This window comes from Oceanobacillus sp. FSL K6-0127 (assembly GCF_037983385.1).
GTDB lineage: Bacteria > Bacillota > Bacilli > Bacillales > Amphibacillaceae > Oceanobacillus > Oceanobacillus profundus.
On sequence record NZ_CP150287.1, the window covers coordinates 3,690,972 to 3,748,642 of the forward strand.

Sequence of the window (57,671 nt, forward strand, 5' to 3'; positions counted from 1 at the left end):
TCCTTGTTATTTCGGCTGCATCCGGATCGCACCATCTAGCCGAATTGTTTCTCCATTCAACATTGGATTTTCGATAATACTCTGCACTAATAGCGCATACTCACTAGGTTTACCCAATCGTGATGGGAATGGTGTCATTTTACCGAGTTCCTCTCTTGCTTTTTCAGGTAAAGTTTCAAACATTGGAGTTAGAAAAAGACCTGGCGCTATTGACATCACTCTGATTCCATATGGAGCAAGATCACGAGCAATCGGAAGTGTCATCCCAGCAACGCCACCTTTAGAAGCACTATATGCAGCCTGTCCAATCTGTCCTTCAAATGCAGCAACAGAAGCTGTGTTGATAATTACACCACGTTCATCAAGCTCATTCGGTTCATTGGAACCCATCCGCTCTGCTGCTAAACGAATAACATTAAACGTTCCAATCAAATTGATCTGAATAATCTTAGAAAAGGCTGCTAAATCATGCACGCCCCTTCTTCCATAAGTTTTTTCAGCAATTGCAATCCCAGCACAATTGACAACTACATTAACTTTTCCAAAATGATTTTCCGTTTCATTCAGTGCTCGCTCTACACTTTTTTCATCTGTAACATCCGTCTCAACAAATAAACTACTTGTCCCTAGCTCTTCTGCAAGAATCTTCCCTCTCTCTTCGTTTAAATCAAGAATGGCTGCTTTTCCGCCATTTTTAATTATATTTCTAGTTGTCGCCTCACCTAGTCCTGATGCTCCTCCTGTAATCACAGCTACAGTACTTACTAGTTTCATCGAGTCCACCCACCCTTACTTTTATTTATTTTTTAGCAGCATGAGCATTACGTAATCTGCAATAACTGCGGCGATTTCTTTTTTATCTTTTTTTCCATCAGCTGAATACCACTGTGTCACCCAATTCATCGCGCCAAAAAGAATATTTCGAGCAATTTTCTTATCTAAGTTGCGAAATACTTGCGTGTGGATTCCTTGTTGAATTATTTCGTCAAAACAATGACTATACTTTGCCTGAAGCTCGCGTAACTTTTCCTGCTGTTCTTCTGAAAAGAATTGTTCCAGCTTCAACATGAGTTCAAACCCAGATTGTTCATGAATAACATGCTCAATATGAACAACCATGGATTGTTTCAACTTCTCTTCTATAGATATGTCTTGTTGTTGGATATATTTCACATTTTCAATACTGCGTTCCAGCAGCATTTGGTGACTTTGATAGAGTAGGTCCTGCTTATCTTTAAAATAATAATAAACAGCACCTTTCGTCATGAGGAGGTTTGCGGCGATATCTTCCATTGTCGTTCCTTGGTAGCCTTTTTCTGCAAAAATATGAACCGCAGAACGTAAAATCTCTTCCTTTTTCTTTGCTATCTTTCTTTCACGTAAAGACATTCATCACACATCCTGACAAACCATTTGTAATCGCTTTCATTTTTATTCTAGTTAGTTAGTTTTTGAATGTCAAGTATGTAGTCAGAAAATTTATATTAAATTTATAAATTAAGATTATTCTTATCGAAAAGAAAACCAGGATAAACTTTATATCCTGGTTTTCTTTGTGTTTTTTTATTCCATACCTCAATTATCCAATCATACTGTGCCCGCCATTTACGCTTATTGCTCCGTTCCTTGCAGAACCAGAAATGATTAAGCTCCTGTCACGACGAAAAAGTTCACCAATTACGGCCAAAACCCCAGCCACTTCCACCACGTAAATACGACAATCAAGGTTACAATCGTACTCGCAATTGTGGACAAAATACCAGGAAGATAAAAATCCTTTTGGCTGACCAATCCTGTTCCATGAACAACAACATTTGGCATTGTTTCCACAATTAATATATAACCAAACAACATTGTTATTGCTGAAGCAAAGCTTATAACTACAGGATCCAGACCAGTCTGTAGAGACAGACTAATCAATACAGGCAGTAAAGTTACAACCGCAGTCGATACATTGGTTACACCTAGGTGATAAAGTTGCGATACTAAGATAACCACGAATATAGAAATCCACGGATTCGAAAATACATTTAATATGTATTCTGATGTAATAAGAACTTCTAGTAACTCAATTGCTCCAGACTCAATTAAAGCAAAACCTAAAGAAAGAGTTGCCCCGATTAATAATACTAAATCAAAATTTATATTTACCAGCTTTTTCCATTCCACAAAACCAATTCCAGGCATTGCCATTAAAAATACTGCCATTAAAGCCGGAACTGTTGGATGATAGCCATGTAATGATTCGGTCATCCACAGAAGTACTGTAATGAATAAAATTACAATACATTTTATTTCGGAGCTGGTAAGTCTACCGAGTTCCTGGTTTTGCTCTCTCATAGTTGATTGTAATTTATCAAAGGAATATTCTTCAGGTGGAAAGCATTTCCATACAATATAGGGAATAACAATAATTAAAATTAACCAGATAGGAAATGTATACAGAAACCAGTTCAAATATGATATTGTTCTTCCAACATATAATTGTAAAATCTCTATTGTTAATATATTCCCAATAGCAGCTGTTAAAATTGCCGTACCACTGATATTACCTGCATAGGCAGTGCCTATAAGCATAAGTTTGCTAAAATTACTTCCCTTTTGCGCCCCAACCGATTTGAGTATAGAAACAACAACAGGAATCATTAATGAAGCCCGTACTGCAGTTGCCGGTATAAAAAAGGCTTGAATTTGCATAAGTAAAAATATCCCGATAAAAATACCCTTTGCAGTTGATCCCCATTTTTGAAGCATCCAATAGGTGACTCTGTTCATTAAAGGAGTTTCATTAACCCCTTTAGCAATCATCATTCCAGCAATAATTAAAAATACAGCGGGGGATGCAAAACCACTTAATACGACATCTACTGAAACAGTATGTAAAAATAGTAACAAAACAAGTACGAGGACAGAGGTCATTCCAAGCGGCAGTGATTCAAAAGCCCATAATAGCAACCCGTAAACCATAATCGATATTGTCGCTTTTGCTGACCAGTCTATATCTTCTGGCAACAGAAACAATAGCCCTAAAAAAATGACTGTAGAAAATAAGAACGAGACTATGTTTCCTGACATCTTTATTCTATTGGGTTGATGCTTGCCTTTCATTTTGAAAAACATAGATTGTATCCTTCTTTCAGGTTCTTATAGTCTTTATTAATGAGAAATGGAAAGAAATAAATTTCAAATGAATGTTCCCGTACCAATTAGTAAATTGTACGGGGTACGCTTGAACTACCCCAGATAAACCCTCACTTGCACATACCCCATCACTAACACATACAACACAACAGCAAACTTCCAATTAAATTGAACGCCATTTTTAAATCCACTTAATTGATTTTGTCCACTCAGCATAATAATTGGCATAATCACTGGCGATAGCAATATAGAAATAGAGCTTCCCAGTGTAATTGCCAATACAATTAACTCTGGAGGATATGGTAGGTGGATACTTTGTAATATACCAGCTACCAGAACCATTACCGTAAGAGGGCCTAATGCTACAAAACCTAATAGGATTACCATAATCGGCAGGAAATACAATATATTCAAAAATGGCAGCATCTCTTGTAGAGAATAAATCCCATTCACAATAGAGTTCGCAAATTCAGTCTGATTAAGAGCAAAAATTAGAAATCCTGCTCCAAGCATGACACAAAGCTGATAGGATTGCTTTGCCATATCGGTTCTTACATAGCTTTTAGCTAAATCAAATAATTTGTTCATCCTACCTTTAATTATGTAGTAAACTACAATCCAGACCATAACGACCAATGGAATTAAAATAAGCAGCTCCATTGTTACTATAAAATTTAATATAAATATAGTGCCGAACAACGAAATAAACAGGATAATAAATTCTTTAACATTACGGTGCATCACCTTTTTATTGGAAGTATGGTTTAGAAGTTCTGCGATTTCAGTCTTTAATCCAGCCGTCAAGTTTACTCCATACTTTTTTTCTTCCGATTTTGAAAATAGTAGTGCGACAAAAATTCCACATATCGAGATGATTAATCCCTGAATAATAGAAATGCTTAGTGATGCATCCATTGTTTCAACAACATAAGCAAAACTTGGAATACTAATTACCCAAAGCACTGAAAGTGAGAATCCCCGCAGGAGAGCAGTTCCTTTAAAATGTTCCCACGCTTCTCCCTTTTCATCTTTTAAAATCATATTTACAAACTGATACATCATCGTAATCGAGCCGAACAGTAAAAAATAAGCAATAACTTGTGTAAAAGAGATCATACCAAAGTAAAATTTCCGACTAGTATTCAAAAAGCGATGTCCAAATCCCATAATTGCTTCCAAAAATGGCTCTTCTCGTAGCACCCAGCTAATCATTGGTACAATGACAAGGAGCCCAATGATATTTCTCATTTGTAAAAATCCGCTCCAAAATCCTTCTATTAAAGAAGTTTCAGAGAAAAATAAAATCATAAAACCTATAACAAACAATGAAGATGGCATTTTTATTTTTGGAGGTGTGTACTTGACCACCGTAAACACAAAAATTCCGATTCCACTAATGGAAAGGATTCTTGACAGCCATTCATTATCATAAAAATATGTGACGAAATGCAAAACAGTAAACGTTATAATAGAAAGCGTTAAACACCAGTTTGTCAGATTTTTCATTGTAATATCCCCTAGACAACATGTTAACCTTATTCTTCCATAGTTCCGTCAATTCGTCTATAGATTACAGTATGGACAACCGTCATTTCAACTTGTTCCTCCAGACGAAATTTTACTAGTAAACCAATTTAGGCATAATAAAAACTGCTTATCTTGATTAATATCCAAGATAAGCAGTATAAAAATGTAGAAATGTTTCAGACTAAATCACTGCATGTTCTTCATCTTTAACATCCGTTATAAACATATGTCCAGGTGCATGGGTAATTACTAATTCGGGTTTACTTGCCATAACTGCTGCCTGTGGAGTTACACCACACCCCCAAAATACAGGCACTTCATCTTCATGAATTGTTACAGCATCCCCGAAATCCGGATTATCAATTGCGTCGATTCCGATTAAGCTCGGATCACCAATATGGATCGGTGCACCATGGACAGAAGGAAAACGCGAAGTAATTTGTGTTGCTCGAATCGCTTCTGCAGGCTTCATCGGACGCATGCTTACGACCACTGGTCCTTCAAATATACCAGCTGATTCACAAGCTATGTTTGTTTTGTACATGGATACATTTCGGCCTTCCTCAATATAACGAATTGGAATACCATTTTCGAGCAGCGGTTTTTCAAATGTAAAACTGCAGCCGATAAGAAATGAAACAAAATCATCTTGCCAATAAGAAGTTATATCTGTAACTTCCTCAGCAAATTCTCCATTTCGATAAATTCGATATTTTGGAAGATCTGTTTTTAAATCACCGTCTGGCGCAGTCTTATGTGGTATAGATGAGCCGACATCCGTAACTTCTATTAGCGGACAGGTTTTAGGGTTTCGCATACAGAACAATAGAAAGTCATAAGCGTATTTTTTCGGTAAAATCACTAGATTGGCCTGTGTGTAACCAGGTGCGAGTCCTGTCGTCGGCTTTGTCCAATCTCCTTTGCGAATCATCTTTCGAATTTCATTTACTTGTTCATTCGTATCATTAACCACTTAAACACTTCCTTTTTATTCAGTTTACAAATTTAAGATTTTAGATTTACAACTAGTACATCTATGTCAATCTTAATTCGATTTACAAGATGCCTCTGCTTTCCGTGCCATGGTGATTAATACGAGCAGGAAGAATGAGGCATCTTATTCTGTTAAAATCAATTTCATTCTTGACAACCATCATTATTTTCTATCCAATAACTCCTGCTCCCAAACTCAAGCATCTTAACAAACGTTCACGTTTCACATAAAGCAATTGTGCTTCTTCCACTTGGACTGTCTCAAATCGCAATTCACTGCCAGTATATTTCTGAGCTACAAATGGCAGGTCAACAGAAATAACAGTCCCTATCCTTGTATATCCACCGGTTGTTTGGCGATCAGCTAGTAGAACAATGGGCTGTCCACTTGCAGGAACTTGAATCGTTCCAGAAAGCACGGCATCGGATAAAATATCTGCTCCATGCTTATGAGTGAGCTCTGCCCCTTCTAACCTGTATCCCATCCGGTCAGATTGCGTGGATACTTTATAGCTGGATGATAAAAATTGCTCGATGGAACTTTCCGCAATCGCTGCTTGATCTGGTCCAAGGATAACACGAACTTTTTCTACATTTTTGTAATTTGGTACGTATGTGGGAGATAATCCCCTACCAGACACACTTTTTAAAGAGAAACTGAATGGACTGCTAGCTAAGTGATCTCCCTTTTGTAAATATCTTCCTTTAAAACCACCTATCGCGGCTTTCGTATAAGTAGATTTACTTCCCATTACAACAGGAGTATCTATACCACCTGCGACGGCAATATAAGCATATGCTCCGTCTTTTGGTTGTCCAAAGGTGATAACTTGTCCCTTTCTAACAGAAAATGATTTCCATACCGGGAGCAGTTCCCCATCTAGCTTGGGTGATAAATCTGCACCACAAATAGCAAGTACAGTATCCTCAAGTATTCGGAGTTCCGGTCCCATAATCACAATTTCAATTCCTGCTGCTTCTCGAGGGTTACCTACTAAGATATTTCCAACCTGTAACGCGAAGCTATCCATTGCTCCTGATACAACAACGCCAAATGCCTGAAACCCAGTTCTTCCAAGATCTTGTACAGAGGTTGCTAGACCTGGCTTTACAACTTCAATAATTGTATTACTCATTTACTTCCCTACTCTTTTTATGATAATTCCGTTCTCCGTTAATGCTGTACATAAACGTTTAGCAAACTCCAGCGACTTTGGTTCGTCCCCATGAATGCAAATAGTATCTGCATTGATTGCTATATCTGAGCCATCAACCGCCTCTACTTTGCCATCCTTTACCATCCGAATGACACGGCTAACTGCTTCGTTTGCATCCTCAACCATCGCATTTTCAAGCGTTCTTGATGTTAGTGAACCATCCGGCTGATACGTGCGGTCAGCAAAAACTTCTTCAGCAACAGGCAATCCTGCTTTTTCCCCAGCTTTGACTAACTCACTTCCTGCTAGACCATATAAAATAAGTTTCGGGTTAATTGCATAAACTGCTTCAGCAATAGCTTGGGCAATTTCTGGATCTTTTCCGGCCATGTTATACAACGCCCCATGTGGTTTCACATGATTCAATGCATTTTGATTAATATGGGTAAAAGCTTGAAGCGCTCCAACCTGATAAATCATAAGATTATAGACATCTTGCGGATCTATTTTCATTGGACGACGACCAAACCCAATTAAATCCAAAAGGCCAGGATGAGCACCAATTCCTAGCTTTTTCTCTGTCGCCATTTTTACCGAGTGTTGCATTACATTATAATCTCCAGCATGGAAACCACATGCAATATTGGCAGAAGAAATATAGTTCATCACTAAATCATCCATGCCAATTTTAAATGCTCCAAAGCTTTCTCCTAAGTCACTATTTACGTCAACAAAATAGGTCACGTGCTAAAACCTCCCTATTCTATGAATGTTTCTACATAAGGAATATACGTTCCTGCATTCACTTCTTTCTCAATCACTTCATATTCTTCAACATCAATTGGTTTAAAACGAATATAATTACCTGCTCGCAAAAGAATTGGAGACGAGCTGTTCGGATCATATAATTTTATAGGTGTTCTTCCAATAATTTGCCAGCCACCAGGCGATTCAAGTGGATAAATTCCAGTCTGCTCACCTGCAATCCCTACAGATCCAGCCGGAATTGCAGCACGAGGATTTTCAAGCCTTGCTGTTGCAATTTCCTTGGACATTCCCCCAAGATAAGCAAATCCTGGGATGAATCCCATCATATAAATTAAATAGTCCCCACTTGAATGAATGGAAATCACTTGCGATTCATCGAGGTTATGAAGACGAGCAACTGCTGCTAGGTCAGGTCCCATCTCCCCTCCATAACAAACTGGAACATGCATGATTTCTGCAGGTGGAAGCTCCATATCTGAAAGCCTGTTTTGCAACTTCTCCATTTGAGTTACTAATGCACTATATAAAATCGTGTATGGATCGTACACAACCGTAATCGCTGTGTACGTTGGAACCCACTCAATTACACCCGGTATTCCTTCTTTCTCTAATAAAATACAGAAGCTGCGAATTTGTTGGTTTATATCTTTTGATATATGGTCACCAAACTGAATCCGTAGACCTGTATCCCCAAAAGCACTTATTTGAAACATACGTATCCCACCATTAAAATTAATCATTATTAGAGGTTGTTCAAAAAGTCTAACCTCCTTTTTGAACACGCACTATTATATATAAAAAACAAAGTTATATCTTAAAAAATATTACTGCGCAACATTAGAAAAGTTGCGGCAATGTTTGAATTAGTGTTCTAATTCCAAGGAACGTTGTCAGCACTACTATAATTATACCAAAAACAGTCAACCAGACAGGATGTTTATAATCACCGACAATTTTTGTATTATGTGCAGCAAGCAGAATAGACCCTAATGTCAATGGTAAAATTAAACCATTTACAGCACCAGCAAACACGAGCAATGTAACAGCTTGGCCAATAAACACAAAAATGAGGGTTGATAATAATATAAACCCAATTATCCAATAACGATAATATTGATCAATTTTTTCGTGGAATGTGCGTAAAAATGATACAGATGTGTATGCTGCACCAATAACTGAGGTAATTGCCGCAACCCAGAGTACAAGACCAAACATACGATAGCCAAATTCACCTGCAGCATATTGAAATACAGTTGCAGCAGGATTATCCGGATCTAAAGATACACCGGCTGAAACTACCCCAAGTACTGCTAAAAACAGTAAAATTCGAATCGCAGAAGCAATTAGAATTCCCATGACGGATGTTCGATTTACTTCAGGAATACTTTCCTTCCCAGAAATACCCGCATCTAATAATCGATGCCCACCAGAGAATGTTATGTATCCTCCAACTGTACCACCAACAATTGTGATAATTGCGTATACATCAAGCTCCAAAGGAACAAAGGATCGGTAAATTGCTTCACCAACCGGTGGTTGACTCACAAACATTACATAAGCAATAAGGATAATAAGCAATGCCCCAAGCCATTTTACAATTTGATCCATAGCAGCTCCTGCTTCTTTTGATAAAAACACAAAAATAGCAATTCCCGCCGTAATGACAGCACCAATTCTCGGATCGATTCCTAGCATTGCATTAATACCTAGACCTGATCCACCAATATTTCCAATATTGAAGGCAATTCCACCAATTACAATAAATATTGCTACAACGAAGCCTAATCCAGGTAAAACTGCATTGGCAATCTCCTGACCACGCATCTTCGAAACCGTAATTATTCTCCAGACATTTAACTGCGCACCGATATCTAATATGATCGAAGCTAAAATAACAAAGCCGAAACTTGCCAATAGTGCTTCTGTAAAATACGCTGTTTGTGTTAAAAAACCTGGCCCAACTGCTGATGTAGCCATTAGAAAAGCAGCACCAATTAACGAATTTCTCCTGCTTTTCTTGTCTTTCTCTGTCATCACATGATGACCTCTATTTTTATCTGTCATGATGTCACACTCCTATGTTGAAATACCCCAGATTGATTGTCAATTATCGAATGAAATGAAGAAAGATTTTATTATTATAGCACAAAACGTATTTTTGATAACTTTTGAACTAATTATTCCCATCAAGAAATTATAAATTCTATGCTCACAGCAGAAGATAACTCACTTTCAATTACCTATCATGAGCATGTATATATTTCAAAAATGAGGAAACCTAGATGTAGATATTCTAACAGTGATTCAATATCTAAAATAATAATTTTACAAACTGGATAAAATGTAAACTTTTTATATACAATAAGATTATAATTAGTATAAGCTAAACTTTTCTAATGTATCCTTACATTTACTCTATTTTACACTCTATTATTAGAGTTTAATTTTTTAACATTCTGTGGTAAAGTGGCTTAATAAAGTTGATAATTGGTAGGTGAGCCTATTGGAAGAAAAGGCATCTTTAAAAATGATGCAAATTGAAGATAAATTTATTGAAAATATCGCGGATAATATGCGGATGTATGGGATTTCTACAACTGTGGGCAGGGTGCTAGGCATCATATATATTAATCGAAATCCGATGACATTGGACGAACTATCTGAAGCTACTGGAATGAGCAAAACGAGAATGAGTCAAGTCGTTCGTGAAATGGTCGATCATAATATTGCCGAGAAGGTATTTGAAAAAGGGGTTCGCAAAGACATTTATAATGTGGAGCAGGATTATTACCAGACCTTTATTTCTTTATTTACATCCGGTTGGCAGCGTGCAATTAAGCGGAATAGGTTAGTTGGTAAAAAGTTATCTGCCGAATTAGCAAACCTCCTTGAAAACGAAACAATAAATGAAGAAACAGAAGCAAAAATTAATGATTTGTTAAGTGAAACAAAAGAATGGTTAAACTATTATGACTGGCTTCATCGTTTAGTTGAGTTTTTTGATAGCGGAGAAGTATTTAATCATGTCCCCAAAGAGAAATAATTGTTAGATAGGTTTTTTCAGAACTAAATTAAAGATTCAAGATATCTAAAAACGTTTTTTCTATATATCATCCAATATTTGCCAAACAAAAGCTGTTGATTTTGATTAAAACCAACAGCTTTATTTAAAGGATTTAATGCAATTGAGGGTTCTCCAGCTCACAAATGTGTTATCGCAATTCTAATAACTTCTGCTTTAGTTCTTCCTCCATGCCAATCAACTCTTGCTCTGCTTGATTGCGCTTCGCACGTCCTTCTGTTTGAATTTGAATCGTTTCTTCAATCGTAGAAACTAAATGCTCCTGTGTCTGCTTCAACGTATCAATATCAACAAGTCCGCGTTCATTCTCTTTTGCTGTTTCAATCGTATTTGTTTTTAACATTTCCGCATTTTTCAGCAAAAGTTCATTCGTTGTTTTCGATACTTGTTTTTGCGCTTCTACCGCGTTGCGCTGCCGTAACAGCGTTAATGCAATCGCAACTTGATTTTTCCATAACGGAATAGCTGTTAAGATAGATGATTGAATTTTTTCAACAAGTGCTTGATTTGTATTTTGAATCAAACGAATTTGCGGAGCAGTTTGCATCGTAATTTGTCTGCTTAATTTTAAATCATGCGTCCGTTTCTCCAAACGATCAGCAAATTGCATGAGATCATTCACTTCTTGAAAATCCATTTGGCTTTGATTAATTTCTGCTTTTTGCTTTAATTCCGGAATTAATTTGGTTTCCAGTTCTTCCAGCTTTACTTCACCGGCGGCAATATATATATTCAATGCGTCATAATAATCTCTGTTTTGATCAAAGAGCTGTTCCAGCATGCCATTATCAGTAATCAATGCATCCTTGCTTCGATCTAGTTTCACTCGAATACGATCGATTTGAGCACCTGTCTTTTGATATTTTGATAAAATCTCATTTACCGTACCAGAAATTTTACCAAACATTCGAGAAAGCAAGCCACGTTTTTCTGGTCGAAGCTCGTCTGGATTAACTTGCTCAAGCTTCTTCATTAAATCACTTAAAATGGAACCGATCTCGCCAACATCCTGTTTTTGCACGTGCTCTAGCATTCCATGCGAAAAATTCAATAGTTTTGATTGTGCCTCTGTTCCATATTGTGCAATCGACCCGTTATTTTTCGGATCAATTTGTTCTGCCAATTGTATTGCTCTTGCTTGATTTTCTTTCGATAACGTATGAATCAACTTCTCAGGCTTGTCTGCATTTTGCTGTGCTAAAGTTTCTGATGAGGAGTATTTAGACTCTCCCCCAAATGGGTTTGCTAATATATCATCAATTGCTTGTGAAGCTTTATGTTGATTGTGTTCACTCATTTCATCATCCCCTTGTTGTTCTTATTCATCCGATGAATGGACTGCTTTGCAACATCAAGTTCGAAGTGTAACGTATCCATATCATCATTAAGCATAACATGTAAATCTTTTTTTATCGTTTCTCCAAGCGTTGTAATTGTTTGACGTGTTTGTCTTAGCGAGCTTTCCATTTCTCTGGTTTTAGCAGGCTGTGTTGCCAAAAAAGCGTATTTTTCTGCTAGCTCTACAAGAGAGTCCAAATGATTATAGAAAAATCCTTCTGCTTGATAAAAACGATTTGGATCCCGCTTTGCATTTATATATATTTTTTGAGCTGTACGGGCAATTTCCAAATTTCGTTTGGCATCCTGCAGTGAGCGAACACGAAATAACGCTTTTTGCAAACGGGAAATCTTTTGCTTTGCTTCTTTTAAGTTTGATTCGATAAATTTGTATTCTCTTCTTGTCAACCCATTTCTTTTCACATACCGATAATCCAAAATTTGCTTGGAAGTAATGAAAAATACAATACCTCCCCCTAATGCGATCAAACTTGATAATAAAAAGGTTTGACTAAAAGCGAAAAAGCTAACAAGCCATGTTAATATCGTACCAGTAAAACCAAGCATGGATTGAATAATAAATTGTAAAAACGCCCTCAAATCCATCAACTCCTATTCGAAATTCCTCTATACAAGTTCAAAAAGGTCATGTCATTCTCCCCAGACTTTTTGAACTACCATTAAAGTCAATTATTAAATAAAATCATTCTCCTACCATTATACTATTACGATAAAGACTCGCAATAGGTTTCAATTTTTTTATGTTCGAACTAAAGTATGATCAAGTTTTGACGAAGGTTTTAGTACTAAACTATTTAAAACAAACATCATACAAAAGGTCAATACATATCGCTGCACACTTTACAAAATGTCTAATGAAGCAACTGTAATTATCCACTATAATTCATATATCCAAATATTTAGAATTAATGTTTAAATACCATAAAATGGTAACGTTTTCAAAAAATATCAGTATTCTTCTTTAGGCTAGTAGATTAGCAAAAATAGTGCATGCGGTAAATAAAGGATACACATATAGCTATTGAAATTTACATCTATATCATTTATCTTATATAATAATATCTGAATATTATTTAATTTATTTTTGGAGCTAATGTTTCGAAAAGTCATATTTAAACAGACGCTGCATTGCAATTCTTAAATGAATGAGGTGGTAGTATGAAACAACTAGGGACAGAGAAACTTCTCGAAGTAAAGGATCTAAAAGTTAATTTTGAAGTTGGCCACAATAAAATTGCAAAGGCAGTTGATGGTGTTAGTTTTTTCATAAATAAGGGAGAAACGGTAGCATTAGTTGGCGAATCAGGTAGCGGAAAAAGTGTTACTTCCCTTTCCATTATGCGACTAATTCCCATTCCACCTGGGAAGATAGTAGGTGGTTCGATTGAACTGGATGGGCAGGATTTACTTAGCTACACTGAAAAAAGAATGAGAAAGGTTCGTGGTGAGGACATCGGCATGATTTTCCAAGAACCCATGACATCCCTCGACCCTGTCTTTCGGATCGAAAACCAGTTGATAGAATCTATTATATACCATCAACGTATCTCTAAAAAAGAAGCGAAACAACGTGCACTGGAGTTATTAAAACTTGTTGGGATTGCAAATCCAGAAAAAGTATTACACGAATATCCTCATCAGTTATCCGGTGGAATGCGCCAACGCGTCATGATTGCCATTGCAATGTCGAATAATCCAAAATTGCTCATTGCTGATGAGCCAACAACTGCCCTAGATGTAACTGTTCAAGCACAAATTCTAAAATTAATGCTTAAAATGAAAGACACGTTTAATTCTTCAATTTTATTAATCACGCACGACATGGGGGTTGTAGCAGAAACTGCTGATCGCGTGTTAGTCATGTATGGTGGTCAGATTGTTGAGGAAGCGCAAGTTAAAGAATTATTTTTAAATCCAAAACATCCGTACACAGCAGCCCTGCTTCGAACAATTCCGAGCTTGGAACAAAATATGCGAAGATTACCTTCCATTCCTGGAAACGTTCCCCCTGCACATAAATTTCCAAAAGGCTGTCGCTTTGCTGACAGATGCGAGTTTGCAATGGATATTTGCAAAGAGGTTGCTCCAGCATTAGACAGTATATCAGATGGACATCAGGTCCGTTGCCACCTCCATGTGAACAAAAGCGGAAGCGCCCGGATAGCGACGTACGGACTGGACTGAACCCGAGGAGATAAAGGAAACATGCCCCTGTAAGGGGTATGCCGATGTTAGGCTTTAGCCTGATTTTAGTCGGCCATCCTTTTACTTGGAGTTGATGTTGACTTTCACCACAAGGGTATAAGTGCGACTAAGCCTCTGGCACGGCCAGTCGGCAAGTCTTCTGTATCGTACGGAGGTGAGGGAAGTTTCGCTAGTCGCTGGGCGCTGGAGCTGGACTAGGCTATTCCGGTACATGAAGTAATTCAGTCATATTTTATACTTTCTTCCAGCACGCGAAAGGAGGACAAGCAGTTGACGAAAAAACAAGAAGTATTACTGGAAGTATTTAACTTAAAAACTTATTTTCCAGTGAAGGCAAATAAAATTGGAAAAAAGCCGGTATTAAAAGCAGTTGATGATATCTCACTTACCGTTTATAAGGGAGAAACACTCGGTATTGTTGGAGAATCCGGATCTGGAAAATCCACATTTGGCCGTACAATTTTAAGGCTGGTTGAGCCAACCGAGGGTGAAATTATTTTCGAAGGTCAGCATATTGAAAACTTAAAACCAAAGGAATTGCAGGTAATTCGAAATCAGATGCAAGTGATATTTCAAGACCCCTTTGGATCACTCAATCCCAGAATGAGAATTGAAGAAATCATTGAAGAACCGATTAAAATGCATACAAGATTATCAAAATCAGAAAGAAAAAGCAGAATAAAAGAATTGATTGAAAAGGTTGGTTTATCGGAGGAAGCATTAAAAAAGTTCCCCCACGAATTTTCGGGAGGCCAGCGCCAACGTATTGGCATTGCTCGAGCACTTGCTATTAACCCAAAATTTGTCATTGCAGATGAACCAGTAAGTGCTCTTGATGTTTCCATTCAATCTCAAGTTTTGAATCTGATGATGGATTTACAGGATGAGTTTCACTTAACTTACTTATTTATCTCCCATGATTTAAGTGTCATCAAACACATCAGTGATCGAGTAGCTGTCATGTATTTAGGAAGAATTGTAGAAATAGGGACGAAGGAATCTATTTATAAGAACCCACTGCATCCTTATACAAAAGCACTGCTCTCGTCTATACCTGTTGTTGATTTTGAGAATAAACGAGAAGAAATTATGATTTCTGGTGAATTGCCAAGTCCAGTAGATCCACCAGTTGGCTGTGCTTTTCACACGAGGTGTCCGTTCGCAATGGATATATGCAGAGAGAAACGCCCACAACTACAGGACATCAATGCAGAGCAACAAGTAGCATGCTTTTTATATAAGAAAGAAGAAACAAAAGAAAATGATCCATATCATACAATTGAAGTTTAAGGGTGATGAATTTGCTGAAATATCACAATATCACAGATGTTCCCGGTATCAAAGTAGGCAATGTAGAGGATATAGACGCATTAACTGGTTGTACCTCCATTATAGCTGAGTACGGCGCTAGTTGCGGTGTCGATGTCCGTGGTTCTGCTCCAGGCACAAGAGAAACGGATGCACTTGATCCCATTAATGCAATTCAAGAAGTGCATGCAATTTGCTTAGCTGGCGGGAGTGCTTACGGTTTAGAAGCAGCGTCTGGGGTTATGCAGTATTTAGAGGAGGAAAATATTGGATTTAACGTTGGCGTTGCAAAAGTGCCAATTGTTCCAAGTGCTGTTATTTTTGATCTTAATATTGGAGATTCCAACGTTCGACCTAATCTCCAAATGGGCTATGAATCTGCTAAAAAAGCTAGAGTTGGGGATTTTCCTCTGGGTAATGTTGGCGCCGGCTGTGGAGCAACAGTGGGAAAACTAGCTGGTCCTGAAAAGGCAATGAAATCAGGGTTAGGTAGTTCATCCCTTGCGGGTGCTTCTGATTTAATTGTCGGAGCAATTGTTTCTGTAAATGCCGTGGGAGATATCAAAAATCCGGATACAAATACAATACTTGCCGGAGCTTGGGACCCCGATGCGTCTATATTCATCAATTGTAACGACTACATAAAACAGAACCAGACACATCAAGCCCAGCCAGGAGCAAACACAACCATTGGAGTTGTTGCAATGAATGCAAAACTAACAAAAGCTGAGGCTAAGAAGATTGCTAGCCTTACACAAAATGCTTTAGCACGAACAATATTCCCTGTTCACACAATGTTTGATGGCGATACTATTTTTGTGTTGGGAACAGGAACGAAGAAATATCCAGTGGATTACTTAGGTGCACTTGCAGCTGAATCAATGGAACAGGCAATTGTAAAAGCTGTTAAAGCAGCAGAATCTATTAATCATATGGAAAGTTATACTAGTTTACAAGAGAGAAAAACAGAAATATCTGGTTAACAACGTACAGAAGTGAAGAAAGTTTCGTTAGAACTTTATGCTTTGCAGGTTTGGTTCTTCCGATATAAGGAATACCTCCAGCTAAATTTTATAGTATCTTTACTAAATAAAAGGGGTGAATGCAGTGTTAAAGAGAAAATGTTGGTTATCATTCGTTTTGGTTTGCGTTCTATTTTTAATCGGTGCTTGTTCAAATTCAGAGGGAGATAATAGTTCTACAGCAATGAGTGGTGATACAAATGGACAATCGTCGTCACAAGCACAGGAAATTCGCGTTCGTATCAATGACGATCCAGACTTTTTAGATCCACACCATGCAACAGCATCAATTTCCTTCCAAATGATTTTAAATATGTTCGAAGGGTTATTTATTCCAGAACAAGACGGCTCCTTAACTGAAGGGGTTGCAGAGAGCTATGAAGTATCTGATGATGGTTTAACGTATACCTTTAAAATCCGTGAAGGGATTACTTTTCATAACGGTGAAGATTTAACAATTGATGATATTATGTATACATTTGAGCGTTTAATGGGACTAGCTGGTGGAGAAAAATTATCCAATAACTTTGATAATGTTGATTCCATTGACACACTGGATGACACAACCTTTGTTATGACATTAAAAGAACCAAACTCGAACTTTCTATACTCATTAACCGCATTACAATCAGCGATTATACCAAAAAGTAATGATGGGAAGCATAATGAAAATCCAATTGGTACAGGACCTTTCGCCTTTGTGAACTATTCACCTGGATCAAGTTTGGAACTGAAAAAACATGAGGGATATTGGCAAGAAGGCTTGCCATATTTAGAAAAAGTAAATTTTATCTTTCAATCTGATGACCAAGCAGCTGTAATGAACCTATTAGCAAATGAGGTTAATCTAACAGGGATTCCTGGACATCGTGTTTCTGAAGTAGAAGGTAACTATAATGTTTCACATCAAAATAACAATTCTAGCTTAATTATTACATTTAATGGTGATAAAGAACCATTTAATGATGTAAAGGTTCGACAAGCAATTAACTATGCAATTAATAAGCAGGATATTATTGATTCTGTATTCTCTGGCTATGCAACGCCAATTGGGTCAAATATGAGCCCTGCTATGGGAGATTATTACTTAGACGGACTTCAGGAGGTTTATAACCGTGATGTAGAAAAAGCAAAGGAACTTCTTGCAGAGGCTGGTTACCCCAATGGATTTTCAACAAAAATAACCGTATCTTCACATAATGATATATACTCCAGTATTGCTCAGATTGCAGTTGAGAACTTAAAAGAAATTGGAATTGATGTTGAGATTGAGGTAGTTGAATGGGGAATTTGGTTAGAGCGTGTTTACTCCGGTCGGGATTATGAAATGACAACCATTGATTTAACAGGACGTCCATCTGCTTATGAGGTTCTTAATGACTACATTTCAGAAAACGATGCGGAGAATTTCTTCCTCTTCGATAATGAGGAATTTGACCAAGTCATGTCAGATGTGCTATTGGAATCAAATCGGGATAAGCAGATTGAATACTATCAACGTGCTCAGGAAATTTTAAATGAACAAGTACCGGCTGTTTATATTGCTGATTATCAAATTCTGTGGGGATCTACGAATAATATTACAGGTCTAAAAAGTTATCCATTCTGGTTCCATGATATGAAAGAAGTTAAATTCGAATAGTGAAGGGCTGGTACTATGTTCTTTTATCTTCGTCGCATCATTTTACTTTTTATAACGGTAGCACTAGTGTCGGTCATTACGTTTGCAGTCTTTCAAGTATTACCAGGTGATCCAATTCGAACAATGCTCGGAACTGAGGCGGATGAGACGCAAATTGAAAATTTAAGAAGCGAGTTAGGTTTAGACCGTCCTTTGTATGAACAGTACTTCACTTGGATTAAGGGACTGTTCACTGGTGATTTAGGGAATTCAATCCGTTTTTCAATGCCAGTCAGTACATTACTAATGGAACGGTTACCCGTGACATTATCTGTAGCAAGTATAGCATTACTAATCGTTTTACTTGTTGCACTTCCGCTAGGGATTTTCGCAGCTCGCCGAAAAAATAAAGCTAGTGATGTCGTTTTATCATCTGTGACCCAATTGGGGATGGCGGTCCCCTCCTTCTGGCTCGGAATGATTTTTATTCTCTATATCGGGATGAATGTAGACTTTTTCCGAATTAATGGATATATTCCATGGACTGAAAGTATTCAGGGTGCATTAAGTACACTGCTATTACCTGCACTAACAATTGCTATTCCACAGGTTGCTGTTAAATTCCGATATGTTCGGACGTCGATTTTAGAGCAGGTGCAGCTTGATTATGTAAGAACGATTCGAAGTAAAGGGTTACCAGAGAAAATCGTTGTTTATAAACATATCTTGAAAAATGCAATGATCCCGATTCTCACTATTTTCGGATTGATCACTGCCGAAATTGTAGCAGGGACAATTATCGTTGAACAAGTCTTTGCTTTGCCTGGAATAGGTCAATTGTTAATCACATCGATAAGCAATCGGGATTTTCCACTCGTACAAGGAATCGTTATGTATATAACTGTTGCCGTTGTATGTATCAACTTTCTTGTGGACATTTTATATTCTGTCGTTGATCCAAGAATCCGGTTACGTTAGGGAGTGTAAACCATGCAAAAACATAAAAAAAATATCAATCTCCTATTGGGATCGGGTATACTGCTGGCCTTTATCGGTATTTTAATTGTAAGTTTTTTCTATACTCCTTACGATGTTAATTCAATGGATATTCCGAATAAGCTAAAAGAGCCAAGCACAACACATATCTTTGGGACAGATGAATTTGGCCGTGATATTTTTAGCAGGATTTTAAAAGGCAGTCAAACAGCGTTTTTAGTAGGTATACTGACAATTGCGATCGGCGGGTTCTTCGGTGTATTAATTGGAGGAATTGCTGGCTATGCAGGTGGATGGCTAGATGAAGTGTTCATGAGAATAATGGATGCTCTCATGGCTTTCCCAGGGATTATTTTAGCTTTAATGCTTGTTGCTGTTTTTGGTCCAGGAATAATTAACACTTCTATTGCACTTGGCATCATTGCTGTTCCAAGTATCGCTAGGGTAACACGGAGTGGCTTTGTACAGCAAAAAGAAGCAGAATATGTGACTGCAGCCAAGCTAATCGGAGTGAAAAACTACAAAATAATGTTTAAGCATATTTTACCAAACATTTCTTCGCAAATTATTGTAGCTCTATCAATTGCCTTTGCAATTGCCATGTTAGCAGAAGCAGCACTCAGTTATTTAGGGTTAGGCGTACAGCCTCCTGATCCAAGCTGGGGAAGAATGTTAAAGGATGCTCAAAGCTACTTAATCAACTCTCCTTGGTATACGTATGCACCTGGTGGGGCAATCACATTACTCGTATTGGGGTTATACCTATTAAGCAACGCATTAAGGGATTTAATGGATCCTCGTTCAAAATAAAGCTCAAAAGCGGAAGCGCCCGGTTAACGACGTACGGACTGCGCCCCGAACTCTGGGGTGGTTCGACAGTCGAACATTCCTACGGAGGAGATAAAGGAAACATGTCCCTTCAGGGGTATGCCGATGTTGACTTTCACCGCAAGGGTATAAGTGCGACTAGGCCTCATGTCTTAGCCAGTCGGCAAGTCTTCTTTATCGTACGGAGGTGAGGGAAGTCTCTCTAGGCGCTGGCGCTGGCGCTGGACGTGGCTTTCCGGTAAAAGAAATACTACATCCACATTTTATGCTTTCTTACACTAAAATAAAGGGATGGTTTTTATGCAACTTCTCGCATAAGAACCATCCCTTCTTTACATATTATATTTCACGGCAATATTTTTAATTTGAACATAATTCTTCAATGCTTCAAATCCTTTTTCTCTTCCTATTCCGCTTTTTTTATAGCCTCCAAATGGCATTTGAACTCCGCCACCAGCACCATAATTATTTACAAATACTTGGCCGGACTTGACTCCCTGAGCTGTATAATGAGCTGTATCAATATTTGAAGTCCAAATTCCTGTTACTAAACCATATTCCGTCTGATTTGCAAGTGCAATTGCTTCTTCTATATCCTCAAAGGTAAAAACAGTAAGAACCGGTCCAAAAATTTCCTCCTGTGCCAATGTACTATTATGCTCCAGACCGTCAATAATGGTTGGTTGAATATAATAGCCACTTGTATCTTCAACTTTAACCGGCTCTCCCCCAGTAAGAATTTTTCCTTCTTTTTTGCCTATTTCCAAGTAAGACAATATCTTCTCATATTGACGTTTATTTAAAATTGGTCCAATGTCTGGATCTTCTATTCCCCGACCAACTTTTAATGCATCAAATTTTTCTGCCAATTGATTAACAAACGTCTCTTTAATTGATGAGTGCACAAGTAATCTTGAGCCAGCTGAACATGTCTGACCTGCATTTTGAACAATTGCATTCTTAACACCCTCTGCCGCTTTTTCTAAATCCGCATCCTGAAACACGATGTTCGGAGATTTCCCTCCTAGTTCAAGTGTTACTGGAGTGACACTTTCAGCAGCAGCCTTCATAACAGTAATTCCCGTTTTTACAGAGCCAGTGAATGTAATTTGATCGACACCTTCATGGGAAACCAGATGGCTGCCTGCAGTTGAACCAAGACCTGTAACATGTTGAAAAATTCCTTTTGGCAACTTACATTGAGCGAACCATTTCGCCAGAGCATTTGCTGTCAATGGTGTATCCTCCGCACTTTTTACAATAACAGCATTACCTGTTGCAATTGCAGCAGCTACACTTCTGGACATAATTTGAATCGGATAGTTCCAAGGTATTATATGGGCGGTCACTCCCATCGGCTCAAGTACAGTTACATCAAGAAGTCCATCTTCAATCGGAATGCTATCCCCCATTAACTTATCTGCCGCTCCAGCATAGAATTCAAAATATCTTGCAGCTGCTTCGATATCATTCCTTGCTTGTGTCATCGGTTTTCCAACATCTAGACATTCCAACTCACTTAACTTATCTTTATTTTCGCGAATATAGGTTGCGAGCTCCATTAACAACTGTCCACGCTCATACGGTTTAAATGACTTCCATTCCTTACTTTCAAAAGCTTCACGCGCAACTTCTACAGCAGTATCAATTTGCTTCTCCGTCGCATTCACAATTTCTGCTAGCTTTTCACCTGTTGATGGATTATATACTGGAAGCCATTCGTCTTCTCCAGCTCCAACCCATTCCCCATTAATCAGCATTTTTATCTTATCCATTTATTTACCCCTTCCTATAAACTTCTTCCACCATCCACATGGAGTGTTGTCCCAGTAACCATCTTTGCTCCATCTGATAACAGATAGCTAATCGCTTCCGCAATATCAGTCGGTTTAATCAGTTCACCTAATGGTACACTCATTTTAAAATCATCTAGTGTTAATCCATTTTCTTGGTCCTTCTCAGATGGAAATTGCACAAGCATTTGTGTTTCCGCTGGTCCTGGATGCAGTACATTAACACGAATTTTATCTTGGGCAACTTCAATTGCGAGCGCTCTTGAGAAAGCTTCTACAGCACCCTTTGTTGCGATATATGATTGAAGACCGGGTCTTGGTCTTGCCACAGAAACAGAGCCAACATTTATAATTGCTCCTCCCTCTTGCTTTTTCATATAGGATACAGCTTCCTTACATGTTAAAAAAATCGAGGTAGCATTAATGCCAATGATTTTATTCCAAAAATCTAAAGAAACATCCTCAATTGGAGTTGATGATTGAGCTATCCCCGCCAGATTCACAAGTCCATCTATTTTCCCATATGTTTCAAAAATCTGTTTAAACACTTCCTTAATCCGATTACTGTCTAAAAGATTTACTTCTTCTTGTCGGAAATTATTATGCGTAATGTGTGCCATACCTTCTAAAGAAATATCAATTCCAACAACAAATGCTCCTTCAGAAAGTAATGTAGAGACGACTTCATTACCCATACCTCCTCCAGCACCTGTAACGATAAATACTTTTTCCTTCTGTTTCACACGTTCACCCCTCTAGAATTTTATTAACAATCTTGTCTCCCATCTCAGCTGTTGATGCATTCCCACCTAAATCTGGTGTTATGTTATCACCCTCAACTAACACACTTTCAATTGCTTGTACAACCTTCTCAGCTAAATCGATATAACCGAAATGATCTAGCATCAAACTGATACTCCAAATTTGTGCAACGGGATTAGCAATTCCTTTGCCTGCAATATCTGGTGCGGATCCGTGTATTGGTTCAAACATAGATGGATACGTACCTTCCGGATTGATATTTCCAGATGGTGCAATACCAATACCACCTGCAATCGCTGCACCTAAGTCTGTTAATATATCGCCAAATAAATTACTGGCAACGACCACTTCAAATTCTTCTGGCTTTAAGACAAAAAAGGCAGCCAATGCATCTATATGATATAAATGGAACGGAATAGATGGATATCCCTTCGCAATTTCACGGACGATGTCATCCCAAAACGGCATCGAATAATTCATAGCATTTGATTTTGTCGCAACGGAAAGCTTGCTCCTTCCCTTTTGTTTTGCATATTCAAATGCATATTTAACAATCCGTTCTGTTCCATACCTTGTGAAAACACTGTTTTGAATCACTGTTTCGTGAGGCGTATTCTCATGAAGCTTCCCACCGCTATTTGAATATTCACCTTCTGTATTTTCCCGAATCACCGTAAAATCGATATCTTCCACCGACTTATAACGCAGTGGGCTTTCAATCCCTTTCAATAGCTTAATCGGCCGTAAATTTACATATTGCTGAAAGGCTCTGCGAATTGGCAATATAAGCTCCCACACCGAAATATGGTCTGGAACTTCCGGTGCTCCTACCGCACCAAATAGAATAGCATCATAGTCTTTAAGGATCTCTAAACCATCATCCGGCATCATCTTGCCCGTCTCTAGATAACGCTTACAATTCCAATCGAATTCGTTTCGCTCAAACACTATTCCACCATGTAAATTTTCCAGGGCTTTTAATACCTTATACCCTTCATGCATAACATCAGGGCCAATACCGTCACCTGGAATTGAGGCGATGTTAAAGTATTTCATTTCTTTCAGCTCCATTCTTCAGTACATCATACGTATTATGTATATGGTATAATAAAACCAAAACATTGTAAATACAAAAATCAAAAAATTCATTATACTTCCAAGAGTGAACCCAGCTTGTTATTTTTATCTATCGGGATTTGCAGATATCATATTTAAACAAGTCTTTAGAAAATCGCATCTAAATCTGAATATATTAAATAATAATAAACCGGAGTGAATAAGATGGAGCCTTTTTCAAAACTAAGTTCAGCAAATAAACGATCAGCAGAGATTGTCGCGCAGATAAAAGCCCATTTATTAAATGGTACGTTAAAACCTGGTGATAAACTACCAACTGAAGAGGAGCTGGTTGAGCAATTTGGTGTAAGCAGAACACCCATCAGGGAAGCTATTAAGACACTGGAGGCAATCGGGATTGTGCAAATTAAACGGGGAGAAGGCATGTTTATCACAAAACAGCCTACGAGCGATTCTCTCAACCCATTGATATTCAGTTTGCTATTACTCAATGAAAGCCTAGATAAACTGATAGAGTTCAGACAACACTTTGAAGTTTTAATGATGAATGTCATTAAATCAAATTGGTCAGAAGAAAAAATTGCAAAGATCAGACAGGTCTATGAATCCCAGAAAGAAACGCTAGCATCTGATATTTCTATTGAAGACTTAGTAGAAATTGATTTAACATTCCATTATGCAATACTGGATACGACAGAAAATGAATATATTATTGAAATCGGTAAAACGATTTATGAATTGTATAAACCGAAAATGCTCCAAGCCAAACATACATGTAATGTTGAAAAAACGCTGAAAGCACATAAATACCACCTAGAATTGCTTTCAAGTAAAGAACCACTGACGCAAATGCAGATAGATGAGATGATTAAGTATAATAAAGAATGGATTGGTTAAACCACTCCTGTTGTTCTTTATTTCATTGAACAATCATCTTACTTACAAAACTAATCATTTACGAGATGCTATTAGAAAGACAAAAAACAAAGCGAGGGATTATATAATGGACAGAATCGGAATTGATGCTGGAGGAACGCTAATAAAAATAGCCTATGAAGAACATGGAAAGCTTCACGTGAAGACATATCCCATCCAAGAAAAAAATGAGCTGCTTCAATGGTTACAATTCATTTCTCCTCATGCTACATTACATGTAACTGGAGGAAAACGTAAGTTGATTTCTCACCAGCTAAGCCAAAACATCCGTGTTTTAGATGAATTCCAATCCCTCATTGAGGGAACGCGCTATTTACTAAGCCTAGAAAAGCAACAAAAGGAAGAGGATTATCTCGTTGTAAATATCGGTACTGGTACATCAATATTCCATGTAACAAAGCATAAGTTTGAGCGCCTTGCTGGAAGCGGTGTTGCTGGAGGAACATTAATGGGTCTTGGTTCATTAATTACAGGAAAAAGCAGTTTTCTAAAACTTATTGCATTAGCTGAGAAGGGAAATCATGAAAACAGTGATTTATTAGTGAGGGATATTTATACACCAAATGAGCCTCCTATTTTTGGAGATCTTACTGCTGCTAATTTTGGTAAAGCTAATCTCAATAAAACAGCCTCAAAAGCAGATCATATGGCTGCACTTATTCAATTAATTGGAGAAATTACGATATCACTTGCTAGTCAAGTTGCAATCCAAAAAGACATAAGCACCATCATTTTTATTGGCAGTACATTAAATGGTAATACTCTTTTAAAAAAGGTATTAAGCAGTTTTCAAGATAAGCTATCCTATGAAGCAATTTTTCTTGATAAAGGAGCATATGCAGGTGCAATAGGTGCCTTAATTTCTTAATCATTACCCATTCATGGACTTCATTAGTTTTAATCGTACTAAATGTAAATCGGAGCCACATACTGGCTTCGATTTCAGATGGCAGAAGATTTTTGGAGATAATCATCTCTTTTTTTAATTCCTTGAGCAATATTACAGCTTGATTATTTTCAACACGGTTGATTACCCCATTAAATTTTTTTATCCGATTAACATACGCTATCTGTTTTCTCCCTAAAGTTTCATAGATTTTACTGCTCCTTTTTGATACCCTTATCTGTGAAAATACTTTTTGGAGGTTAACAATTGAATAGAAGATTTATACTAACTTTGATTTTCATCATCTTTTTAACTGCTTGTGGTCAGACTAGTGATCTAACAGAACCTTTATCCATTGCAAACAACACAAATGATGAACGGTCTGCTTCGCTTATGGAGAAAAATGTGGATACAGGATCAAATGAAACCTCCTCCCTTTCCGATTTAAAAGTTCATTACATTGATGTTGGCCAAGCAGATGCCACGCTCTTCCAATATTCCGATCAAGATAAGTCGTATACAATCCTTTTTGATACAGGAGATTGGAAAGGCGATGAGGTTGTAAATTACCTAAAGGCACAGGATGTTTCTACAATTGACCTTGTCGTTGTCAGTCACCCAGATGCTGATCATATCGGTCAATTGGATGATGTCGTTCAAGATTTTGATGTTGGTGAGGTTTGGATGTCAGGAAATGAGAGCTCCTCTCAAACCTTCATGCGTGGTGTCGAAGCCGTTATTAATAGTGAGGCAGATTATCACGAGCCAAGGGCTAATGAGGAATATGAAATCGGTCCACTAGAAATCACAGTACTTTACCCTGAAACAATTACCGGAAAATCAAACGAAGAATCCATTTCATTACTGTTTACATATGGTAGCACGAAGTTTTTATTTACAGGTGATGCTGGAAAAAGTGACGAACGAAACATCCTGAGCAGTGGAATCGATATAGGAGCGGATATTCTGCATCTCGGTCACCACGGATCCAACACATCAAGTGACCATGCTTTTATTCATGCAGTTGATCCAGTAGTTGCAATCTATAGTGCGGGTGTAAATAATCTCTATGGACACCCTAGTCAAGATGTAGTTTCACATATTAAAGATGCTGGAGTTGAACTGTACGGAACGGATAAAGATGGAACAATTGTAGTCACATCTGATGGAGAAAATTTTCATATTGAAACAAACAAGGAAGAAACAACAACAGATTCCAATACTTCAAATAGTTCTGAGCAAGATCCAGGTGCAAATGCAGAAACGGCAACTGATAATTCTTGTATCAATTTGAACACCGCTACTATTTCTGAAGTTCAAGCAATCATCCATATTGGCCCAGAGCGAGCTGCAGAATTAATAGATTTAAGACCATTTAATGCATTAGATGACTTAAGTCGTATCCAAGGAATAGGACCAGCTAGAATGGCAGACATAAAGGAACAAGATCTGGCTTGTATGGATTAACAGGGAGGGAAACATATGAGAGGAATACTAGATCGATTTGAGGGAGACAAAGCAGTAATTTTACTTCAAGATACGAAAGAAGAATATATTGTAAACGAAAGTGAGCTTCCCGCTGGGAGTAAAATCAATACCGTCTTTGATCTTGAAAAAAATCGTACTACATATAAAATAAAGAGAATTAACATTTCTAACACAGAGGAAGCTGCACAACAATCGTCTGATTTAATGGCAAAACTTAGAGCAAAAAGCAGGAGAAGCAAATTTAAAAAATAGTGGTAGTATTTGTTGGAATAAAGGTTAGCTTTATCATTAATTTAAAGGATAGAGCTAACCTTTTTATTAGGTTTTTAAAGTAATTTTAATAAGTTCCCCACCAGGAATAGATTCGAAATCATGCCTCACCATCTATGATACGCTGCAAGCTTATATTAAAGTCTCTGCCCCAATTCATTACCGCTTCAATGGTAACTCCCTCTTGTTCTGCAATTTCCTTTATCGGCAAATTTAAATATAACGATAGGTAAACCCATTTCCACTGATTTACAGTTAAATTGTTCTCATAATACTCCCATAAGGAAGCACTATTGTCAGGATATGTAACTGGTGAGTTTGATTCTATGGTTGCGACTGGAAGAAGTTTTATTTTATGTTGGTTGATTGATTTAAGCTGAAGTAATTCGAAAATATGCTTACGAATTATAATATTGAAGTATGTAGACAGGACACCTTGCTCTGGCTGTAATGCTAATGTATTCTCTATTCCTTTATTAACGTCGGTATCATAGTTTCTAAGTCGATACAGATGAAAATGAAACCTACTACGATTCTCTTCAAAAATCTCCTCTAAATAAAATTTCTTTACATTCTCCATTCCTTCGCCTCTTTTCCCCCTGTTAGTATATAACAGCAAAATTTTAAATTTTATATATTTCCATCTAATCCCCATTATAGGAAAAAAGTAACAAAAATTCAACAGTAAAAGCTAAAACTTTCCAAAAATTTAGGTATTTAGCACTTCGGATTTTAAATATTTTAATGATGAAAGTTTTATTATAAGATCACCATCCTGTAGATTTATTTCAAAAAACAATATATTTTTCAAAACGCATTAGATACAACGAACTGCTAAATGATTGGCAATTACCTATAAGTGACAGTCATCCACATTTTCTGTACAATGAAATTAATTCTATTTAAGAGGTTGTTGAAAAAGTCCGGTAAACATGATAAGGAACTTCGACGCCCAGTACGTGTTAGTGTCGGCGTCACAAAGGGACGTTTCGACCTTAGCCGACCTCGGTCCTTTTTATCCTCCTTTTTGAACACGCACTTTAATAGACTTTTTCTATGCTGCAACTTGAATTTTGATAAATTATGTTGCCTTGTTCAAATCTATGAAAGGAGATTCGATCATGCCTATTTCTCTATTTTGGCTACTCATTACAATGTTATTAACTTTCCCTACTACATTAGGTACACTTGATAATTTTCCTATCCAATTAAAGCACGAATCTCTAGAAAATACGGATAGTATACATAAAACAGCAACAATCGCTGATAGTCATATCGATACGATGATGAATGTACTTAACGAGAGCACATGGCTCCCAGAAGTCGATATTGGTGAAAATACTTCCCTTCATGCTGATATACCGAAGCTTGAGGAAGGTGGTATAAATGTAGGATTTTTCGCAGCATTCACAGATGGATATTATGATAATAATCCTCGTAGTATTAGTCGTACACTCGCATTAATTCATGCACTTTATTGGATGGAGGAAAATAATCAGGACCATTTTCAAATTGCCAAGACAACATTTGATATTTGGAAAACAATAAAAGCAGGTAAAATTGCAGCCGTCCCTACAATTGAAGGTGCCTATTCTTTAGAAGAGCATAATGCAATTGAATTACTCCATCAATATTACGACCTTGGTATTAAAGCGATTGGTTTTAATTGGAACTATTCCAATGCACTCGGTGAAGGTGCGAATAAAATATATGGAGACCCAGCAAGAACTCCTTCAAATGGTGGCTTAACGAAGCTTGGTGCTCAGGTTGCAACAGAAATGAATAAGCTAGGCATGGTTATTGATGTATCTCATATGTCAGAAAACACGTTTTGGGATGTATTAGAAGTCACCAATGCTCCTATTATGGCAACACACTCTGGTGTCAAAGCGCTAAGAAATCACCAGCGCAACCTAACAGATGAGCAGCTAATCGCCCTTGCTGAAAATGGTGGTGTTGTTGGTATCGTCTTTTATCCAGTATTTTTAACGGATAAACCATCCGCCTATGTTACCGATATCGTTGATCACATTGATTATGCTGTTAATTTAATTGGGATTGATCACGTTGCAATAGGTTCTGACTTTGACGGTTCGGATATGCCTTCAGACTTACAAGATGCAACCGAGCTTTATAAAATTACGGATGAATTACAAAACAGAGGGTATTCTGATGAGGAGATTGAAAAAATCCTTGGAAAAAATACGCTTCGTTTATTGTTAGAAGTTGAAAAAGCTGCAACTAGCAATCCATATGCAAAAGGGTTAGATTTCGAAATAAATCCGGAATATAGAATGGGTGAAATGATCGAAGAAACAACGCCAACTTTAGAAGCAACTATTGATGGTCCAGCAAATACAATTGAAACGCTGGATTTCCGAGTAATTGTCGATGGAGTTGCCTATGAACCGGAGTACGATAATAATTCTGCTACACTATCCTTCAAACTGACAGAACCTTTGACCGAGCATTTTCATGTTGTGACATTTGAGGCTGCAGATAAGGATGGAACCGTCCAGCGAGCTACGCGTATTTTCTATTTGAACAAGGAAGCGTAAAATGATACAAGCAAAATAAAATATCAACAGAGATTGATTGTAATCCTGTTGATATTTTTATGCTTTTCTTCTACTAAGCCAATTTCCAGCGCAACGTTTTTGCTTTATGATATCGATCTGCAACTGCTGGCCAATTGACGACGTTCCACCACGCGTCAACATAATCCTTTTTCTCATTTAAATATTGTAAATAGTAAGCATGCTCCCATACATCTAGTACTAATAAAGGAATCATATCTTGCTGGGAAAGATTTTGGTGCTTCTCTGCTTGTAAAATTTCCATTCTTCCTGAACGTGGTGCCCAAACAAGCATCGCCCAGCCTCCACCTTCTACTTGGTCTGCTGCTTGAGTAAAGTGCTCCTTAAACTGTTCAAAACTGCCAAAGTCACGCTCGATTGCTTGGAGTAATTCTCCTTCTGGTTGCCCTCCCGCATCAGGTGCCATAATCTCCCAAAATATCGTATGCAAATAATGCCCAGCACCATTAAAAGCAGCCTCTCGCTCCCAATGTTTAATGAGGTCAAAATCACCTGTTTGTCTTGCTTCTTCCATTTTAATTTCTGCTTTATTTAATCCATCCACATAACTTTGATGATGTTTATCATGGTGTAAATACATAATTTCCTTTGCGATATACGGCTCTAATGCGTCATAAGGGTATGGAAGCGGCGGCAAATGATGTCCACCTATCGGAACAAATGACTGCCTTTTCTCTGCTTGCACAAACACTTCTTTTTGCTCATACAATGCATAAACTTGTTCAACTAATTTAGAGATATACTGTTCATCTATAGTTTCTCGCTCTGCATCTGTAAACATGTGTTCAAATTGATTTAATATGCTAGCAAGCACTTCCTTTGTTTGTCCTTCAAAATGAGACAAATCGCGTTCAAGTTGACCCTTATTTTCCTGATACCATTTCTGCACTTCCATTAAGTATGAACTCATAATTCCCTCCTAATCACCATATTGATATTATCGTATGAGTAAATTGCTTAGATGTTCCTTAAAATTCTGCTGCTTATTTATTCGGAGAGCCGTGAAATCGTCTCTGCCAATAAGAAGCATCTTTCCGTTAAAGAATCTATCTCTAAATATTCATCTTCATTATGGAGCCCCCCACCAACAGGTCCTAGCCCATCCATTGTTGCTACTCCTAAATTAGCGGGGAATGATGCATCAGAGCCACCTCCAGTATGAACAGCTTTCAATTCAATTCCGATTGAGTCTGCAGCATCTTGAATCACCTGTAAAAGTTTCTTGTTTGCTTTATTTAATTCAAGAGGAAGCCGATTAATTCCACCTTTCAACGTAATATTTGTACCTTTTATATCAGGTTTAGCGCAGATCTCTTCAATTCTCTTCCTTACATACTTAGCTTGATCACTACTTGTAATTCGCACATCTACCATGCCTTTTGCTTCAGATGGTACAACATTTACTGCATTTCCACCTTCAATCATACCAACATTAATCGATATTCCCTTTTGCGCATTATTCAGCTGTTGAAGTTTGATAATTTTATGAGCAAGTTCTTCTATCGCACTTTTCCCTTCTTCTGGAGAAACTCCGGAATGTGCTGCTTTTCCTTTCACAGATAAAATATATTTTCCACCTCCGCGTCTTTCCGAGACAATGGAACCATCTTTTCGTGCGGGTTCCATAATAAGTGCATATTTTTTCGTAGCAGAAACTTCCTCAATTAGTTTTCTAGACGTTGGTGAACCAATTTCTTCATCACTATTTAAAATAATCGTTACATTTTTATACGCATTGTTATGCTGATGATGGAGTGCTTTTATTGCATATAATAGTGTTACTAGACTTGACTTCATATCAATAACACCTGGTCCATATGCACGGGTTCCCTTAATGGTAAAAGGGCGCTCACTTACAGTCCCTTCTGGAAAAACAGTATCCATATGTGCAACAAGTAAAATATCAGTTTCTTTATTTTTCTCGTATTCTATGACAACATTATTTCCGTATCGCTTATTCTTCTTTATCGTAACCTGAAAACCCATCTCTCTAAATTGCTTTATCAATATTTCTGCTACTCTATCAATACCTTTTTTATAATACGATCCACTATCAATGTTAACTAATTGTTCAATTAAATCGAGCATCTCCTTTTTTTGATTCAAAATGTACTTCTCCATGATGATTTCCTTCCCTTAGATAGACAATCCCCTTATCCTCCCTTAAGGGATAGTGACACGCTGCGAAATGTCCGGATTCTTTTTCTTCAAATAATGGCTCCTCTTGTGCACAAAGTTCTGTAGCATACGGACAGCGTGGATGAAAAACACAACCTGAAGGTGGATGAACGGCGTTTGGGATATCTCCTTTTATTAATACTCTATGTTCTTTCAAATCCCGCTGTGTGGGGTCTGGCACAGGAATAGCTGCTAAGAGCCCCTTAGTATATGGATGCATCGGCTTTTTAAATAGATTCTCTTTTGTTGTTAACTCAACAATTTTCCCTAAATACATGACAGCGATACGATCACTAATATGTTTCACAACAGGAAGACCATGTGCAATAAAAAGATACGTAATTTGAAGTTCCTTCTGAAGTTTTACAAGTAGATTTAAAATTTGGGATTGAATGGATACATCAAGCGCAGATACAGGTTCATCGCACACAATTAACTTCGGATTCAAGGCAATAGCTCGTGCAATACCAATACGTTGTCTCTGACCTCCGCTAAATTCATGTGGATAACGATTTGCATAGGAAGGATTCAGTCCGACAACCTTCATTAATTCTAGCACGCGTTCTTCAAGTACTTTTTTCGATATTGTTTGATGTGTTCGAATTGGTTCTGCTATTAAATCAAATACACGCATTCGTGGATTAAGGGAGGAATAAGGATCCTGGAAAATAATCTGAATGTCTGATCGTTTCTTTCGCAATGCTTCCCCTTTTAATTTCGTTATATCCTCGCCTTCAAAATAAATCTCTCCTGCGGTTGGTTCTAATAACTGAACAATCATATTACCCGTTGTCGATTTACCACACCCTGATTCTCCAACAATACCGAGTGTTTCCCCCGCATCGATAAAAAAGCTAACATCATTTACTGCTTTTAAATCGTTTTTATTTCTTTTTAAAAAGCCACTTTTAACTTCAAAAGATTTCTTTAATCCTCTCACTTCAAGTAAATGCCCTTTCCCTGTCAAGTTCCTTCCCCCTTTCTTTCATGTAGCCAGCATCTAACCAAATGCCCGGGTTTGACCTCGATTAATTCTGGATGAACCGTTCTGCAGGTTTCCATAACCAAAGCACAACGGTCTGCGAATCGGCAGCCGATTGGATAATCAATTGGATTTGGCACAGAGCCAGGAATAGGTACTAGTTCTTCTTTTAATTCATGCACTTTTGGTGTACTGGAGAGAAGTCCCTTCGTATACGGATGTTTCGGATGCTTAAATAACGTAAAGACATCTGTTTCTTCAACAATTTGACCACCATACATAACGATAACTCGATCCGCCATCTCAGCTACAACACCTAAATCATGTGTAATCAGCAGAATTGATGTTTCGAATTCAATAATTAATTCTTTCATTAAATGAAGTATCTGAGCTTGTATGGTAACATCAAGTGCTGTTGTTGGTTCATCTGCAATTAATAATTCGGGGTTACAGGATAATGCCATTGCAATCATTACTCGTTGTCGCATTCCACCGCTTAAAGCATGCGGATAGGAATGAAACAATCTATCAGGCCGTGGGATGCCAACCTTTGTCAGCATCTCAATCGTCAGCTGCTTTGCTTCTTTTTTACTTTTATGTTGATGCTCGATAATAGATTCTGAAATTTGATTTCCCACTGTAAATACTGGATTTAAAGAGGTTAGCGGTTCTTGGAAGATCATAGCTATTTTATTGCCACGAATTGCTCGCATTTTTTTCATAGAATAGTCTACTAGATTATGGCCTTCAAAGAGGATTTCTCCAGATTCAATTCGACCTGGCGGATCAATCAAACGCATCAGTGATAGTGAGGTTACACTTTTTCCGGATCCTGATTCACCTACAATTGCAAGTATTTCCCCTTTGTTAATCGATAAGGATACATCATCAACCGCGGGCACAGTTCCATCTTCTGTATGAAAATAGGTCCTCAGATTTTTAATGTGAATGAACGGTTCCTTCATTGTTATTCCTCCTTATCGGCGTCTATTTTGTTCGGGGGTCCAGCACATCACGGAGCCAATCACCTAAAAAGATAATACCGAGAACCGTTATGGTTATCGCAATGCCTGGAAAGGTCGCCAACCACCAGCTTGTAGCTAAGTAATCCCTTCCATCACTTAAAACCGTACCCCATGATACGGTCGGGGGCTGTATACCCAACCCTAGAAAACTTAAAGACGATTCTAAGATAATCGTTGACGCTACACTCAATGTTGAAATAACAATAAATGTTGAGATAACATTAGGCAGCAGATGTCTTATTATAATCTTATTATTTTTCACACCAATGGACCTGGCCGCCCTTACAAAATCTCTTTCCTTTATCGATAGAACTTCACCGCGCACCAGTCTTGCATACGATGTCCAATTTGTTAAACCGAGCACAATAATCAGCGTGATAATACTCGGTCCAAAAACGGCTAAAAAGACGAGTGAAAAAAGAATGGTTGGTATGGCGAGAAATGAATCTACAAAGCGCATTAAAATATTATCTAAAAGCCCACCGTAAAACCCGGCAATTAATCCGATACAGACACCAATTATTCCAGATAATAGAACTGCCGCAATCCCGACAAGCAATGATACTTGAGAACCGTAAATTATTCGGCTTAAAATATCTCTCCCTAGATTATCTGTTCCAAGTAAATGTTCTGCGCTTCCCCCTTCCATCCATGAAGGCGGTACATGCAATCCCCCCGGATTAATAGCATTTGGATCATGCGGTGCAAGTATTGGTGCAAAAACAGCTACGAGGGTTATAAAGAACACAATGAGAAGTCCTACTGTTCCTGTCTTACTTCTGAGAAGCAGCTTACTCCATCTTTTGATTGTTCCATTTCGTTTTCTCATATAAACTTGAGAATCTGCATCAATTATTGCTTTCGATTGCTCTCCCAATCACTTCGACCTCCTAATTCAATTTAATACGAGGGTCAAGGATGCGGTAAATGATATCAGCTAACAGATTCATCAGTATGACAATCGCTGCAATAATCATGACACATGCCTGAACAATCGCCATGTCACGCGTATTGACTGCCTGTATTAGTAATTGTCCTATTCCCGGCCATGCGAATACCGTTTCGGTGATTAGGGCTCCGCCAATCAGTGTTGATGTTTGTAGTGCGGTTATCGTTACAAAAGGAATAAGCGCGTTACGAAAAGCATGTTTATAAATCACGTGCACCGATTTAATTCCTTTGCTTTTGGCAGTCCGTATATAATCCTGATTTAATATTTCGAGCATGCTTGAACGTATCAGCCTTGTCATTTCAGCAGCAATCCCTGTTCCTAATGTGATAGCAGGAAGAATCAGGTGAGCAATACTCCCTCTTCCCGATACCGGTAATACACCTAATGTTACCGAGAACAATAAAATCAGCATAATACCAAGCCAAAAATTCGGCATCGCTTTTCCAACAACTGCAGCACCAGTAGCAATTAAATCAATACTTGAATTTTGTTTTGTCGCGGACCAGATTCCAAATGGTATAGCTATCATAATTGCAATCACAATCGCTGCAATCGCTAACTCAAACGTAGCCGGAAGCCGTTCTAAAACGACAGATAACGCATCTTGTCCATAGCGAAAAGATTCTCCAAAATCCCCTTGAATCATACGAAAAACATAGTTTCCATACTGTATATAAAAGGGTTCATTTAGTCCAAGCGATTCTCGCAACTGTTCAATTTCTTCCAATGCAGCATCCTCTGGAAGCATGAGCGCAACAGGGTCACCAGCAATAAAAACGAGTGTAAAAACAATAAATGAAATGATTAGTAAGACTGGAATAATTTGCAGCATTCTCCTTACGATGTAATGCATCATCTGTCGCCACCTTCCTGTTAGGTATGGAAAGGAAGAGTGGAGACATTCCCCACCCTTAGCAAGTGCTACTTTCTAGTAATCGAATCGATATAAATCATCTCATCCATCGTTGGCTTATAATCAATGTGATCAACCACCCCTATATTTATTGACTCTTGGTGCAAGACAAGGTGTGCAACATCTTCAGCAAGCAGTTCTTGAATTTTTATATATTGCTCATTTCTCTCCTCTGCATCCATATTTTGTTCAGCAGCTGCTAGCAATTCCTCTACTTCATCATTTCGATAATCAAGCTGTCCGATAAAACGATCATACCGGTAATAATCAAGTGCATTTGCGGCATCAAACATCGAATTACCAAGCCCTAATAAATAAGCGTCTTTGTTTTCTCCAGCGTTTCGCAGTTCAAGATAATTACTCCACTCCATAAATTCGATATTTATTGTTACTCCTATTTCTGCTAACATTCCAGCTACCATCTCTGCAATTTCCGCATCCTGCAAGTAACGTCCTCTAGGTGAATGAAGTGTCATTTCAAATCCATCTTTAAACCCGGCTTCAGCTAATAATTCCTTTGCTCTTTCCGGATCATAATTATACGTATTATATAAATGCTCTGCATGACCAACATCGCCCGGACCAACACGAGTTATCGTTGGTGTACCAGCACCTCCTAGTATATTGTCTACAATTGCTTGATTGTCGATTGCTAAATCTAGCGCTTCACGCACTCTCCTGTCTTCTGTTGGATAACCTTCCGTGGACCTTAAGAAAATCATTAATGTTCGATTGGAAATTCCTTGTGTTAAATAGGTCCCTTCATTTTCATTTACTCGCACCCAATCACTAGGTGGAATATTGACAGCCATATCGACCCCACCTGTCAGTAATTCGGAAACCCGTGTTGAATTTTCTGGAATAATCCGATAAACAATTTCATCCCATTCTTCATTTTTCTCATCAAAATAATCCCCATATGTTTTCAGCACAATCCGGTCATCCCGAACCCATTCGACAAACTCAAACGGCCCAGTCCCTATTGGATTTGCAAGAAAATGATCGAAGCCATTTTCTTCAATATAATTTGCAGGTAAAATACTTGAGCCAATTCTTGAAATACGATTTAACAGGGCAGGATCTGGTTCATGTGTATGAATACGAAATGTAGTGTCATCGATAACTTCAACCTCTTTAATTGTTTTATAGTTCGCATGGTCAAGCAGTGTCGTATCAGTTGCTACACGTTCCAGCGAATACTTGACATCAGCTGAAGTTAAGGCGTCACCATTATGAAACGTCACCCCATCCTTCAATTTAAATTCCCATGTTAAGTCATCGATATTTTCATAGCTTTCCGCTAAATCCGGCTCCATTTCTCCTGTTTCGTTATTTCGTTTTACCAAATAATTAAACATATTAATATGAATAGCTTCTGTTGAGGTATTATTGTGATTATGCACATCAAACGATACCATGTCTGTGCCGAGTGCAATTGTTAGTGTACGATTATCTTCGTTACCTTCTTCCGTTTTACCAGCTTCCCCATTTTTTTCACCAGTACAACCAACTAAAAGCCCGATTGCAATAAACAGGATACAGATAAACCAAAGCTGTTTTCTCTTCATCTTATTGCCCCCTTTTGAAAAAAATTCTATTTCTATTGAAAATCAGTAAACCCATTATTTATTTTATTAAGGTGTAATGTCATTGGGAGAACTAGCGGATTGATGCGATGGATATACTATGAAAGTTGGCTGGCGAGAGGATAGATTAGAACTTCGGTTATATTCAATTGATTATATGTTATGGGATAAAAATTGATGATTATTTTTCGATAGGGGTGGGTTCGAATCGTTGGGATTTAAATTAATGTTATGTCCATGAAAAAGATGAGTAAGAAACAGTCATTCTACTCATCTTTTTCATGGCTTAGAAAACTATAAAATTTTAGTACTGTGGATAATTCAGGCCCCGAAACAGCCAGGTTCACGAAGCGCTAACTTTTTGTTATTCGTTATTAAGGAAATTTTCCAAATTACTATCGGCTAAGTGACCGGAACCCTGTCTCTTTTAGATTTGATATCAAGCAGGTATGCTTTTAATATTGCTTTAAATGCTGGATAAATCCAAAACTGTCTGTAAAACGACATTTACCCCTCGTTCACAATCTTCCCAGGATGTTAGTTCATCTTCGGCGTGGCTTTTTCCATTAACGCTTGGCACAAAGACCATAGCAGCAGGTAGAAATGTCGCAATGAATTGCGCGTCATGTCCCGCACCGCTTGGTATGCGTTTATACGAGTAGTCTAGGGACCTGCAGGATTCCTCTAAAGCGTCTACAAGTTTTTCATTAAACCACACTGTATCACGGTCCCAGAGTTTCGTTACCTTTACTTCACATTTTTCTTTTGTGTCCGATTCCGTTAATCCTTGAATAATGTCCTCAACTTGACTGATTGTAGCCGCTTCTTTATGACGAGCTTCAAGTGTGAAAACGACTTTATTTGGAATCACTGTATGGATATTCGGACTAACATTCATCCGGCCTATGGTATAAACAAGATCACTGTCCAATTTACTCATTTGCTCTCGTATTTCATTGATTAAGGAATTGGTTGCAAATAAGGCATCTTTTCTCATTTGCATTGGAGTAGTACCCGCATGGTCAGAATCTCCAACTACTTCAATTTCATAGCAGCACATGCCTACCACACATTCTACTACTCCGATATTGATGAATTCACTTTCTAAAACAGGACCTTGTTCAATATGCAGTTCCAAAAAAGCCTTTGCATCTGTCAGGCGGTTTTCTTTATTTCCTTTATAACCACTTGCATGTAAAGATTCGGCAAATGTGATGCCATTTTTATCGGTCGACCTCAACATCTCATCTTTATCGAACCTTCCTGATAAGACCCCTGAAGCCATCAGCGAAGGTTCGAATCTAGCACCTTCTTCATTGGTGATATTAGCTACCACGATTGGAATCTGTGGCTTGATATTATTTTCGACCAATACTCTTACTACCTCAAGGCCAGTTAAAACACCTAGTACACCGTCAAATCTTCCCCCTTTTTCTACGGAGTCCAAATGCGATCCGATAACAATTGGGGGCTTGTCATTTTCCACTCCTTCTAGCGTCGCATACATATTACCCATATCATCCCATTTTACCGTCATCCCTAACGCTTCACAGACAGATTTAAAATGATCCCTTACTTTTATATCAATTTCGGATAATGCTAAACGAGTGACACCGTTATTATCTGTTCTTCCATAGTCTGCAAATTCTTCCACCGTTCGTTTTAATCTTTCTCCATTAATTAATACTTTTTGTTTCTCCACCGTAACTCCTCCTGGTTTTATTGTTTTTGAAGTTGTCGTTTAATTAGTAGTGTCGTTACATACTTTCTACTATCAGCATTCAAAAGCAGAATGGACTTCATTTTGATTAAGCCCTCTTTTCGGAACTCCACCTTATCACCGTCCAAACTCCCTGTAATCGCAGTGATTTTATAACCGTTATTAACAAACTCATCAATTAGCTGTTTTTCTTGTAAAAACGCTTGATAGCTTGACAATGTGATCCCCCTAATCTAATCATTCTATTTTTTGCTGCTAAGATAGCATTTTCTAAATCCTATCCAGGGACTTTAAGTAAGAGCGATATCCCTTTCCTGAATACAATCCACCCTCCTCTTCATTTGTTTGTAAATTAAAACTGAAAAGCTGCTTCATTATTTATTCATCAAGCAGCTACAGGAGATTTCATGAAGTTCATTTAAATGCTTTTAACTTTTTCTTCTTCATTCATTTGCACAGAATTAAATTTGGCTCGTTTTAAGAACTTCCCTGTCCCTGGTTTGGCTATTAATTCCTTGTCCTTGATGACATATTCTCCGCGAGATAGAACTGTTACGGGCTGACCAATTACCCTCATCCCTTCCAAGGCGCTATAATCAACGGCCGAATGATGTGTATCAACGGAAATCGTACGTTCCACATTTGGATCGAATAGGACGATGTCAGCATCTGTCCCAGGCGCAATCGTTCCTTTTTGCGGGAATAACCCAAACAATTTGGCAGCCTGCGTTGAGACCATGTCAACAAATTGATTAATAGAAATGCGTCCTTTTTTCACGCCTTCAGAGAATAGAACGCTAAAACGATCTTCGACAAATGGCCCACCATTTGGAATCTTAGTAAAGTCACCTTTTCCTAAATCCTTTTGTCCATCAAAGTCGAAGGAACAATGGTCGGAACCAATTGTTTGCAGTTCTCCACTTTTCAAGGCATTCCACAATACTTCCTGGTTAGATTTATCGCGTAATGGCGGAGACCATACATATTTTGCACCTTCAAAATTAGCTTTTTCCAGATAGGTTTGATCAAGTACTAAATATTGGGGGCAAGTTTCTCCGTAAACAGAGAATCCTTTGCTTCTAGCTTCAGCAATTTGTTCCACTGCTTCTTTACAAGTGACATGCACTACATATAATTGAGAATTAGCTAATGCCGTTAACTTCGCAGCACGGCCTGTTGCTTCACCTTCCAGTTCTGGTGGGCGAGTTAAGGCGTGATAGATTGGATCTGTATTGCCTGCTTTTAACGCTTCTTGTGTCAAGTGTTCGATAACATCCCCATTTTCTGCATGTACCATAACTAATCCACCATGGTCTTTTGCAGTAATTAGGGTTTGGAAAAGTGTTTCATCATCTGCTTGTAAAACATTTTTGTAAGCCATAAATACTTTAAAGGAAGTCACTCCTTCTTCAATTATAGAAGGTATCTCCTGTAAGACATTTTCATTTGCTTCTACGATTTGTAAATGAAATCCATAGTCAATCACTGCTCTGCCTTCTGATTTAGCATGCCATTTTTCCAAAGCACTTTTCAGCGGTTTTCCTTTTTCTGTTAAACAGAAGTCTATAACCGTCGTTGTTCCACCGTATGCAGCTGCAATGGTTCCGCTTTCAAAATCATCTTTTGTTACAGTTCCACCAAACGGCATCTCCATATGAGTATGCGGATCAATGCCTCCAGGGAAAACATAAAGTCCTGTTGCATCAATAACTTCTGCATAGACATCACTTAAATCCTGACCAATCGCTTTTACTTTTTCATCTTCAATTAATACGTCCGCTTGATACGTGTCTGTTGCTGTGACAATCGTTCCATTTTTAATAATTTTTTTCATCTATGATTCCTCCCTCATATAAAATTCTATCGACAGTAATTAGCGTCTTTCCAGTATCTCAATTGCTGCTTGACGGTCATTCCAGGACATCGGGGCTTCAGTTGGAATTAAATCAATCATGTCAATCGCACCGTCCACCGGACAAACGATGGAGCATAGATTACAGCCAACACAATCATCTTCTCTTACCCTCAGAATATCATTTCCATTTTCATCTGTAAGCATATCAATACATTGATGGGATGTATCTTCACAGGCTATATGACATTTATTACAATTAATGCAGACATCATTATTTATACGGGCAACCACCTTATGATTTAAATCCAGGTTACTCCAGTCCGTATACTTTTCAACAGATTTTCCTATTATGTCACTTAGGGAATCAATTCCCTTTTCATCCAGATAATTTTCCAAGCCCTCTGTTAAATCATCAATAATCCGGAATCCGTGATGCATCGCTGCTGTACATACTTGTACACCACCAGCACCCATCAGCATAAATTCCACGGTATCTTGCCACGTAGAAATTCCACCAATTCCCGATATCGGGATATTCACTTCCGGATTTCTTGCGCACTCTCCAACCATATTTAATGCAATTGGTTTCACTGCTGGTCCGCAATAACCACCGTGTGCCCCTTTTCCATTCACATTTGGAAGCGTGTTCCATGTATCCAAATCTACACCTATTAAACTATTAATCGTGTTAATTAAACTGATGGCGTCTGCCCCACCTCGAGCAGCAGCTTTTGCTGTTGCTGTTATATCTGTAATGTTTGGAGTCAGTTTCGTGATAACTGGAACCTCAGCAGCTTCCTTGGCATACATTGTCGTCATTTCTACTAAATCTGGATGCTGACCAATAGCTGAACCCATTCCTCTTTCAGACATGCCATGTGGACAGCCAAGATTTAGCTCAAACCCATCAACTCCGACGTCCTGAACTCTTTTTACAATCTCATGCCATTTTTCACGCTTAGGCTCTACCATCAAGGAAGCGATAATGACACGTTCAGGAAAAAGTTTCTTCGTTTCATAGATTTCTTTCAAATTAACATCTAGTGGTCGATCTGAGATTAATTCTATATTGTTAAAACCAGCAACTCGCTGTCCGTTAAAATGAGAGGCACCAAATCGAGAGGTGACATTTAATACTGGTTCTCCTAATGTTTTCCATACAGCCCCTCCCCATCCTGCTTCAAAAGCACGCTGTACTTGATATCCGGTATTCGTCGGGGGTGCAGATGCCAGCCAGTACGGATTAGGTGATTTGATTCCAGCAAAATTAATACTTATATCAGCCATTTACATCCTCCTTATATTTAATTAACTCTATTATGCATATCTGTTACAGATTCTTTAAAGCGTTCGTGAATTGCTAATGCCGTATCTTTTCCTTGTTGAGCAGCAGTTACGACCATTGCTTCTCCAAGCCCTTTGCCAAAAATCATATCTCCTGCAGCATACACTTTTGGATTAGATGTGATAAAAGTTTCTGGGTCAACTTTTACAACTCCGCCATTATGATTCAAACCAAAAGCCTCAATCATTTTCATATGTCTTGTTTGACCAATGGCTTTGACAACGATGTCTACATCCATCAAGAATTCGGATCCTTCTTTTTCCACTGGTCGAGGGCGTCCATCTCCTTCAGCTTCATGTAACTCCATCTTCACGCATTCCATTTGTTTTACATGCCCATTTTCATCACTGATAAGACGTTTTGGATTGGTCAACCATCTAAATTCCACACCATCCTGTTTGGCAAACTCATATTCAAAATCATAAGCAGTCATTTCAGCTTCCGTTCTACGGTAAAGAATTTTCACATTGTCAGCACCAAGTCTCACAGACGTTGTCGCACCATCAACTGCGGTATTCCCTGCACCGATAACAGCAACACATTTTCCAATAAACTCCTCTGCATAATCACCATTTTTCGTTCTTTCCACCAAGTCAATAGCGTCGTATATTCCTTCTAGTTCCTCGCCTTCAATTCCGAGCATTGGAACTTTGGACATTCCAATAGCTAGTACTATCGCATCATATTGTTCTACAAGATCATCCGCAAGAATATCCTTGCCGATTTCGGTATTCGTTCGAATTTCCACTCCTAAATTTTCCACTTGTTCCACTTCCCAAAGTGAAATATCTTTCGGTAGACGGAAAGGAACAATTCCAAATGTATCTAACCCACCAGCTTCACTTTTGGCTTCAAATATAGTTACTGCATAACCTAATCGAGCCAATTCACGTGCCGTTGATAAGCCAGCAGGTCCACTGCCGACAATAGCAACCGTTTTTCCATTCTTTTCACCTGCCTTAAATAATACTTCTTCATTCTTAATTGCCCAATCTGTAGCAAATCGTTGCAAATCCCCAATTGGAATAGGTTTGGTAGATTGATTTAGTACACAGGCACCTTCACAAAGTTCTTCTGTAGGACAAACTCGTGCACAACTAGCCCCGACAGGATTTGAATTCATAATCGTTGTTGCAGACCCCTTCAAGTTCCCAGAAGCAATCTTTTTAATGAACCCCGGTATATCAATCCCTGTTGGGCATGCTGTGATACAAGGTGCGTCATAACAATATAAACACCGATTCGCTTCATCCAGTGCTTCCTCGGTGTTAAAACTTGTTTTAGATTCCTCAAAGTTTGCTGCAAGCACCTCACCTGATATAAGATTTTTTAATAAATCACTCAATGATAAACCTCCCTTTATAACTCTTTTTAAAAATGAAATAGAAGATTACTATATATTCATGTTCAAAAAGGAGGATAAAAAGGACCGAGGTCGTCTAAGATTGCAACGTCCTTTTGCGACGCCGACACTAGCACATCCTGTGCATCGAAGTTCGAGGCGGCGTTGCTCCCCGTACCGGGCTTCCACAGGATGTGGTGACTTCTGTGTTGTCCACAGGACGTGGACGGGTTTTAACAGAAGTTCATTAAATCTCTTGGTACGTGAGGAACGGAAAAGCAAGCCAACGAGCTTCTCGCGTGTTGTGGTGACTTCGACGTTCGACACAGGATGTCTCGGTAGTTAGTCGAAGATCCTCTGTTCTCGATGTGTCATTTTTACCGGACTTTTTGAACAATCTCTATATACTTATGCGGTAACCTATTAGCAAATCACCATTTTAACTATAGCAATCTTCTTCATTAAAGCTTATTTGCTTATATTGCTGGAAATAATTATATAAATTCACTAGTGGTGTAAGAGAAGATCGAGAAAAGTGTGATGCCAAAAATTTAATTAGTATGACGTGAATTTATTAGAGGGTATCTTTCATCCATTTCTAAAACAGCGAATATTCCATTAATTAATTTTAATAATTTAATCTTAACAATGGACCGACAATTTCGAAGAATTTTCTTCCTTTTTTTGACATTATAAAAATTTATATTTTACTTATGTCAAGCTAATTATACGGGGGCCAGATCGAATATTTTCTGTAACCGATCCCCCAAACAGATTAAATTTATTTTATCCTTCCTTCGCTATTCCTTGAACTTTACTTCAAAACTTAACAGAGCTTACCATTAACAATTCTGATAAGCTCCGTTATATGTTACCTAGGTGTTAAACCCACTTCGTCGTAATAACTTTCTTCCTCGTATAAAAATGCAATCCATCTTTTCCGTTCGCATGAAGGTCGCCATAAAACGAATCTTTCCATCCAGAGAATGGGAAGAATGCCATTGGTGCAGGTACTCCGATATTGACACCAAGCATACCTGCATCAATTGTCTCTCGGAACCGACGAACACTTCCACCATCCTTGGTGAAAATACAAGCACCGTTCGCAAAACGGGATTGATTGGATAAATCAATTGCATCATCCAAATCCTTCACACGCGCGATTGATAATACTGGTGCGAAGATTTCATCCTGCCAGATTTTCATTTCTGAGGTTACGTTATCGAAAATTGTTGGTCCAACAAAGTAGCCTTTTTGCTGAACTGCTTCATCATTTCGACCATCACGCACAAGTTTTGCTCCTTCTTGTTCTCCTGTTTCAATATAGTTCAGTGTTCGCTCTTTATGTTGCTCTCGAATCACTGGTCCTAGGAATACACCATTATCTAGCCCATTGCCAATTTCGATTTCATTGGCTTTTTGCGTTAACAGAGAAATAAATTCATCCGCAACGGAATCTTCAACCGCAACGACTGATGCTGCCATACAACGTTCACCAGCGGAACCAAATGCTGCATTCATGATTTGTGTTGTTGCATTATCCAAGTTAGCATCTGCCAGAACGATCGAATGGTTTTTAGCCCCAGCTAAAGCCTGCACGCGCTTCAGGTTATCCGTTCCGCGTTTGTATACATATTCTGCCACAGGCTGCGATCCAACAAAAGAGATTGCTGCTACTTTTTTATGATCCAGTAAACCATTAACGACATCATGTGCTCCATGCACAATATTAAACACACCTTCTGGTAAACCTGCTTCCTCTAGTAACTCTGCTAAACGATTTGCTAAAAGCGGGGTACGTTCAGATGGCTTTAAAACAAACGTATTTCCAGTTGCGATTGCCATCGGGAACATCCAGCAAGGCACCATCATTGGAAAGTTAAATGGCGTAATCCCACCAATAACACCGATTGGATAGCGGTATACACCAGACTCTAATTCTGTTGCAATCGATGGAAGCTGTTCTCCCATCATTAAGGACGGGGCACCTGCAGCAAACTCTACATTCTCAATTCCACGTTGCACTTCACCATATGCTTCCGCGTAACTTTTTCCATTTTCAATCGTAATGATTTTCGCTAATTCTTCCCAATTGTCTACGAGCAACTGCTGATATTTAAATAGAATACGGGCACGTTTTGGGACCGCTACTTCTTTCCATGATTGGAACGCCTCAGAGGCTACCTGTACTGCATGATCAACATCCTCTTTTGTTGAGACAGGTACGTTTGCAATCACCTCACCTGTTGCTGGATTGTACACGGCTTCCGTTTTATCTGTATTCGCTTCTACCCATTTTCCACCGATATAGTTTTTAACTTCTTTTACTGCTGTTTGTGTCAATTGAAATCCTCCTAGCTTCATCTTTTAGAAATATAGATTTCTTCTAGTCTAGCATTTTTATCCCAATAGGTTGACTAATCTGCACCTACTGATTTTTCCGAACACTTAACTGTTAATTTCCCTGGTTATGCATTTTGTTAGTTATCAGCATTCTCACTAAAAACTTTTCGTAAAACAGAAATAATAAAATCAATATCTTCATCTGTAGATGATAATGGAGGGCTTAGCGTCAAAATATTGTTATAACCCGCAACTGTATCTCCATTCTTACCAATTATCAATCCCCTGTCTTTACAATCCGCAATCAGCTTTCCTACACGTTCCTTTGAGCCTGGTTCCTTCGTCAGCTTATCTTCAACAATTTCGATTCCAGCGACTAAACCTAACCCACGTATATCCCCAACATAATCATAAGCTTTCAATTCATCTAATCCATTTAGCAAACGTTCTCCTAATTCTACAGATCGGTCAACTAAATTTTCTCTCTCCATAATTTCAATATTTTTTAATGCTACTGCACAAGCAGCTGGATTTCCACCAAATGTATTCACATGACGAAAATGGCTATTCTCTTCATTGCTTTTAAATGCTTCGTAAATATCCTTTCGAACTGCTGTTACCGATAGTGGTAAATAGGCACTCGTTAAGCCTTTTGCCATCGTTATCATATCTGGCTTAATATTAAAATGTTTATGTCCGAAAGATTTACCCGTTCTTCCAAACCCGCAAATTACTTCATCAATGATAAGAAGAACACCATGGCGCTTACAAATTCTCTCAACCTCTTCCACGTATACAGAATGTGGTATTAATACACCGCCGCCAGTAATTAATGGTTCCATAATAACCGCGGCAATCGTTTCCTTTTGTTCCCAAATAATTGTTTCTTCTATTTCTTTCGCTTTTTGTAAATTATATTCCTCAATTGATACTCCTTCTGGTTTCCGGTAGTTATCCGGTGGTGCAACATGTAAAAACCCAGAAGTCAGCGGTTCATATTTATATTTCCTTAATGCCTGGCCTGTTGCAGATAAAGCTCCCATCGAGCTTCCATGATAAGCACGATAACGAGAAAGAATTTTGTAGCGGTTTGTATCGCCATTCTGTTGATGATATTGACGAGCGATCTTAAATGCTACCTCATTCGCATCTGAACCGCTGTTGGAATAAAAGATCATATAATCATCGTCAAGCAATTCATTTATTTTCTCTGCTAACTGAATCGCTGGAAGATGGCTTTGTGTCATTGGAGTGTATGCCATTTTTTTAACCTGTTCATAAGCAGCTTTAGCTAATTCCTCGCGTCCATAGCCAACATTGACACACCATAATCCAGACATTCCATCAAGGTACCTGTTTCCTTCATGATCTGTAATCCAAGAACCTTTCCCTTCCTCTACAATCATTGGCGCATTTTCTTTACTATAGGGTGAAATATGATGCCACACATTTTGACGATCTTTTTCAACTAATGTTTGTTTTTGAAGCGTTTCCATTTTACCTTCTCCTTCCATGTTTAGATTTTCCTTTTAACGAAATGTCCATTTTGCTCATCATGTTGTATTTAGTTTCCTTTTACAGAATTCTTAATTATTAAGTTTGACACAACTTTCTTTCTATTACATAATTATTTTATATCGTTTATTTTAAAAAAGCATTTTACATAAAGTAAAATAAATCATTTTTTTATTTTACAATTTGGAGGGCAGTCCATGGAAAATTGGAAAGTAACTATAAATGATATATTAGGCAGAGACATATTTAAAAATGCGAAATTAATTGCTGGGGAAAAGGGAAAAGATCGGGAAATAAAATGGTCACATATTTTAGAGATGGAAGCGTTTGATTCATTTATAAATGGAGGAGAATTAATTCTTACTACAGGATCTAACATCGAATTTGATTCACCAGCAGGAATACCTAAGCTAAATAAACTAATTGAAAAAGATGTCGCTGGAATTTGCATTGAACTTGGAACACATGTGAAAGCAATAGCACCAGAAATTATAGCATTCGCTAACAAACACCATTTTCCCATCATAGCTTTTTCACAAATTGTTAAATTTGTAGATATCACCCAGGATTTACATACGATTATTATCAATAGACATCATCAAATGCTCAACCACCTACATGTTCTCTCGAATCAATTTAATGAATTATCTTTAGAACCAAACGGTATTTTAAAAATCCTAAAAAAACTGTACGATCTATTTCATGCTACTGCTTTACTCATAACCGATGATAAAAAAGCATTTTACTACCCGCTTAAACTTAAAGAGCGTACTGAATTTATGAACTTGATAATGAATAATTCTATAAAATTGGAACCATATAGAGATCATCTATTGGATAATGAATATTACACTACTTTTCCAATTAAAGGACTTGGTCATTCATGGGGAAATCTCTGTTTACAAAAGAAATCAAATGATTTGGATGAGTTTTCATTTTCCGTGATGGATCGTGCTTCATTAGCCATTGCGCAAATCCTGCTTCGAAATCGAACGATTGAAGAAAGAAAGCAAAACCAAGAAGAGGAAATTGTTCAAAAATTACTGCACGGCGAGGAATTTGAATCATCAATAGCACATAAATTCCTGCCTGCTCCTGCTAATAATTGTTATTACAGACTGATTCTTATTGAAAATAATTCCATTGAAGAATACTTGAAAGAAGAAGATTGGGAAGAGATAAAGCTACAACAGTCTATCATTCTAAGATCATTATTAAAGAAAAATGGCTTCTTCCCAGCTATGTCTGTTACCAAAAATAAAATTGCAGTAATCGCCTCTTTCTATAAGAAGAGTAATACAATAAGAGATATCGACAGTTTTACTATTCTAGCAAAGGAAATTCGCAACATTCATGAGAATCATATTTTTCACGGAGATCATTATGGCATTGGGATAAGCAGTCTTCAAAAAGATTATAAAAAAATAGCTGCATGCTGTCATGAAGCAAACGAAGTACTTTTTATTCAGAAAAAGAAACTCTTGGATACGCTATTCTATGAAGAGATAGGGGTTTATCGTCTTTTATCAAAGCTTAACCAAAATGAATTAAAAGCTTATGTATCAGAGTATTTAGGTCCTTTATTAGAATATGAGGAAAAAATAAAGGGTAACCTGCTTTTAACCCTTTCTATATTTCTCGATACCATGGGATCCAAAAAAGAGACTTCTGACCGGCTTTATATTGTACGGCAAACGCTTTATCACCGTTTGGAAAAAATAGAAGAGTTACTTGGTGATGACTTTATGGAACCAACTAAAAGACAGGCGATTGAATTGGCAGTCAGCGCCTATAAAATGCTAAATAATACGGAATTCTAAAACCGAAAGAAAATAAAGGAAAACTCAAAAAATAAGTGTGGTACCTATCACACATCATCTTAATTTGCAGAAGGTATCACGCTTATTTTTAAAATAATTGCTCTCCTATTTACTCGTTATATAGACGTTACGTGGACTGCAGGACGCTGACCCTGATTCCATTTCCCATCCAATGCTCGTTCAATCTGTGCTCCTAGTTGCAGAAGCAATCCATCATTTCCTTGACGTGCAAGGGCGTGAATTCCTAATGGAAGCCCGTTTTTAAGCTTAGCCATCGGTAACGAAATACCCGGAAGCCCACAAAGGTTAGCAATCGAAGTATAAGCAAATATGCTCCATAGATTCTCAAACCAATCGTACACAGATGGGTTATCACTAGTAGTCAAATATTCCTTCGTTCCAATTTTCGGTGTAGGTAATGCCATTGTTGGAGTTAGAATGATATCCCAAGCTTCAAAAAAGCTGCCTAGACTACGGGAGGTTTGATTAAAGGCAGCTTGCATTTTCGCGCGGTCCGTATAGGAAGCAATACGCCCTTCTTCCCATACTTTAATACACATTGATTCAATCAGTTTGACAGGTGGCCGTTCTAAGTTTTTTTGCTCCAACAACTCTGCAATCACTTGTGAAAAATTCATGATATAGCATGAAGTCTGCGCTTCGTAAGCAGTATGGAAATCAATATCAGGAATAACCCACTCGACGTGATGACCGAGTTTCTCAAGAAAACGTGCTGTCCGCTCCAATTCAGCAACAATTTCCGGTGTAGCCCGATAATCTCCCCACTCATGCGAAACCGCGATACGCAACTTCTCTGGATCCCGATGAATAAGCTCAGAGTACGGTTCTTTCGGCATCCAATAAGGCATAAACTCGCCAGGTGCCCCACCCCTGCAATTATCTACAAACGCAGCAGTATCACGAATCGTACGTGAAATGCATCCTTGAGCAGAGACAACTCCCATTAAATCCGAACCAGCAGGTCCTACCGAAAAGACCCCACGAGATGGCTTTAAACCAATATTTCCGTTTACACCAGCAGGTATTCGAATCGAGCCACCACCATCAGTCGCATGTGAGAGTGGAACGATACCAGCAGCAACCGAAGCTGCCGTGCCAGCAGAAGAACCACAGGTCGTATATTCAAGATTCCAAGGATTTCGTGTTACGTAGACTTCTGGATTCTCTGCTGAACTGCAGAGCCCAAACTCAGGTGTTGTCGTTCTACCTATAATATTAAGACCTGCTTTACGGATCTGCTCGGTCAGGAAGCTGTCAGCTTGAGAACGATTTCCTTGCATAAAAAGAGAGCCCATCTCTTGCAGACGCCCTTTGACAGTGGGGCCTAAATCTTTCATTAAAAAAGGTACTCCCGCGAATACCCCATCCGGATTTGTTCCATCTTTCATAGGTTCATTAATCGCATCATCAAAAACTTCAATAACAGCGTTAATTTCGGGATTTAAGGCTTTGATAGCTACGGTAACCTGCTTGGCCACCTCTTGCGAAGAAATTTGTCCATTCTTTACTAATTCAGCAAGACCGATGGCATCAAGATCAGCCCATTCATCCCAGTTCATCACTTTTCCCATAAAATTTCTCCCCTTTAAACCCGCACTGATTTGATGGTTGTACGTTAGAATTAATCATCATTATATAAAGCGCTTTCATTAAAAAATTAGTACAAATCTATTGTTATTCCTATCCTACAAGAGATTCATTTGATTTGCATTTTACAATATGTCTAATAATTTCCATATTTTTATACAAATTGTAAAGATCACCGTATTATTTGCAGCTTAACCTTTTAATAAATAAAAAGTAACAATAAAGATGCATAACCAGAAGATCGATTATGCATCCTCCTTCATATTATTTAATACGATTACATGGTTTCCCTTTTATCCAGGATAACTTATTATCTGTTAAATTCATAACGATACTAAACACGGTTTCCATCCCGGTTAGGGCAGATTCTTCGTCTGTATCGTTCGTAACATGACTACAAATAGAATTCGGATAATTATCATGATTGGATAGGAAGTGAAATAGATCTTCGGCTTCTAAAGCTTTTTCTTTTAAATCTTTTACTTGGTTACGAATTGTATCAAATCGACTGTAAGAGTTTGGTACTACCTCTTCCCTGATGAAGTCTCTCATTTCCGTTGAACAGAGGTGATTGGTATGGACAAGCGTCCCATTTGTTGCCTCAATTCTTGCAGTATGAATTGGTGATACTTCCAAGCTTGCTGCATCTCCCGGCTTCGATGCGATTAAAAAGTGTGCAGCAGATGCCATTTGATTACGATCAACTTTAGAGATAGCTTCTTCAAATGATTCCGATTCTAAAATAGCTCTTAGCCCTAAATGAATAGGAACTTTAGGCTGCCATGTATTGGTTACTAATGCATTGAGACATACACCAACACCTGCACTGTTGCAGCCGATTTTTCCAATAATACCAGCCTCTGTAATCATCTGTACTGTTGGCAAAGTGTCCTGCTGAATTTCAAGGTGAACTAAAGAGTCTATTTGCGCACCTTTCCAATCCCAGTTTTGTGCTAACCATGTTTTAGATGTTTTCGGTTTCGTTAATGCAAAGGAAGTACAACCATCTGGTGCGGTGCTTAATGCAATCTCACTTCTAGCGTTCAGTGCAAGTATATCTTCAAATTGTACTGCTGCTCCTTTAGCTAATCCTTCCATCTCCTTCATGTAATTTGCATTATATTTTTCAACTGCGGAAACATGTAATAGTGCTTTATTGCATGCTTCCTTCCAGGAGATTCCAGATGTTTCTTTAAAGAGCTTTTCATACGTTTGTAAGCTGCTGTGCACCTGCTCTTTTGCAAGGCTGCCATGTTTAAATCCTATTTCATATGATGTTCCTGATAGAGTAAGAACGGTATCTACATTTGGCAGCAATCTACTCATGCTTGGGCGCCAACCTTAGAATTTCTATATACGATATCTCCGTCAATCATCGTCCATTCTACTTGGACATCTGGTATGTCATCAATATCTGCATTTAAAATCGAACGATCGAGTAATACTAAATCAGCAAGTTTACCAGTTTCAATACTTCCTTTAGTGTCTTCCTCAAATGATGCGTAGGCACCGTTTAATGTATACATACGAATTGCTTGGAGTAGAGACACTGTTTTATCTTCCCCGATCACTTGACCTGAGTTTGATTTCCGGGTCATAGCAGCATGGATACCACGCATTGGATTAAAGTCCGTTACTGGACAATCAGTAGCGATTGCTGCAGGAATTTCTGCCTTTTGATAATCACCCATTGGGTACATCGAATTGGCTCTTTCACCATAATTTTTTACATAACCATCACCATATTCAAATAGAAAAGCTGGATTAGGAATTGGTACAACATTTTGTTTTCTCATTCGTTCAATTAAGTCAGGTGTTGCAATTCCTGCATGTTCAATCCGATGTCTCGTATTTTCTCGTGGATGTAATGCATTTGCTTTTTCAATCGTTTTTAAGAGCATATCGATTGCAGCATCCCCTTGCGCATGGGCAGTAATTTGCCATCCTTTTTCGTGAGCAGGTATAAATAAATCGTCTACTTCTTCTTGCGAGAAATATTGTATTCCATAATTTTTTGAATCACTTGTGTAGCCTTCTCGAGTCCAAACGGTTGGCCCACTGCTGCTACCGTCAAGGAAAAGCTTCACAGGCCCAATTCGGAACTTGTCATCTCCTAACCCAGTATAAATTCCAGCATCAACCATATGCTTAACAACCTCTTGGGCATCATTTAGAGCACCAACCATAGCATAAACTCTTTGTTTTATCAGTCCGTTTTTACTATCAGCTTGCAGAGATCTGAGATTATCCAGACCATAGCCAGTAGCATCGTGAATGGATGTAATTCCTTTTTCTGCAAAATGTTCAGAAGCGACTTTATGTGCAATCGATAGTTCTTCCTCTGAAAAGGATGCAATCGAAAACATCTTCATATGTGCATTTTCAAGTAATAGTCCAGTAAGTTCACCTTCGGCTTTGCGATCAAACTTTCCCCCATCAGGGTCTGGTGTGTTTTTATCAAACTCCGCAATCTGAAGTGCTTGGCTATTAACAACTGAAATATGACCACATGTCCTTGTAATCATGATAGGATGCTCAGTCGTAATAGCATCTAGTTCTTCCTTCGTTGGAAAACGTTTGTCCGCAATTGTTTGCTCATTATATCCCCACGCTCTAATCCATTGACCCTGTGGTGTTTTACTAACCTTTGCTTTGATTTCCCTCAGCAGGTCATCAATTGTTTGAACACTATCGCTTTTACACGAAATCGATAAGCTGTTTGTTCCGTACATAGATATATGCAAATGAGAATCTATAAGTCCAGGAATAAGTGTTTTTCCCTTTAAATCGATAATCTCACTGTCATCATCTTTTAATTGTAATATTGTGTCATTCGAGCCAGCTGCAATAATTTTATTCTCCTTTATAGCAATCGCTTCAGCTATTTGATCTCTCTCGTTTACTGTAATAATTTCCCCGTTAATAAAAAGATATTGCTTTTCCATGTAAAGACCCTCCTGTAGTATTTATTTTATTTCAACACGTAATGATGGTGATGCTTCATCCTCGTAGAGTTCATCAACCATGTCAGGAAAGAAACGTTCAATTGTCTCTTTAGATACGGGTTGAGTCATAAATGAAGCAACAACAAAGATTACAGTGTTTGCAGCTAATCCCCAAATACCAGCATGTATATCTAATGGATGAGGAATTACAAATGAAAAGATAACAGTTATAATGAAACCTGCTAATATCCCCCAGAAAGCACCGTGTTTGGTCGCTCTTGGCCATAGAAAAATACCAATAATTGCTGGGAATGCCTGTGCAATAAATCCATATCCAATTAGTAGAATATATACTAGACTTGCAGGTTCCAGAATAGAAATTGGCGCAATAATAAATGCCATAATTGGGAAAATTAATCGTCTTGTCCATTTCCCTGTTGTTTCCTCATTCCATTTAAAAAGGGGTTGCAATACATCTTTACTATAACTAAGTGCAGTTGCATGAACACAAGGTTCACTAGAGGACATTGCAGCAGCAAGCGTTCCAGCACCTAATAGACCGGCTACAACTGCAGGCATTGTATCAACTGCAAGTTGAATAGCAACTTGATCTGGTGTGCCGATATTAGGATACATGAAGACCCCAATAAAGCCTACAACGATCATTGGAACTAGTACAACATAAAATGTCGGTAGTAAAGTTGCAGATCTTCTGATAGATTTTTTTGAATCAGCTCCCATCCACTGGATCCAATGTGTTTGCCAAATGGAAAAGAAAGATATTAAAATCGATGTTGTCCAAAAAGTAGCATTCATATCACCCAACGCCCCAGGAAGTGTTAGAAACTGTGGAATATCCTCTTTTACACGCTCAAAAATTGGTGCAAATGAATAACCACCAGTGAATTGCTTGGTTGCCCATAATCCAACAAAGAAGGACACGAACAACATTAACGCCCCTTGAAATGCGTTTGTTACACCGATTGCTTTAAGCCCACTTTTATATAGATAGATTGAAATTGCACCTAGTGATAAAAAGACCCCAACCCAAGTAGGAATTAATCCATAACTCATGACATTTAAAATATAAGCTGCACCAGTTGTTTGAATTACTGCATATGCTAAGACACCAATTGAAGTAACAATAGATGCTATACCACCTAATACTTTACTTTCATAACGATCGGATATGGCAGTGGATTGGGTGACATGATTGTATTTTTTACCTAATTCCCAAACTTTCGGCCCAAAATACCAAGCAAGTATTGCCATATACGTTAAATAAACGACAACATATAGCGCAGGGACTCCCTTTGAATATGCCCACCCAGGAGAACCCATAAACGTATAAGCACTTACTCCACCTGCCCCTATTAATAGGTACATCATGATTGGACCCATACTCCTGCTGCCAACACCCCACTCTTCCACGTTATCCATGTTTTTCCCTTTTCCAGCAAAAAACCCCAAAATAACAGCTATGAATATATAAGCAACGGTTATTATGAAGGGTATGTATTCAATCATCAATCTACCCCTCCAATCTTATTAATGAATGCCATGGAGAAAGTTGTTAAGAAGATAATCAAAATAGACCAGACCATAATTAAAGGTAGCCCAAATACAATAATTTCTTGATTAAAAATATTTATAATTGGCCAGCCTCCTAACAGAATAATAATAGCTATTAGACTTACACCAAACCAACCTTTTTTTGTTTTTGGAAGTTTAAATGTAGCTTTCATAGTAGTACCTCCTTGGATTGAAATTTAATTAAGATCTAACTAGGTGAAGGGTGCCAGAAGTACAAAACAGCATATTGTTCATTGTTCTATCATCCTACAACGTTACCGTATAATTACTTTTCTTCAATTAGAAGATAGATATTCTATTACTTCGTCTATATTTTTATCTGGAGGAAAAACAGGATAAAATACTTTTTCAATTGTTCCATCTTGAATGATAATTGTAACTCTTTTATTAAGTGACATAGAATCCACCTCAAATAGTGGCAGGTTTAGAGAATTTGATAAGGTCAATTTTGAATCACTTAATAGTTCGAAAGGTAAATGAAGCCGTTCAACTGCTTCCTTTTGATATTCTGAACTCTGCGTACTTACACCAAATACTTGTGTATTAAGTTCTTGTAATTCCTTATAGTGATCTCGAAAGGAACAAGCTTGTGGTGTACACCCTCTTGCCCCTGGGATTTGATCCCATCCATTTGGGAGACTTTCCCGTGGATTACCTGTCATTGGATAAAAATATAAAACAAGTTTCCCCCTAATTTCTGATAGGTCTACAATGTGACCAGTTGTAGAGGTTAATTCAACTGATGGTATCTTTTTACCTTTTAAATCATTACATGCACCATCATCAAGTGGTACCGGAAGGTTGGTAGGAAGTTCATTATAATTATTCGTTGTCATTATTTACACTCCTTCGTTCTTTTGGATCAAGGTTTTCTATACCTTCTTAGAACCAGCCCAGATCAAAGGTCTTTATACTTGCGATACACTTTCTGGTCTTTCCTCCTTTCATTTTGTTCTAATTAATAGAATATTTATAATTATAGTTTTTGTTGTAAGCGATTGCATTAATCACATTGTAAAAATTATTAGTTGGTTATGTTACAATCTGTCCAATCCCTTTCATCTAAATCACAGAAAATATACTATACCTTGCTAAAAATATTAATAAATTATTATTCGACATTTATTGATTATGCATTTAGTAATAATATTCCATATTTATTAGCCAAACCGTCCAATGTATCTAAAAAACAAAATAGTTGAACGTTTCATAATGAATTCAATGATAGCTAGCAAATCAAAAAGGCATGGAATCCAAATTGATTCCACACCTTTTGTGCCAACAAAATCTAATCCTCTAATACCGTCTTCGAAATTGTATTATCCAATTCTTCGAAATCATCGTAGGAAATGGTTTTATAGAGCTCTTTTCTGGTTTGCATATTAAACACACCATCTGCTTGGGAGCCTTGCTCTTTAATTAAGTTAAAGATTCGTTCATATGCTTTCGCTGCTACTCTTAAAGATGTAACTGGGTAGATTACCATCCGAAAGCCCATGTTTTGAAACTCCTCTGCTGTAATAAATGGAGTTTTACCAAACTCTGTCATGTTTGCAAGTAATGGAACGTCTAATTTTTTCGCAAAAAGACGAAATTCTTCATCGGTTTGTAATGCCTCTGGGAATATTGCATCTGCACCAGCTTGTATATAACTCTGGGAACGCTCTACAGCAGCATCTATTCCCTCTACTGCTCTTGCATCTGTTCTTGCTACAATGATTAACGAAGGTGCTACTTCTTTAATAGCTTTGATTTTTTGTACCATTTCTTCCGTCGTTACAAGCTGCTTTCCATTTAAATGACCGCATTTCTTCGGTAACTGTTGATCTTCAATTTGCACTGCGGCAACATTCGCTTCTACCATTTCGCGAGCAGTTCGAGCAACATTTAACACACCGCCAAAGCCTGTATCGATATCAACTAAGACGGGTAAATTTGTTGCCCTGACAAGGTCTCTTGCACGTTCTGCCACTTCTGTTGATGTAACAATTCCGAGATCAGGTAATCCTCTGCTTGCTGTGTAAGCTCCACCTGATAAATATAAAACGGAAAATCCTGCATCCTTTGCGATTAATGCTGCCATTGCATCATGCGCACCAGGTATTTGTAAAATGTTATCGGTAAGCATCTGTT

General features: G+C 38.0%; 49 protein-coding genes (1 of these 49 only partly in view). 13 read left to right on the forward strand and 36 right to left on the reverse strand.

Going from position 1 to position 57,671, the window contains the following annotated elements; genetic code table 11:
- Nucleotides 1-6: 6 nt before the first annotated feature.
- The 9 genes from MHH64_RS18155 to MHH64_RS18195 all read right to left on the reverse strand — a co-directional run bounded on the left by MHH64_RS18155 (nt 7) and on the right by MHH64_RS18195 (nt 9,650).
- Nucleotides 7-774, reverse strand: a complete 768-nt coding sequence (locus MHH64_RS18155) for a 3-hydroxyacyl-CoA dehydrogenase (protein WP_095310885.1) — start codon at nt 772-774, stop codon at nt 7-9.
- 21 nt (nt 775-795) lie between these two features.
- Nucleotides 796-1,389 (reverse strand): TetR/AcrR family transcriptional regulator, encoded by a 594-nt coding sequence (locus MHH64_RS18160; RefSeq protein WP_340002137.1) that lies wholly within the window; start codon nt 1,387-1,389, stop codon nt 796-798.
- Nucleotides 1,390-1,677: 288 nt separating this feature from the next.
- A complete protein-coding gene (locus MHH64_RS18165) occupies nt 1,678-3,120 on the reverse strand; it encodes a DASS family sodium-coupled anion symporter (protein WP_340002138.1) in 1,443 nt (480 codons plus the stop codon).
- Between the two features lie 114 nt (nt 3,121-3,234).
- Nucleotides 3,235-4,647: a hypothetical protein gene (locus MHH64_RS18170; RefSeq protein WP_340002139.1), complete on the reverse strand. Its 1,413-nt coding sequence runs from the start codon at nt 4,645-4,647 to the stop codon at nt 3,235-3,237.
- Between the two features lie 202 nt (nt 4,648-4,849).
- On the reverse strand, nt 4,850-5,641 hold the full coding sequence (locus tag MHH64_RS18175; protein ID WP_340002140.1) for a putative hydro-lyase: 792 nt from the start codon (nt 5,639-5,641) through the stop codon (nt 4,850-4,852).
- A 190-nt stretch (nt 5,642-5,831) separates the two neighbouring features.
- Nucleotides 5,832-6,797, reverse strand: a complete 966-nt coding sequence (locus tag MHH64_RS18180; RefSeq protein ID WP_118889776.1) for a biotin-dependent carboxyltransferase family protein — start codon at nt 6,795-6,797, stop codon at nt 5,832-5,834.
- The gene (locus MHH64_RS18185) at nt 6,798-7,562 is read right to left on the reverse strand and encodes a 5-oxoprolinase subunit PxpA (RefSeq protein ID WP_095310894.1); all 765 of its coding nucleotides are present in this window, start codon (nt 7,560-7,562) and stop codon (nt 6,798-6,800) included.
- Nucleotides 7,563-7,576: 14 nt separating this feature from the next.
- A complete protein-coding gene (pxpB, locus tag MHH64_RS18190) occupies nt 7,577-8,299 on the reverse strand; it encodes a 5-oxoprolinase subunit PxpB (RefSeq protein ID WP_340002141.1) in 723 nt (240 codons plus the stop codon).
- A 124-nt stretch (nt 8,300-8,423) separates the two neighbouring features.
- On the reverse strand, nt 8,424-9,650 hold the full coding sequence (locus MHH64_RS18195; protein WP_095310895.1) for an NRAMP family divalent metal transporter: 1,227 nt from the start codon (nt 9,648-9,650) through the stop codon (nt 8,424-8,426).
- Nucleotides 9,651-10,113: 463 nt separating this feature from the next.
- On the opposite strand from MHH64_RS18195, the gene MHH64_RS18200 reads away from it, so the two are divergent.
- Nucleotides 10,114-10,629, forward strand: coding sequence for a GbsR/MarR family transcriptional regulator (locus MHH64_RS18200; RefSeq protein ID WP_095310910.1), 516 nt, complete (start codon nt 10,114-10,116; stop codon nt 10,627-10,629).
- 169 nt (nt 10,630-10,798) lie between these two features.
- Here the strand turns inward: MHH64_RS18200 and MHH64_RS18205 are convergent, their stop codons facing one another.
- Nucleotides 10,799-11,965, reverse strand: a complete 1,167-nt coding sequence (locus MHH64_RS18205; protein WP_095310897.1) for a toxic anion resistance protein — start codon at nt 11,963-11,965, stop codon at nt 10,799-10,801.
- Complete coding sequence (locus tag MHH64_RS18210; RefSeq protein WP_251659301.1) at nt 11,962-12,606, reverse strand: 5-bromo-4-chloroindolyl phosphate hydrolysis family protein; 645 nt, start codon at nt 12,604-12,606, stop codon at nt 11,962-11,964. Before MHH64_RS18210 ends, MHH64_RS18205 begins: the two co-directional genes overlap by 4 nt.
- 579 nt (nt 12,607-13,185) lie before the next feature.
- Here MHH64_RS18210 and MHH64_RS18215 point away from each other — a divergent pair.
- The 6 genes from MHH64_RS18215 to MHH64_RS18240 all read left to right on the forward strand — a co-directional run bounded on the left by MHH64_RS18215 (nt 13,186) and on the right by MHH64_RS18240 (nt 19,989).
- Nucleotides 13,186-14,211: an ABC transporter ATP-binding protein gene (locus MHH64_RS18215; RefSeq protein WP_095310901.1), complete on the forward strand. Its 1,026-nt coding sequence runs from the start codon at nt 13,186-13,188 to the stop codon at nt 14,209-14,211.
- A gap of 291 nt (nt 14,212-14,502) precedes the next feature.
- Nucleotides 14,503-15,522, forward strand: a complete 1,020-nt coding sequence (locus MHH64_RS18220; protein WP_340002142.1) for a dipeptide ABC transporter ATP-binding protein — start codon at nt 14,503-14,505, stop codon at nt 15,520-15,522.
- 14 nt (nt 15,523-15,536) lie between these two features.
- Nucleotides 15,537-16,523, forward strand: a complete 987-nt coding sequence (locus MHH64_RS18225; protein WP_340003286.1) for a P1 family peptidase — start codon at nt 15,537-15,539, stop codon at nt 16,521-16,523.
- A 223-nt stretch (nt 16,524-16,746) separates the two neighbouring features.
- Nucleotides 16,747-18,204: an ABC transporter substrate-binding protein gene (locus MHH64_RS18230; RefSeq protein ID WP_095310920.1), complete on the forward strand. Its 1,458-nt coding sequence runs from the start codon at nt 16,747-16,749 to the stop codon at nt 18,202-18,204.
- Between the two features lie 15 nt (nt 18,205-18,219).
- On the forward strand, nt 18,220-19,161 hold the full coding sequence (locus MHH64_RS18235; RefSeq protein ID WP_095310914.1) for an ABC transporter permease: 942 nt from the start codon (nt 18,220-18,222) through the stop codon (nt 19,159-19,161).
- 12 nt (nt 19,162-19,173) lie between these two features.
- Complete coding sequence (locus MHH64_RS18240; protein ID WP_095310916.1) at nt 19,174-19,989, forward strand: ABC transporter permease; 816 nt, start codon at nt 19,174-19,176, stop codon at nt 19,987-19,989.
- Nucleotides 19,990-20,339: 350 nt separating this feature from the next.
- On the opposite strand, the gene MHH64_RS18245 is transcribed toward MHH64_RS18240, so the two are convergent.
- From MHH64_RS18245 to MHH64_RS18255, 3 genes are read right to left on the reverse strand one after another with little or no spacing between them, the layout of a single operon-like run.
- Nucleotides 20,340-21,782, reverse strand: coding sequence for an aldehyde dehydrogenase family protein (locus tag MHH64_RS18245; protein WP_118889781.1), 1,443 nt, complete (start codon nt 21,780-21,782; stop codon nt 20,340-20,342).
- Nucleotides 21,783-21,796: 14 nt separating this feature from the next.
- Nucleotides 21,797-22,543: an SDR family oxidoreductase gene (locus MHH64_RS18250; RefSeq protein WP_095310924.1), complete on the reverse strand. Its 747-nt coding sequence runs from the start codon at nt 22,541-22,543 to the stop codon at nt 21,797-21,799.
- Between the two features lie 4 nt (nt 22,544-22,547).
- Nucleotides 22,548-23,618: a tartrate dehydrogenase gene (locus MHH64_RS18255; RefSeq protein WP_095310926.1), complete on the reverse strand. Its 1,071-nt coding sequence runs from the start codon at nt 23,616-23,618 to the stop codon at nt 22,548-22,550.
- A gap of 225 nt (nt 23,619-23,843) precedes the next feature.
- Between MHH64_RS18255 and MHH64_RS18260 the strand changes: the two genes are divergently transcribed.
- The 4 genes from MHH64_RS18260 (at nt 23,844) to MHH64_RS18275 (ending at nt 27,201) form a co-directional block, all read left to right on the forward strand.
- Nucleotides 23,844-24,536, forward strand: coding sequence for a GntR family transcriptional regulator (locus tag MHH64_RS18260; protein WP_095310928.1), 693 nt, complete (start codon nt 23,844-23,846; stop codon nt 24,534-24,536).
- A 106-nt stretch (nt 24,537-24,642) separates the two neighbouring features.
- Nucleotides 24,643-25,443 (forward strand): type II pantothenate kinase, encoded by an 801-nt coding sequence (gene coaW, locus MHH64_RS18265; protein WP_340002143.1) that lies wholly within the window; start codon nt 24,643-24,645, stop codon nt 25,441-25,443.
- Between the two features lie 285 nt (nt 25,444-25,728).
- Entirely contained in the window at nt 25,729-26,928 is a 1,200-nt protein-coding gene (locus MHH64_RS18270; protein ID WP_340002144.1) for an MBL fold metallo-hydrolase, read from the forward strand.
- A 15-nt stretch (nt 26,929-26,943) separates the two neighbouring features.
- Nucleotides 26,944-27,201 (forward strand): DUF3006 domain-containing protein, encoded by a 258-nt coding sequence (locus MHH64_RS18275; RefSeq protein WP_095310932.1) that lies wholly within the window; start codon nt 26,944-26,946, stop codon nt 27,199-27,201.
- A 118-nt stretch (nt 27,202-27,319) separates the two neighbouring features.
- Here the strand turns inward: MHH64_RS18275 and MHH64_RS18280 are convergent, their stop codons facing one another.
- On the reverse strand, nt 27,320-27,799 hold the full coding sequence (locus tag MHH64_RS18280; RefSeq protein WP_340002146.1) for a hypothetical protein: 480 nt from the start codon (nt 27,797-27,799) through the stop codon (nt 27,320-27,322).
- Between the two features lie 541 nt (nt 27,800-28,340).
- Here MHH64_RS18280 and MHH64_RS18285 point away from each other — a divergent pair.
- Nucleotides 28,341-29,777, forward strand: coding sequence for a dipeptidase (locus MHH64_RS18285; protein WP_340002147.1), 1,437 nt, complete (start codon nt 28,341-28,343; stop codon nt 29,775-29,777).
- A gap of 73 nt (nt 29,778-29,850) precedes the next feature.
- On the opposite strand, the gene MHH64_RS18290 is transcribed toward MHH64_RS18285, so the two are convergent.
- The 14 genes from MHH64_RS18290 to MHH64_RS18355 all read right to left on the reverse strand — a co-directional run bounded on the left by MHH64_RS18290 (nt 29,851) and on the right by MHH64_RS18355 (nt 47,553).
- Nucleotides 29,851-30,726: a superoxide dismutase gene (locus MHH64_RS18290; RefSeq protein ID WP_118889786.1), complete on the reverse strand. Its 876-nt coding sequence runs from the start codon at nt 30,724-30,726 to the stop codon at nt 29,851-29,853.
- A 77-nt stretch (nt 30,727-30,803) separates the two neighbouring features.
- A complete protein-coding gene (locus tag MHH64_RS18295) occupies nt 30,804-31,937 on the reverse strand; it encodes a M20 family metallopeptidase (RefSeq protein WP_118889787.1) in 1,134 nt (377 codons plus the stop codon).
- Complete coding sequence (locus tag MHH64_RS18300) at nt 31,888-32,961, reverse strand: oligopeptide/dipeptide ABC transporter ATP-binding protein (RefSeq protein ID WP_118889788.1); 1,074 nt, start codon at nt 32,959-32,961, stop codon at nt 31,888-31,890. The genes MHH64_RS18295 and MHH64_RS18300 overlap by 50 nt, the downstream gene beginning before the upstream one ends.
- Nucleotides 32,958-33,941 carry an ABC transporter ATP-binding protein gene (locus MHH64_RS18305; RefSeq protein WP_340002148.1) on the reverse strand — a complete coding sequence of 328 codons (984 nt, stop codon included), beginning with the start codon at nt 33,939-33,941 and terminating at the stop codon, nt 32,958-32,960. Before MHH64_RS18305 ends, MHH64_RS18300 begins: the two co-directional genes overlap by 4 nt.
- 22 nt (nt 33,942-33,963) lie before the next feature.
- Nucleotides 33,964-34,830, reverse strand: coding sequence for an ABC transporter permease (locus tag MHH64_RS18310; protein WP_118889850.1), 867 nt, complete (start codon nt 34,828-34,830; stop codon nt 33,964-33,966).
- A gap of 61 nt (nt 34,831-34,891) precedes the next feature.
- Entirely contained in the window at nt 34,892-35,809 is a 918-nt protein-coding gene (locus MHH64_RS18315) for an ABC transporter permease (RefSeq protein WP_118889789.1), read from the reverse strand.
- A 65-nt stretch (nt 35,810-35,874) separates the two neighbouring features.
- A complete protein-coding gene (locus tag MHH64_RS18320) occupies nt 35,875-37,434 on the reverse strand; it encodes an ABC transporter substrate-binding protein (RefSeq protein ID WP_118889790.1) in 1,560 nt (519 codons plus the stop codon).
- A gap of 484 nt (nt 37,435-37,918) precedes the next feature.
- On the reverse strand, nt 37,919-39,154 hold the full coding sequence (locus MHH64_RS18325; RefSeq protein WP_095310950.1) for a Zn-dependent hydrolase: 1,236 nt from the start codon (nt 39,152-39,154) through the stop codon (nt 37,919-37,921).
- Nucleotides 39,155-39,171: 17 nt separating this feature from the next.
- Nucleotides 39,172-39,390: a hypothetical protein gene (locus MHH64_RS18330; RefSeq protein WP_095310952.1), complete on the reverse strand. Its 219-nt coding sequence runs from the start codon at nt 39,388-39,390 to the stop codon at nt 39,172-39,174.
- A gap of 200 nt (nt 39,391-39,590) precedes the next feature.
- Entirely contained in the window at nt 39,591-41,006 is a 1,416-nt protein-coding gene (gene hydA / locus MHH64_RS18335) for a dihydropyrimidinase (protein WP_095310954.1), read from the reverse strand.
- Nucleotides 41,007-41,045: 39 nt separating this feature from the next.
- Nucleotides 41,046-42,314, reverse strand: coding sequence for an NAD-dependent dihydropyrimidine dehydrogenase subunit PreA (gene preA, locus MHH64_RS18340; RefSeq protein ID WP_095310956.1), 1,269 nt, complete (start codon nt 42,312-42,314; stop codon nt 41,046-41,048).
- A 17-nt stretch (nt 42,315-42,331) separates the two neighbouring features.
- Nucleotides 42,332-43,693: an NAD(P)-dependent oxidoreductase gene (locus tag MHH64_RS18345; protein WP_340003287.1), complete on the reverse strand. Its 1,362-nt coding sequence runs from the start codon at nt 43,691-43,693 to the stop codon at nt 42,332-42,334.
- A gap of 903 nt (nt 43,694-44,596) precedes the next feature.
- Nucleotides 44,597-46,057 (reverse strand): CoA-acylating methylmalonate-semialdehyde dehydrogenase, encoded by a 1,461-nt coding sequence (locus MHH64_RS18350; RefSeq protein WP_340002149.1) that lies wholly within the window; start codon nt 46,055-46,057, stop codon nt 44,597-44,599.
- 137 nt (nt 46,058-46,194) lie between these two features.
- On the reverse strand, nt 46,195-47,553 hold the full coding sequence (locus MHH64_RS18355; protein WP_303447534.1) for an aspartate aminotransferase family protein: 1,359 nt from the start codon (nt 47,551-47,553) through the stop codon (nt 46,195-46,197).
- A gap of 216 nt (nt 47,554-47,769) precedes the next feature.
- On the opposite strand from MHH64_RS18355, the gene MHH64_RS18360 reads away from it, so the two are divergent.
- Nucleotides 47,770-49,392 (forward strand): PucR family transcriptional regulator, encoded by a 1,623-nt coding sequence (locus MHH64_RS18360; protein ID WP_340002150.1) that lies wholly within the window; start codon nt 47,770-47,772, stop codon nt 49,390-49,392.
- A gap of 116 nt (nt 49,393-49,508) precedes the next feature.
- Here the strand turns inward: MHH64_RS18360 and MHH64_RS18365 are convergent, their stop codons facing one another.
- The 7 genes from MHH64_RS18365 to prpB all read right to left on the reverse strand — a co-directional run.
- On the reverse strand, nt 49,509-50,984 hold the full coding sequence (locus MHH64_RS18365; protein ID WP_095310964.1) for an amidase: 1,476 nt from the start codon (nt 50,982-50,984) through the stop codon (nt 49,509-49,511).
- 280 nt (nt 50,985-51,264) lie between these two features.
- Complete coding sequence (locus MHH64_RS18370) at nt 51,265-52,326, reverse strand: C45 family peptidase (protein WP_340002151.1); 1,062 nt, start codon at nt 52,324-52,326, stop codon at nt 51,265-51,267.
- Nucleotides 52,323-53,945, reverse strand: coding sequence for an amidohydrolase (locus tag MHH64_RS18375; RefSeq protein WP_340002152.1), 1,623 nt, complete (start codon nt 53,943-53,945; stop codon nt 52,323-52,325). Before MHH64_RS18375 ends, MHH64_RS18370 begins: the two co-directional genes overlap by 4 nt.
- A gap of 21 nt (nt 53,946-53,966) precedes the next feature.
- The gene (locus MHH64_RS18380) at nt 53,967-55,472 is read right to left on the reverse strand and encodes a sodium:solute symporter family protein (protein WP_303447530.1); all 1,506 of its coding nucleotides are present in this window, start codon (nt 55,470-55,472) and stop codon (nt 53,967-53,969) included.
- On the reverse strand, nt 55,472-55,690 hold the full coding sequence (locus MHH64_RS18385; protein ID WP_095310970.1) for a hypothetical protein: 219 nt from the start codon (nt 55,688-55,690) through the stop codon (nt 55,472-55,474). Before MHH64_RS18385 ends, MHH64_RS18380 begins: the two co-directional genes overlap by 1 nt.
- Nucleotides 55,691-55,813: 123 nt before the next feature.
- Nucleotides 55,814-56,374 carry a peroxiredoxin gene (locus MHH64_RS18390; RefSeq protein ID WP_340002153.1) on the reverse strand — a complete coding sequence of 187 codons (561 nt, stop codon included), beginning with the start codon at nt 56,372-56,374 and terminating at the stop codon, nt 55,814-55,816.
- Between the two features lie 452 nt (nt 56,375-56,826).
- Nucleotides 56,827-57,671, reverse strand: the 3' portion of a protein-coding gene (gene prpB / locus MHH64_RS18395; protein ID WP_118889799.1) for a methylisocitrate lyase. 58 nt of this gene lie beyond the right edge of the window; 845 of the gene's 903 nt are visible here — the last part of the coding sequence; its start codon lies beyond the right edge, outside the window — the gene reads right to left on this strand; the stop codon is at nt 56,827-56,829.

Bases quoted from the DNA above. Each gene is read 5' to 3' on its own strand.
- MHH64_RS18160 (WP_340002137.1), bottom strand. From the start codon at position 1,389: ATGTCTTTACGTGAAAGAAAGATAGCAAAGAAAAAGGAAGAGATTTTA.
- MHH64_RS18295 (WP_118889787.1), bottom strand. From the start codon at position 31,937: ATGGAGAAGTACATTTTGAATCAAAAAAAGGAGATGCTCGATTTAATT.
- MHH64_RS18285 (WP_340002147.1), top strand. From the start codon at position 28,341: ATGCCTATTTCTCTATTTTGGCTACTCATTACAATGTTATTAACTTTC.
- MHH64_RS18360 (WP_340002150.1), top strand. From the start codon at position 47,770: ATGGAAAATTGGAAAGTAACTATAAATGATATATTAGGCAGAGACATA.
- MHH64_RS18375 (WP_340002152.1), bottom strand. From the start codon at position 53,945: ATGGAAAAGCAATATCTTTTTATTAACGGGGAAATTATTACAGTAAAC.
- preA (WP_095310956.1), bottom strand. From the start codon at position 42,314: ATGGCTGATATAAGTATTAATTTTGCTGGAATCAAATCACCTAATCCG.
- MHH64_RS18305 (WP_340002148.1), bottom strand. From the start codon at position 33,941: ATGAAGGAACCGTTCATTCACATTAAAAATCTGAGGACCTATTTTCAT.
- MHH64_RS18290 (WP_118889786.1), bottom strand. From the start codon at position 30,726: ATGAGTTCATACTTAATGGAAGTGCAGAAATGGTATCAGGAAAATAAG.
- MHH64_RS18355 (WP_303447534.1), bottom strand. From the start codon at position 47,553: ATGGAAACGCTTCAAAAACAAACATTAGTTGAAAAAGATCGTCAAAAT.
- MHH64_RS18235 (WP_095310914.1), top strand. From the start codon at position 18,220: ATGTTCTTTTATCTTCGTCGCATCATTTTACTTTTTATAACGGTAGCA.
- hydA (WP_095310954.1), bottom strand. From the start codon at position 41,006: ATGAAAAAAATTATTAAAAATGGAACGATTGTCACAGCAACAGACACG.
- MHH64_RS18170 (WP_340002139.1), bottom strand. From the start codon at position 4,647: ATGAAAAATCTGACAAACTGGTGTTTAACGCTTTCTATTATAACGTTT.
- MHH64_RS18260 (WP_095310928.1), top strand. From the start codon at position 23,844: ATGGAGCCTTTTTCAAAACTAAGTTCAGCAAATAAACGATCAGCAGAG.
- MHH64_RS18200 (WP_095310910.1), top strand. From the start codon at position 10,114: ATGATGCAAATTGAAGATAAATTTATTGAAAATATCGCGGATAATATG.
- MHH64_RS18215 (WP_095310901.1), top strand. From the start codon at position 13,186: ATGAAACAACTAGGGACAGAGAAACTTCTCGAAGTAAAGGATCTAAAA.
- MHH64_RS18380 (WP_303447530.1), bottom strand. From the start codon at position 55,472: ATGATTGAATACATACCCTTCATAATAACCGTTGCTTATATATTCATA.
- MHH64_RS18195 (WP_095310895.1), bottom strand. From the start codon at position 9,650: ATGACAGATAAAAATAGAGGTCATCATGTGATGACAGAGAAAGACAAG.
- MHH64_RS18370 (WP_340002151.1), bottom strand. From the start codon at position 52,326: ATGAGTAGATTGCTGCCAAATGTAGATACCGTTCTTACTCTATCAGGA.
- MHH64_RS18230 (WP_095310920.1), top strand. From the start codon at position 16,747: ATGAGTGGTGATACAAATGGACAATCGTCGTCACAAGCACAGGAAATT.
- coaW (WP_340002143.1), top strand. From the start codon at position 24,643: ATGGACAGAATCGGAATTGATGCTGGAGGAACGCTAATAAAAATAGCC.
- MHH64_RS18245 (WP_118889781.1), bottom strand. From the start codon at position 21,782: ATGGATAAGATAAAAATGCTGATTAATGGGGAATGGGTTGGAGCTGGA.
- MHH64_RS18240 (WP_095310916.1), top strand. From the start codon at position 19,174: ATGCAAAAACATAAAAAAAATATCAATCTCCTATTGGGATCGGGTATA.
- MHH64_RS18255 (WP_095310926.1), bottom strand. From the start codon at position 23,618: ATGAAATACTTTAACATCGCCTCAATTCCAGGTGACGGTATTGGCCCT.
- MHH64_RS18165 (WP_340002138.1), bottom strand. From the start codon at position 3,120: ATGTTTTTCAAAATGAAAGGCAAGCATCAACCCAATAGAATAAAGATG.
- MHH64_RS18180 (WP_118889776.1), bottom strand. From the start codon at position 6,797: ATGAGTAATACAATTATTGAAGTTGTAAAGCCAGGTCTAGCAACCTCT.
- MHH64_RS18155 (WP_095310885.1), bottom strand. From the start codon at position 774: ATGAAACTAGTAAGTACTGTAGCTGTGATTACAGGAGGAGCATCAGGA.
- MHH64_RS18315 (WP_118889789.1), bottom strand. From the start codon at position 35,809: ATGATGCATTACATCGTAAGGAGAATGCTGCAAATTATTCCAGTCTTA.
- MHH64_RS18205 (WP_095310897.1), bottom strand. From the start codon at position 11,965: ATGAGTGAACACAATCAACATAAAGCTTCACAAGCAATTGATGATATA.
- MHH64_RS18280 (WP_340002146.1), bottom strand. From the start codon at position 27,799: ATGGAGAATGTAAAGAAATTTTATTTAGAGGAGATTTTTGAAGAGAAT.
- MHH64_RS18390 (WP_340002153.1), bottom strand. From the start codon at position 56,374: ATGACAACGAATAATTATAATGAACTTCCTACCAACCTTCCGGTACCA.
- MHH64_RS18365 (WP_095310964.1), bottom strand. From the start codon at position 50,984: ATGGGAAAAGTGATGAACTGGGATGAATGGGCTGATCTTGATGCCATC.
- MHH64_RS18385 (WP_095310970.1), bottom strand. From the start codon at position 55,690: ATGAAAGCTACATTTAAACTTCCAAAAACAAAAAAAGGTTGGTTTGGT.
- MHH64_RS18320 (WP_118889790.1), bottom strand. From the start codon at position 37,434: ATGAAGAGAAAACAGCTTTGGTTTATCTGTATCCTGTTTATTGCAATC.
- MHH64_RS18275 (WP_095310932.1), top strand. From the start codon at position 26,944: ATGAGAGGAATACTAGATCGATTTGAGGGAGACAAAGCAGTAATTTTA.
- MHH64_RS18310 (WP_118889850.1), bottom strand. From the start codon at position 34,830: ATGAGAAAACGAAATGGAACAATCAAAAGATGGAGTAAGCTGCTTCTC.
- pxpB (WP_340002141.1), bottom strand. From the start codon at position 8,299: ATGTTTCAAATAAGTGCTTTTGGGGATACAGGTCTACGGATTCAGTTT.